The sequence below is a fragment of the Ichthyobacterium seriolicida genome (assembly GCF_002369955.1).
GTDB classification, from domain to species: Bacteria; Bacteroidota; Bacteroidia; order Flavobacteriales; family Ichthyobacteriaceae; genus Ichthyobacterium; species Ichthyobacterium seriolicida.
Genome location: NZ_AP014564.1, coordinates 1,184,841 through 1,242,511, shown reverse-complemented (window position 1 = coordinate 1,242,511; position 57,671 = coordinate 1,184,841). Strand labels below are relative to the sequence as shown.

Sequence of the window (57,671 nt, the reverse complement as noted above, 5' to 3'; positions counted from 1 at the left end):
CTAGGGCATCATTAGCAGCAGCCTCAGCAGCCTCAGCAGCCTCAAAAGCGGCTTCAGAATTAGTGGCATTAACAGCTTCAGTAGAAGTATTAGCAAGATCAGCAGCACTAGAAGCAGCTTGAGAAACCTTTGTAAGCTTTCTGATAATCGTACCAATCATAATAGCAGGAGGAGTAAATGACCAGAATTTTTTCTTAATATCAGTAGCAGTAGCTAATATAGTATCAGTAAATTCTTTAGCTGTAATTGCGCTGTTCTTAGCAGTCTCAGCAGCAGCTTTAGCAATAACATTCTTAGCAGCAGCCTCAGCGACAGCTTCATCAAAAACGCGTTTAGTAGCCTTAACTTTTGCAAAGACAATATTTTCCCTATATATAGTTGCCTTATATGTTCTTATAAATTTCTTTCCGTATACTGTGTAAGTGATAGGAAGATCAGCTTCATAAATACGTGATTCCTCATCAGAGAATCCTTTCTTTTTAAAATTAGCTGTAGTTGGGGTGACAATAGACAGATGTTTATTATTTGTTGTAGTCACAGCCACAGAAATGTCTAAACTAAAAGAATCTTCAGAAAAACTATTTTCCAGATCTGCATTCGTCAATGAACCAAATACTATTGTCTCATCTAAGTCGTTGACAACAGGATTAATAGCTTCAGATTCTAAGCCTTTCAAAGTATTAGCTGTAATAATAGTTTTAGAAACATCAATGCCGCTTGGAGCACTAATAGCGATAACTCTATATTTATGTACAGATTTATCTCTACTTGTAATGGTGTATTCTTGCCCTGAATTATGAATGTCTATATCAGCACCATTTTTAACAATATTGGCTAATTCTACAGCTTCCCCAGTGGGAGGTGATATAGTACCTTCAGAAACAGTAATCTTAGGTATAAAAGTTGTAGTTCCAGGATTAAGTCCGTGAGGTAATAACAGAACATAAAATTTTGAATTTTCAAAAGTTACCTCTTGTGCTACTACATCTGTATTCCCTATTTTATCAGGGTTTTGAGAAACTAACAGTTTAAATTCAGTTATTAAACTCTTATTAGAGGTTGTTTTATCTGTTGGTTTATCGGTAATATATTTTTCTTTTATGCAAGAAAATGTAATACTTACAAGAAGTACTCCTAAAATGAGTTTACTAAAGTTTGAATACATGATCATTTATTTATAAAATTTAATTTTGGTCTCGTTACCTTCTCCTCGATTAGGAAGGAAAATTAAAGGCAAAAATGAAGCACAAATGTATCTATTTTTATTAAGTTTAAATAAAAATAAATAACTAAAAAAACAGTTTTTAAGAAAGTTAGATATTAATCATACCTATATCCATTGATTTTACTACGGTTAAAGAGAATTGAAGTTGTAATCATATTGAAACCTGAGTTCGATTAATAAAGACGCTTAAATCCTTTGATTTTATTCGGATTTAAGGAAATAGCCCTTTAATTTTGGGCTCTTTTTGTATGCTTATGAGGCCGACTTAGTCGAAATCTAACAATTCTTGCACTAAAACATTCTATTTATCACAAACACAAACCTCTTTAATCTCAGTTAATTAAAGGGTTTTAAGTGCTTTAATTAAGTAAATTATTAATCGAACTCAGGTTTATAGAAAACATGTCAACTTTTCAATAATAAATAGTTTCGTAAATATTTTAAAATAGCGAAAACAAGAGTTAGTATGTCCCTCATCAGACTCAGTTAATTAAAGTTTTCCAAGTGTTTTTGCTAATCAATTTATTAATTGAAATCAGATCAATAAATTTCATTTACAACAGCACATAATTCATATTGCTACTATTTTAGAACAAGGAAAATATACTAATATTGCACTCTTCAAATCAATATTGTAAGTTTTCAAATGAAAAAATCAAAACTAATATTAATATCCTTGATTAGCTTAAGAGTTATAGCTCAGCACGATAACACAGATGATATCACCTCTAAAAGAGATACTATAGAATTTATAAAATCAATGGACTTAAGTGAAATAATCCTTACTTCAGACAAAAAATATAAAAAAGTAACCCATAGTACTGTGCCTGTTACACTTATAAGCAGGGGTCAGTTAAAAAATGCAGGTGATGGACAGTTAATAAATATATTAGGATCTACAATGGGTATAAATATTGATTCATCAGATGGCGATACTCCAAAACTTCAATTACAAGGCCTAGATCAAGAATATACTTTGATGCTGGTAAATGGAGTGCAAATTTTAAGCAAAAATGTAGATGACTATCCAGATTTAAACGAGATTGTAGATATTGACAATATAAAACAAATAGAAATAATAAAAGGATCTGCATCTAGTGAATATGGATCACAAGCAGTGGCAGGAGTCATAAATATAATTACAAAACCCATATTAGAAAACAAATTATCTGGATCTTTTAGATATACTAAATTCAATGACTTAGGTGGAAGTTTACATACACAATACTGCAGTGATAACAAATGGAATATCAGTACAGATATTGGCTTCTCTAAAAATCTTCCCTATTTCCCTTACATAAATTCTGAACAAAATAGTGTAAAAAAAAAAGATCTTTATAGTAAATTTAGATTTGCAAGTGTATTTTCAAGCCAAAATACTCCTGATTTAAAAACTTATACAAGTTCTAGGTTAAATTTTAAACGTAAAAGTTACTATTCAGAGGTTTCAAACCAAAATAGTTATTCCGATCTATTAAATTTTAATTTAGCACCTACAATTACCTATGATGTTAGCGAACGATTATCTACTAAATTGAGTATATTTTCAAGTATTCATAGCTATAAACAAACTAAAAAAGGTAAACTCGCTGAATATTCACAAGGATCCTTGGAAGGGGAATATATATTGGAGCATAAATTAAGCAATGGAGATAAAATGGTTTATGGAATTGGAAATAACTTTGAAGAGGTTCTAAAATTAGATAATAGGACTATAGACCCTATTCCTGAACGGGAATATGAATATATGCATGCATATGCACGTAAACACAATGTTAAATTTTACGCTGGCCGTGTTTCACCAAGACTAGTAAGTCACAAAAAAAAAGATTATAAAGACCCTGTATATTTTTACGATTTTTATTCATATGGGCAATACTCTGCAAAGTTTTTTGAAAAATTAGAGGTAGTGTTAGGTCTTAGATTTAATTTTAGTTTAAATAGCGGGACCGGTGTCGGTGTAAATCTTGATCCTAAGGCCTCATTTAAATACGATATCACAGATTATATCGACATAAAAGTATCTGTAGCAAAAGGCATTAGAACTCCTAATTTAAAACACTACTACGTACTGTCAGAAGATGATTCCTCTAATATACTTTTAGGAAGTGAACGCCTAGGACAAGAAGCATTCTCAAAATATCTAGACTACCGTGTAAGCGAAGAAGTCAGGGATTATTTTAATAAGTATAACGTACCTGTTGTAGGTCTTGGTGATACCGAAATCGATTATAAATATTGGAAAATATATGCTTCGATACTAATACCTGAAAGTTCAATAGGAACAAATATAGAATTAACTTACAAGCCTATAGACGCAATAGATCTGAAATTAGAACTGTTTAGAAATGATATAGAAAATATGATAGAAAAAGCTAACCTATTTCGTTTTCATATAGGCAGTTATGTGAAAACTTATGTTAATATAGGTTCAGTATTTACCCAAGGTATAGCACTTAGTTCTAACTATGAGATTAATGATAATATATCATTATCTATAGGTTGCCAATACTTGGAAGCTAAGGATAAAGTAGTTTTAGAAGATATAAGGGCTGGAAAAATATTTTCAAAAAAGAGTAAATCTGATAAAAACAAAATTGTGGTAAAAGAAAGTGATTACGGAGGATTAGAAAATAGACCTAAATACAGTGGAAATATTAAATTATTTTTAAATGATATATTGGAGGGTATATCTACTAATATTTCATTTCAGTACAAAGGAAGAATGGGGGTTAATAGCCATTTTAATCACAATGAAATAATAGACAGCGAAGAAGAATATTCAAAGCCTACATATGTGGTAGACATGGGGCTTACAAAAAGATTCCTAGAGGATAGATTAAAATTTATATTAGAAATAGATAATGTGTTTAATCAAACACCATCAACAGAATATTATACTCTTAAATCCTCTCGTCCAAGAAGTTATAACATAACTCTGAGATATGAAATATTATAGGCTGATCAATAAAAAAGAAGATGATCAAATCCTTAGGCATAGGATATTTTTAAGTTAGAGCATAACCATTATAAACCTGAGTTCGATTAATAAAGACGCTTGAATCCTTTGATTTTATTCGGATTTAAGGAAATACCCTTTAGTTTTGGGCTCTTTTTGTATGCTTATGATGTCGATTTAGTCGGAATTTAAGAATTCTTGCACTAAAACATTCTATTTATCACAAACACGAACCTCTTTAATGCCAGTTAATTAAAGGTTTTTAACCTGGATTATTCATGGTTTGTATTTAAATTTGAATATAAAGTGTTATTTTTAAAGGGTTTCAACCAAAAATAACCACTTTAGATATAGCCCAAAAATGAAGAATAAAAACACATTATTTTATAGAGGGAAAACTTCTGTTGAATTAAATTTTTCATCATCAGAAATTAGCTCTGATGGATCTTTAATCATGCTTGAAAAACTAGAACGAGATCATAGATTGATTAACCTGGATTATTCATGGTTATATTTCAATATTGTGCATAAAGTGTTACTTTTAAAGGGTTTCAACCAAAAATAACCACTTTAGATATAGTCCAAAAATGAGGAATAAAAATACATTGTTTATAACCTGAGTTAGATTGGTAATTACTCAGAAATACTGAGTAAAACAATATTTTTAACTTGAAAAATTCATATGACTATGAATAATCCGGGTTAATATGACTGTGAATAATCCAGGTTAATTATTACAGTAAATTTTTGCCTGATACTCGAGACTCTAGATTTATTATTTATAGCATAGAGCATCAGTTAAAGCAAAGGGTTTATATGATCATGTTAGGCTATGAAGACGCCAATGATGTTAATCATTTACAGAACGATCCTTTATTTAAAGATGTTCTTCAAGGTGATTTGGCTTCTCAACCTACTATATCAAGATTTGAGAATAGCTTTGATAAACGGGCTGTTTTTAAGTTTTGTAATGCGTGGTTAGACAAATATATTTCAAGTTTATCTAATCGCAAGAGAATAGTTATTGATGTAGATTCAACCGATGATCCAACTCATGGCAGTCAACAATTGTCAATGTTTAACGGTTATTATGGGTCTATTCATGTACAATGAACTATTTTTTTCATGATGGAGATACAGGGCAGATTATTCTTCCTGTACTCCGCCCAGGAAACAGTTATTCTAATAAATGGTATGTAAGTATTTTAAAGCGAATAATTATCAAAATACGTAAGAGGTACCCAGAGATGGAAATAATTATTAGAAGTGATAGCGGCTTTAGTTGCGCCGCCTTTTACCAATTAGTAGATGATTTTAATTTACTATATGTGACAGGCATAGCGAGTAATGAAGTTTTAAAAAGAAAGGTATTTCGGTCAAAAAATGCTGTAAAAAAATTGTATTTGGATCAGGGAGAGAAGCACCAACATTTTATGAAATTCACTTACAAAGCCAAGAGTTGGCACAAGCCTCAACAGTGCTATTCTAAAGTTGAGAGTACAGGATTAGGGATGAATATAAGGCATTTTTCTAGTAATCTTCCCCAAAAGGATGCTAGAAAAATTTACTTTGACTTTTATGTTAAAAGAGGTGATTCAAGTGAAAATAGAATAAAAGAAGTTAAAATATGTGTTTTTCTGACCGTTTGTCAAATCATAGTTTTTTTGCTAGCTTTTTTAGACTTATGATAAGTAGTCTTGCCTATGAAATGTTTTTATTACTGAAACAGAAGATAAAGAAAACAAGATTTGAAGTAGCTAAAAAATGGTTAATCAGTTCAATTAGAACTTATCTTTTGAAGGTAGGAGCAACGATTAAAATTACCAAAAGACGAATCTATTACCAGCTATCTAAATATTTTGTTTACAAGGCTTTATTTCGGGAAATTATTACTCAGTAGCAGTTGTTTATTTGTGAAATGAACAACCTTGGGATAGTTACGTTCTGTCGTTAAAAAACCATGTAAAAACACTAAAAACCTGAGTTCGATTAATAAAATCACTTTAATCCTTTGATTTTATTAGGATTTAAGGAAATGCCCTTTTAGTTTTTGGCTCTTTTGTGTGTTTATGAGACTATTTGTGGAAATTTAACAATTTTCGCGCAAAAAACACTCAATTTATCACAAATACGAGTCTCTTTAATCCCAGTTAATTCAAGACTTTTGACCGTTTTAATTAAGCAAATTATTAATCGAACTCAGGTTTGAATATTTCTGTGCAAAAAGTATCAAATTTCCACTAAGTCGCTTCATAAGTATTCAAATAATCGCACTAATAATCCATTAACCTCAATAAATAACCTCAATAAATTCAAGGGTTATAGAGTTTTTATTAATCGAACTCAGGTTATTAGATAAGTACACTGACTATTTGCTCATTCAATCCGATTATGAGATAGGAAAAAAAATATGTGAGGAAAAAAATCTACTATTTACAATCCCAAAAGCAAGAATTAATTAGAGATAGAGCAAAAGGGTTTTATCAAACCCGTACAGTATAGTTTCGGAATGCTCAAAGGCTTACCGAAATACTATAGATAATCACCTATCGAAGCCAAGGATAAAATAGTTGGGGTGATATTCCCTGAAAAATGGGCCTGCCAAAAAAGAAACTATCAAACCGCCCGAGTAAACCAAGCATTAGCACTTATTTGCAGCAATATCAATATTTTTAGAGAGAGAGAAAAAAAACACGCTACCAACTTTGGTAATATGTCCTCCCAAGTAGCCCGTAGGGGAATCGAACCCCTGTTACCAGGATGAAAACCTGGCGTCCTAACCCCTAGACGAACGGGCCATCATATCTTAAAATCCCTTAAGCAAGGGAAGACACATGAGCAGATAACTTAGATTTTAAGTTAGATGCTTTATTTTTGTGAATCACACTTTTTTTAGCGAGCTTGTCTACCAAGCTATGTACAACAGGTAATAGAGATAGTGCCTCCTCTTTTACCGTGGTAAGTCTTAGTTTTTTAATTATACTTCTAACGCTTTTATACTGCTGTTTGTTTCTCAGTCTCTTTGTCTCGTTAGACCTAATCCTCTTTAATGCAGATTTGTGATTTGCCATAAGTTTTAACAGAAAATTAACGCTGGTAAAATTAATACTATTTTTAAATATTCAGTCATTTTTTTTTACTTTTTGTAAAAAAGTATAATTGTTATAATTTCTACTTATTATAGAAAAGCAATTGGTGTACCCAATAGTAAAAGATACATACTCCAACTATTATAAAAATTACATTTGGTATGTTGCCCAAAATTGGAAGAATCTTAAAACTAGACTGAAAAAAACTCTGTATAATATCGAGAATATCGTTATTCATTGTATTTTACTTTAAAAAGTGGTTCGGCAAAGGTAGAGCATTTATATTATTCTCTCTCTATATATTACTTCGTATTTTTTTAAATAAGTCTGAACAAAAAACAAAATCTAAGATCGATTTATCATTAGTGTGTAGAATATCTGTTTTATTCCCTTCCCATTTTTTCATTCCATCTTTAAGAAAGATAATATTATCTCCTATTTGCATTATGGAATTCATATCGTGAGTATTTGCTACGGTGGTGATATTGTATTCTTTTGTAATCTTCTGGATTAATTCATCAATTACGATTGAAGTTCTAGGATCTAATCCCGAATTAGGTTCATCGAAAAATAAATATTTTGGTTTCATTACGATGGCTCTTGCAATGGCAACTCTCTTTTTCATTCCTCCTGATAATTCAGATGGATATTTATTTCCGATATTTTCTAGATTAACTTTTTTTAGGACTGTTTCAGCTATGTCTTCCATTTTTTCAATACTGTAATCAGTATACATCTTCAGGGGGAAGATAACATTTTCAACAACAGAATAAGAATCGAATAAAGCACTTCCCTGGAATACCATGCCTATTTCCATTCTCAAATTCTGTTTTTCCTTTATGTTTAAATCGTGAAAAGATCTTCCGTCATAGAAAACTTTGCCTTTATCGATTTCTGTCAACCCCAATAGACTTTTTATAAAGACAGTTTTTCCAGATCCACTTGAACCTAAAATGAAATTCACCTTTCCTCTCTCTAAACAAAGGGAAATGTCTTTTAAGACTTCTGTATCAGAAAAAGATTTACACAAATTTTCGACTAGTATCATTTCAATATAACTTTTGTAAGTAAGTAGTTTAATACTATGATGTGGACTATTGTCCAAACTACTGCCTTTGTACTGGCTCTACCTACTTCTAATGCCCCTCCATTTACGTAATATCCATAAAAAGACGGCACAGTTATTATGACAAAAGAGAAAAAGAGGGTTTTAGTAAAAGAGTATATTATCTGAAATGGTTTAAAATTCATCTGTACACCTATTAGATAATCTTCAGGTGAGAATGATCCTACAACAGCTCCAGCAATCCATCCTCCCAATACAGAAGTTATCATACTAATGGCTATTAGTAATGGAAAAAATGTGAGGCCAGCTATAATTTTAGGTAAAACCAACAAGTTTAGTGAGTTAACACCCATTACGTCTAAAGCGTCTATTTGTTCTGTTATGCGCATAGTGCCTATACTAGAGGCGATATAAGATCCTACTTTTCCAGCAAGGATAATAGAAATCATAGTAGGAGCAAATTCTAATATCACAGATTGACGAGTTGCTATTCCTATAAAGTATTTAGGAATAAAATGGTTGCTCAGTAAGTTGTAATTTGTCTGTATGGCTATTATAGCCCCCATAAATATGGATATGAAAATTACAATATTCAGCGAATTGATACATAAATCGGATATTTCCTTAAATATTAACTCTCTGAAAATAGACCATTTTTGATGTTTTTTTAAAACTCGTCCCAACATCTTAAAGTACAGTCCTATACTTGCTATTGATGAATATATAAATGTTTTTTGGAACATAAAATGATAATATTCAAAAAAATATCACTTCGCTCAAAGTGTCATATCCTTTTTAACTGATCTTTTACTGCTTTTATTTGTTCGGAAAATATTTTAGCCTTATCTAATTTTTTAACTTCTGCCAAAAGGTTTGTAGCTTCTCTTTTGCGTCTTTTAGATATCGCTATTGCTGCTAAGTTGAGCTTTGCCATTGCTCTATCGTGTTTCATTCCCAAGCCTATGGATAATGCTTTCTTTAGATACTTCTCCGATTGAGTCATAGATTTTTGACCTTCTATCAAGCCAAGCATGTAATAGTAATAGGCCTGTTGAGATCGTACTAAAGTCTTTTCAGGTGATTTTATTCTACTGAGCCACTTGCGAGATTTTTCTAATTTCTGTTTTTTTAAGTAGAAAAAAGCCATTATTATATTTTCATTTCTGAAATATAATAACAATACTAGCAGAGCTAGTATTATCAGCATAATCCCATTACCAATATTTCCTTTCATAAATTGAAATACCGACAATGTTAAAAAACATATGATTAGAAGTATTTTAATTACTCGATTTAGCACATTTAAATTTTTAAAATAATTAGTCTTTTATTTCCTCGTTTATATCGCTTTGTCCCTCGTTTATATCGCTTGGTTGATCATTTCCATTATCCTCATCATTGACTTTTGGCACTTTAGTAACAGATGCTATAACATCTTTTGATTTCAAGTTTAAAACTTTCACTCCTTGAGTATTTCTGCCCATTATCCTTATGTCTTCCACAGACATCCTAATTGTAATTCCCGATTTGCTTATTACTATTAGATCATTCTCATCATTGACATTTTTTATAGCTATCAAACCTCCTGTTTTATCAGTTATGGAAATAGTTTTAACGCCCTTTGCACCTCTGTTGGTAATTCTATAGTCTTCTACTTTAGATCGCTTTCCATACCCGTTTTCTGAAACCACTAATATTTCGGAATTCATATCTTCTACACAGACCATGCCTATAGCTTCATCCCCATCATCTTTTAGAGTTATACCCTTTACTCCCGAACTTGTTCGTCCACTAGCGCGAATTTTGGATTCGTCAAATATCACAGCCTTTCCAGATCTTCCTGCCAATACCACATGGCTTTTTCCATTTGTCAGTTGAGCCTCTAATAAGCGATCGTTATCTTGTATTGTTATCGCGTTTATCCCATTTTGTCTAGGACGTGAATACTTTTCTAGAGATGTCTTTTTTACGATCCCATTTTTAGTCACCATGATGACATAATGACTGTTTACGTATTCTTCATCTTTTAGATCATCAGTTCTTATAAAGGCTCTTATCTTATCATCAGGATCTATATTTATCAAATTTTGTATAGGTCTTCCCTTAGATGTTTTAGCCCCTTTTGGTATTTCGAATACCCTTAACCAGTGGCATCTACCTTTTTCTGTGAAAAACAATATATACTGGTGATTCGTAGCTATATAAACGTGTTCTAAGAAGTCTTCATCTCTAATAGACACTCCTTTTTGTCCTACGCCTCCTCGGTATTGTGTTCTATATTCAGTAAGTGGAGTTCTCTTTATATATCCTGCATGAGAGATAGTAACTACTACTTCTTCATCTGGAATCATATCTTCTACCTTGAAGATATTACTCGTGTATACTATATCACTTCTCCTCTGATCTCCATATTTTTCTTTTACTTCCTCTAGCTCCTCTTGTATTATAGCCTTTCTCAGTGACTCGTCCGATAATATGTTTTTAAGTCGCTCTAGTAGCTTGAGTAATTCTTCGTATTCATCCTTTATTTTAGCAGATTCTAAGTTGGTAAGCTTCTGCAGACGCATATCTAGGATAGACTTAGCTTGAATTTCAGATAGAGAAAAAGATTCCATAAGACTACTTCTAGCTGATTCTACACTCTTTGAAGATCTAATGAGTTTTATAACGGCATCTAAATTATCTAATGCTATTATCAGACCTGCTAGAATATGTGCTTTTTTTTCTGCTTGATCTAGTTCAAATTTAGTTCGTCTAACTACTACCTCATGTCTATGTTCCACAAAGTGAACTACTAAATCTTTTAAATTTAATAGCTTAGGACGACCATTTACTAGAGCTATATTATTTATGCTAAAAGAGGTCTGTAGAGCTGTGTACTTATACAAGTGGTTTAGTATCACCTCAGGTATAGCATTGTTTTTCAACACGTATACAATACGCATTCCATTTCTATCAGACTCATCTCTTATTGTTGAAATCCCCTCTATCTTCTTATCGTTTATTAAATCTGCTGTTTTTTTGATCATCTCAGATTTATTTACTTGATAAGGTATTTCATCTACCAATAAGCAGTCTTTTCCATCTATATTTTCTGTTCTTACTTTAGCCCTTAAAACAACTCTCCCCTTTCCAGTGTGATAGGCTTCCTTTACTCCATCATAACCATATATTGTACCTCCAGTAGGAAAATCAGGAGCTTTTACGTACTCCATCAATTCAGGAATGCTTATATCTATATTTTTTATATAGGCAATTATGGCATTTATTACCTCTGTTAGGTTATGAGGGGCCATATTCGTAGCCATACCCACTGCTATACCAGAAGCTCCGTTTACTAACAAATTAGGTATGCGCGTCGGTAATACTACAGGCTCTTTTAGAGTGTCATCAAAATTAAGTTGGAAATCAACAGTGTCTTTATCTAATTCTCCTAATATGTCCTCAGATATTTTTTTCAGACGAGCCTCTGTATAACGCATAGCAGCAGGGCTATCTCCATCTATAGAACCAAAGTTACCTTGGCCGTCTACCATGGTATATCTCAAAGACCATTCTTGAGCCATCCTCACCATACTGTCGTAAACAGAAGAATCGCCATGAGGGTGGTATTTACCTAAAACCTCACCAACTATTCTAGCAGATTTTTTATGGGCACTCTTCGATGATACTCCCAAGTCATACATCCCGTACAGAACCCTTCTGTGTACTGGCTTTAATCCATCACGCACATCGGGCAATGCCCTAGAAACTATAACAGACATAGAATAATCTATGTAAGCAGATTTCATTTCATCAACTATGTTTACTGAAATCAATTGTTCAGGTAAATCTGTCATATTTTGGTTAAAAAATTAAAAAGCAAGTAAAGATGCCGTTCCACACAGCAAGAACAAACCCGTCTAAAACCCGTCAGTTACTTAGTGAGTATACGAAACAGGATCGTCGTAACGCAAGTCTAATCAAACAAGAGGTTTGTAATGATTATCCCTTATAAGGATTAAAAAAAATATTCTGATTAATTCTGGCAGAATACTAATCTTCCTCTTGTCTCAACCTTTGTTTGTATTGTGCTTTTATTATTTGTTGTCTTCTTATAACAGAAGGTTTGGTGAATTGTTTTCTAGCTCTAAGTTGTCTTATCACTCTAGTTTTATCCATCTTTCTTTTAAATCTCTTTAGAGCCCTGTCTATAGCCTCTCCTTCTTTAATAGGTATAACTAACATAGTTGTTCTTTGTAATTTTGAATTTAAAAATCACACAAATTTAGAACTATTTTCTAATAGTTGTAATAGAATTAAAAATATTCTTTAGGTATCAAGAAGAAGAAACATTATTATACTTTTGTCGAAAAAAAATTATCCATATAAAATAGTTATAGGCTGATGTGTAAAAAGTTCACTGAATATGATGGCTTAGAATTATCTGAGACGGCAGATAGGATTTTGAAAGAATGGGAAGATGATCAAATATTTTTAAAGAGTATAAGTAGTAGGCAAGGGGCTATTCCTTTTATTTTTTACGAAGGGCCGCCTTCTGCTAATGGCCAGCCTGGAATTCACCATGTTATGTCCAGAACTATAAAGGATATATTTTGTCGTTATAAGACCTTGCAAGGATTTCAAGTTAAGAGAAAGGCTGGTTGGGACACTCACGGCTTACCAGTGGAATTAAGTGTAGAAAAAGATTTAGGCATAACTAAAAGAGATATAGGAGAAAAAATATCTGTGGATGAGTATAATCAAACCTGTAAAAAAACCGTTATGCGTTATACGGATATATGGGATGATCTTACAAAGAAGATAGGTTTTTGGCTTGATATGACTTCACCTTATATCACTTACGAAAGTAAGTATATGGAATCTGTATGGTGGTTGTTGTCTAATATGTATAAAAAAGGGCTTTTGTACAAGGGTTATACAGTTCAACCTTACTCTCCTAAGGCTGGTACTGGATTGAGTTCTCATGAGCTGAATCAACCTGGATGTTATAGAGATATTACAGATACTACCGTAACAGCTCAATTTAAGGCTAAAAAGAATACTTTGAGTCCTGTGTTTAAGAATATCAGTGGCGATATATATTTTTTAGCTTGGACTACTACTCCTTGGACCCTGCCTTCGAATACAGCTCTTGTGGTTGGAAAAAATATAGAATATCTTTTGGTAAAGACTTTTAATCAGTACACTTCGGAGGAGATAAATGTCATTATTTCTGAAAAATTATTACCAAAGCAATTTTCTAATAAATATTCAGAGGTAGATAGTATAGATTTAGTCATAAAAGGCTCTGAAAAAATCCCATATTTTATAATTTCAAAATTTAAAGGGAGTGATATTTTAGGAGTTCAATACGAACAGTTATTGCCTTATAAGCAACCTTTTGAAAATGCTGATAGGGCTTTTGTAGTTATTTCGGGAGATTTCGTCTCTACTGAAGAAGGAACGGGTATAGTACATGCGGCTCCTACTTTTGGTGCTGATGATGCTAAGGTTACTAAAGAGGCGGGGGTTCCTTCCATGTTAGTTTTAGATGATGATAATAAACCAGTACCACTGGTAGATTTACAAGGTAAATTCATAGACGGCATGGGTGAGTTATCTAATAAATTCGTTAAAAACGAGTATTATGATGCTGATAGTGTTCCCGAAAAATCTGTGGATGTAGAAATAGCTATAAAGCTAAAGATAGAAAATAAAGCCTTTAAAGTTGAGAAGTACGTACATAACTATCCTCATTGTTGGCGTACTGACAAACCTATTTTATACTATCCCTTAGATTCGTGGTTTGTGCGTTCTACACAAGTAAAAGACAGGCTTATAGAACTAAATAAAACTATTAATTGGAAGCCAGCTACAACTGGAGAAAAGCGATTTGAAAGATGGTTAGAAAATATTAATGATTGGAATTTATCTCGTTCGCGTTATTGGGGTATTCCAATTCCTATTTGGAGGACAGAAGATGGGCGAGAGGAAAAAGTTATAGGTTCTATAGAAGAGTTAAAGCAAGAGATAGATAAGTCTGTAGAAGTTAATTTTATGGATAAAAATCCCTTTGAGAACTTCGTAGTAGGTGATATGAGTGATGAAAATTATCAAAATATAGATTTACACAAAAATTACGTAGATGAGATAATATTAGTTTCCAAAGAGGGAGAGCGTATGAAGAGAGAATCCGATTTGATAGATGTCTGGTTCGACTCTGGATCTATGCCTTATGCTCAGTGGCATTATCCATTTGAGAATAAGGATTTAATAGACGAAAATAAATTTTTCCCTGCCGATTTTATAGCAGAGGGAGTAGATCAAACTAGAGGTTGGTTCTTTACCTTGCACGCCATAGCAGTCATGAATTTTGACTCTGTGGCTTTTAAAAATGTCATTTCTAATGGATTAGTTTTAGATAGTGAGGGGAAGAAAATGTCCAAGCGTTTGGGAAATACTATAAATCCATTGGAGACTTTGAAGAAATACGGTCCAGATGCGGTTCGTTGGTATATGATTTATAATTCATCTCCTTGGGATAGTCTTCGTTTTGACCTGGAGGGGGTAGATATTATTAGACGGAAATTTTTTGGAACATTGCATAATACTTATTCGTTTTTTGCTCTTTACGCCAATATAGATGGATTTAGGTATGAGCAAGAAGCTACCAATATCAATAGCAGGACTGAATTGGATAGATGGATATTATCAGAACTAAATAGTCTAATTATAGAGGTGGAGGAGGGCTATGATAATTATGAGCCCACCCTTGTAGCTAGAAAAATAACTAACTTTGTGACCGAGCACTTGAGCAATTGGTTTGTACGTTTAAACAGAAGAAGGTTTTGGAAAGGAGAGTACAACGAAGATAAAATTTACGCTTATCAAACTCTTTATGAGTGTCTTATAACCATAGCTAAGATATCTTCTCCAATAGCTCCATTTTTTATGGATAGATTATACAAAGACTTAAATAAGGTTAGTTCTTTGGAAGAATTTGAATCAGTTCACATTGCTGATTTTCCCAAGTGTGATAGATCTGTTATAGATCTAGAATTACAAGAAAAAATGTCTATGTCTCAAGAGATTAGCTCTATGGTATTGTCTTTGAGAAAGAAAGAACAGATAAAGGTTCGTCAGCCATTGCAGAAAATGATAGTCATAGTTGCTGATGAAAAGATCAAAGATAAAATTAGGGTTGTATCAGACATTATAAAATCTGAAGTGAATGTAAAAGAAGTAGATATAGAAATATCTTCTGAATCCTCTTCAGTATTGGCAAAAGATATAAAAGCCAATTTCAAGGTTTTAGGACCTAAATATGGAGATAAGATGGGGCTGATATCCAATGCTGTTAAACAGTTTAGTCAAGATCAGATTTTAAAGATAGAAAATAATGGATCCATCAATATTTCATTAGATGGAGATGATATAGAGATAAGATCTGAAGAAGTGGTTATAACTTCAAGAGATATAAAGGGTTGGACTGTAACTAGCACTAATAGATTTACAGTCGCATTAGATATTAATACTAATAAAGGGTTAATAGAAGAAGGTATAGCTAGGGAGTTGGTAAACAGAATACAAAATATTAGGAAAGATAATAATTGTGAAGTCACAGACAAGATAGATGTATTAATTGAGGATAATGAGAAAATTTCAGAAGCCATAATTAATAATAAATCATACATATGCCGAGAAACTTTGGCTCTATCTATTGAGACAGTTTCAAATATGGAGGGAGGAGAGCCAGTTGAGTTTGATAATATTAAGACTAGTATAAAAATAATTAAAAAATAAAATATCATGAGTCTAAGTAAAAACAATAGATACTCTGACAAAGAGTTAGAAGAATTTTATCAAATAATAGTAGATAAAAGGGAAAAGGCACTGAAAGATATAGCAGTTATAGAATCTATTTTGTCTAATAAGGAAGGTAATGGGACAGAAGATACTTCTCCCTGTTTTAAATCTTTTGATGAGACTTCTAAAACTATGTCTAAAGAATCTAATATGCAGTTAGTTATTAGGCAAAAACGCTTTGTAAGAGATCTGGATAATGCCATTATTAGAATAAAAAATAAAACTTATGGAATATGCAGAGAAACAGGTGATTTAATCAAGAAAGAGAGATTAAAAATAGTTCCACATACTACTTTGAGTATAGATGCAAAAAAGAATAAGGAATAAGATTAAAATTAAATAATAAATGAAAGGAAAATATTGTTCTATAATAATTATTTCATCTGTATTGATTTTAGATCAACTATCTAAGATTTGGATAAAGACTAATATGATGTTAGGCGAAGAGATACGTATAACAGATTGGTTTATAATACACTTTGTAGAAAACCCAGGCATGGCTTTTGGCTTAGAGTTTGGTGGAGACATTGGCAAGGTTGCTCTAACTGTTTTTAGGATAATATTTGTAACCTTTATATTTTTTTATTTGAGAAAAGCTATAATAAATAATCGAAGTAAAATTTTGATATCTACTATGTCTTTTGTTTTGGCTGGTGCTTTGGGCAATATAATGGATTCGATTTTTTATGGAGTTTTATTTGATGATAGTATTGGCAAGGTAGCTTCCTTTTTACCAGAGGTTGGAGGGTATGCCCCCGTATTATTTGGCAAAGTAGTAGATATGTTATACTTTCCTTTGTACAAAGGTTTTCTACCAGATTGGATTCCATTTTTTGGAGGAGATTATTTCGTGTTTTTTCAACCCATATTCAATATAGCAGACACATCTATTTCTATAGGAATAGGTTTGTTTATTTTATTTCAGAATAAATTCAAAGGGGCTATTTAATAGCCTTTTTTTTATTGAAACAAAAATTTTAAACTGTTATTTAAATTCATAAAATTCAAAGGGGTAAAACAAAAAAGCCATTTAAACCTGAGTTCGATTAATAAACCTAGATAAGACGGGCATTACCGATGGTTGGATATTTGATAGAGGGTTTTTTGGGCGAAAAGCTGTAGGCGATAAGTCCAGAAATAATTATTTGTTAGAAAATTAGCAAAACTTCTATGTCTAGAATGTTCTATTTGACAAATATTTTTAAGCTGATCATTGATGGTTTCTATGATTGATCTCTTTCTGAGTAATAGTTTATCAATCATTGGCATGAAGGCATTTTTTATGTTATTTTTAACTGAGGTAATCAATTCTGCGCCTTTTTCAAAGAGATTTTTTCTTAAATCTTTGCTTATATCCTTTGTCACTAAAGAGTTTTCCAAATATTTTAGTCAAAAAACGCTCGTTTTTTAATGGCGTTCTATCATCTTCATTTGCTCTTGTGATGCAAAAATTTAGTATTTCTCCTCGGTCGTTTGTGACGATATGAAGTTTAAATCCATAAACCCAGCCCATCGTTGACTTTCCTACATTAGCAATGCCTTTGAATACCTTATTTCTACTTATTCTTTTATGTTTACAAACACGAATCGGAGTGGAATCTACAAATGAAATTCCAGTACATTTTCCTAAACAGAATGTCTTTAACAACAAGGTAAGAGGCAATAAATTCTGTTGCATTAATTCCACAAATCTGTTGTATGATACGGTTTTAGGGAATTCTTTAGTCATGTGTTTTTGTAAATAATTCAAATAAAAATGCTTGAAATTTCTCATGCTACTGTGTTGAAAAATAATCATTATGGTCATTATTTGGCTAGAGCTTATTCTTACATGGGCGTTTTGATTTATTCCCCAAAAGTGCTTTATCAATAACTTGAGAATATTTTTTACAGAATTCATCAACTAAACAAAATATTTCTGTGATTTTCGAGCGAGTTATCACACCTGTTTTTTTTAGAATTAAAACGTTGAATTTTAGAGAGTTAAATTAATCTAATTCCATTGTTTTTTATTGACTATTTTACACCTAATTATTAATCGAACTCAAGTTAAAAGGAAACTAAAATGTAGTGCTAAATACCAAAAATTTTAAAAAAACGCCTCGCTTAACCCAGATTATTCATAGTTACCCTTTAAATATTGCGCATAAAGTGTTAATTTTAAGGCATTAAAGTCCAAAGAAACATACTTTAATATAGCCCAAAAATGAGGAATAAAAACACATTATTTTATAGAGGGAAAACTTCTGTTGAGTTAACTTTTTCATCATCAGAAATTAGCTCTGATGGATCTTTAATCATGCTTGAAAAACTAGAAAGAGATCATAGATTGATTCATTATTACAGTAAACTTTTGCCTGATACTCGAGACTCTAGATTTATTACTTATACCAGAAAGCAACAGTTAAAACAAAGGGGTTTATATGATCATGTTAGGCTATGAAGACGCCAATGATGTTAATCATTTACATAACGATCCTTTATTCAAAGATGTTCTTCAAGGTGATTTGGCTTCTCAACCTACTATATCAAGATTTGAGAATAGCTTTGACAAACAAGCTGTTTTTAAGTTTTGTGATGCGTGGTTATACAAATATGTTTCAAGTTTATCTGATCGTAAGAGAATAGTTATTGACGTAGATTCAACTGATGATCCAACTCATGGCAGTCAACAATTGTCAATGTTTAACGGTTATTATAGTCAATTCATGTACAATGAACTATTTTTTCATGATGGAAAAACAGGACAGATTATCCTTCCTGTACTCCGCCCAGGAAATAGTCATTCTAATAAATGGTATGTGAGTATTTTAAAGCGAATAATTATCAAAATACGTGAGAGTCACCCAGAGATGGAAATAATTATTAGAAGTGATAGCGGCTTTAGTTGCGCTCCTTTTTACCAATTAGTAGATGATTTTGATTTACTATATGTGACAGGCATAGCGAGCAATGAAGTTTTAAAAAGAAAGGTATCTTGGTCAAAAAATGCTGTAAAAAAAATGTATTTAGATCAGGGAGAGAAGCACCAACATTTTATGAGTTTTACGTACAAAGCCAAGAGTTGGCACAAGCCTCAACAGTGCTATTCTAAAGTTGAGAGTACAGGATTAGGGATGAACATAAGGCATTTTTCTAGTAATCTTCCCCAAAAGGATGCTAGAGAAATTTACTTTGACTTTTATGTGAAAAGAGGTGATTCAAGTGAAAATAGAATAAAAGAAGTTAAAAATATGTGTTTTTCTGATCGTTTGTCAAATCATAGTTTTCTTGCTAATTTTTTTCGACTTATGATGAGTAGTCTTGCCTATGAAATGTTTTTATTACTGAAACAGAAGATAAAGAAAACAAGATTTGAAGTAGCAAAAAAAATGNTTAATCAGTTCGATTAGAACCTATCTTCTCAAGGTAGGAGCAACGATTAAAATTACCAAAAGGCGAATCTATTATCAGCTATCTAAATCTTTTGTTTACAAGGGTTTATTTCGGGAAATTATTACCCAGTAACGGTTGTTTATTTGTGAAATGAACAACCTTGGGATAGTTACGCCTTGTCGTTAAAAAACCATGTAAAAACACTAAAAAAGAGCATTGTCATCCTAAAAAAAGGTGCAAAAAAACGACAAAGAAGATGAGTTCTCTTCGATTAGTAAAAAAGTTAAGGAAAAAATATCACGTCTAATCTATTTTAGTATGACTATGAATAATGCGGGTTAATTAATGAGACGGCTTCGTAAAAAGAGCGGGAGTTTAATATAATTAATCTCAATTGTTAAAGGTCTTCCAAGTGTTTTAAAAGTAAAGCATTTATTCTGATTTATTAGTCAAACAGGGGGTTTTACTTTATTTTCAGGCCTCTCAAAATGGAGAGACAAAGGATTATTTTTTATGTTAAAATATTTACTTTAGCGCTTTGATTTATAACTCAGATATTTCCTAATTACTTTGATAAAGAATTTTAAAGACATATTCGATACTTATGAATTTCAGGATATAGAAAAGAGTATATATTCTAAAACGGAAAAAGATGTAGAAATAGCACTGACCAAAAAATCTCTTGATCTAGAAGATTTTAAGGCCCTTGTATCTCCATCTGCCAAAGTCTATCTAAAGACCATGATAGAAATGAGTAATAGGTTTACCAAAGAGCGTTTTGGAAATACGATTCAGATGTACATTCCAATGTACTTATCTAATGAATGTCAAAACATATGTACTTATTGTGGTTTTAGTATGAATGTAAATATAGAACGTAAAACGCTTTCAGAGGCAGAGATAATAGAGGAGATATCTATGATTAAAAAAATGGGATACCAACACATAGTCTTACTCACAGGTGAATCTAATAGAACAGTAGGGATGGAGTATTTTAGAAGAGTCATTCCTCTAGTCAAATCTCATTTTTCTAATATTTCCATGGAAGTTCAACCTCTTAAAGAAGTCGAGTATAGAGAATTAATAGACTTAGGGGTAAATACTATTTTAATATATCAAGAGACTTATAACAGATCTAGATACAAGAGTCATCATCCCAAGGGGAGAAAGTCAAATTTTGATTACAGATTAGAGACATGCGACAGATTAGGAAGAGCTGGCATTCATAAGATTGGATTAGGCGTGTTGATAGGTTTGGAAGATTGGAGAACAGATTCTTTTTTATGCGCCATGCATTTACAATATCTAGAACGAGTTTATTGGAAGACTAGATATTCTATATCTTTTCCTAGGTTAAAACCTTGTGCATCGCAAATACCTATAAAATCAGTTATATCTGAGGGAGAATTAATACAGCTCATATGTGCTTATAGAATTTTTAATAGAGAAGTGGAACTATCTATCTCAACTAGAGAGAGGGCAGCATTTAGAGATGTATTGATAAAGACAGGAATAACATCAGCTAGTGCCGAATCTAAAACAAATCCAGGGGGATACAGCAAAGGGAAAGAAGACAGTTTGGAACAGTTTTCTATATCGGATCATAGATCTACAGACAAATTCACTGAGATGATAAGAGAACAAGGATACGAACCTGTTTTTAAAGATTGGGATTCTGTATTACAGATTAACTAAACTGGTGAATAATAAGATCAATTTATTATTTGCCATTAGATCATATTTTTCAAGCTACAAGCTAATTAACTTACTATAAAGAGTTATTCTATAATTTCAACCTATGTACCTTATTTTCGATACTGAGACCACAGGATTGCCAAAAGATTTCAAGGCTCCAATTACTGATACGGATAATTGGCCACGAATGATCCAATTAGCTTGGCAGCTACACGATGAAAAAGGGAAACTAATAGAGGTAAAAAACTATATTGTTAAACCAGAAGGGTATACTATTCCTTTTAATTCCACAAAAATACATGGAATCTCTACAGAGAGGGCTATAGAACAAGGCGTTACTATAGATCTTGTCATGTCTGAGTTTAATCTAGCCTTAGATAAATCAAAATTTCTAGTAGGGCATAATGTGGGTTTCGACATAAATATAATAGGTGCTGAAATGCATCGAAAAGCCTTAGATACAAGCAGAATAACCTCCTTAAAAAGCATAGATACATGTGGTGATTTAACTGCTAATCTATGTAAGATAAAAGGAGGCAGAGGAGGTAGTTTTAAATTCCCTAATCTTATGGAATTATATACCTTTTTATTTGAAGAAGAATTCTCTGAATCTCACAATGCTTCTGCAGATGTGGAAGCTACTTCTAGATGTTTTTTGGAGATGATAAGAAGGGACATATTAAGCCCTGAAGATTTATCCACAACAGAGTCAGAGATAGAAGAATTTAAAATTGCAAATCCTACAGAAATACAGTTGTTAGGTCTCAATATACAGCCCTATCTACCTATAGAGAATGCCAAAGATGAGAATAATACCGATATAAAAATTCTGGAAAAGACAGACCTAGAGTTAGATGATATTTCTTTTACTCATTTACATTGCCATTCTAAATTTTCCATATTACAATCGACCTTAAGCGTATCTAATCTGGTAGATCTTGCTAAGAGAGATAACATGTCGGCTATAGCTTTAACGGATTATGGTAATATGTTTGGAGCTTATAGTTTTTTATCTGAATCCAAAAAAAAAGGGATAAAAGGGATTTTAGGATGTGAGATGAATATTTGTGACAATTGTCAAGACAAGACTAAGAAAGATAATGGCTTGTCTATGGTGTTTTTGGCAAAGAATAAACAGGGTTATCACAATTTAGCAAATCTGTGTACTCATTCTCATGTAAATGGCTTTTATTACGTTCCTAGGATAGACAGGCCTTTGGTGCAAAAATACAAGGATAATTTAATCGTTCTGACAGGTGATATACACTCTGAAATCCCTTTTTTAATTTTAAATGTAGGAGAAAGCCAGGCTGAGAGATCTTTTGTGTGGTGGCACGAGCAGTTTGGTGATGATTTTTATGCTGAGCTCATAAGACATGATCTACAAGAGAATGAAATAGTAAATAATACTCTATTGAAATTTTCTCAGAAATATGGGGTTAAAGTAATAGCTTCGAATAATGTTCACTATGCAAATCAGGAAGATGAAGATGCTCACGATATCTTATTGTGTGTAAAGAATGGTGAATATCAGAGTACTCCCAAAGGGATAAAAAGAGATGAGAGGTTTGGATTTCCAAATAATAGATTTCATTTTAGTTCCACTCAAGAGATGAAAATCCTTTTCAAGGATATACCATATGCCATTGAAAACACTCAAGAAATTGTAGATAAATGCGAGAGTTATACTTTAAAAAGGGATGTTTTATTACCTCGTTTTGATATACCTAAAGATTTTGTATCAGATGATGATGCAGAAAATATCACCGAAGAAAATGCCTATTTGAGACATCTAACTTATCAAGGAGCTAAAGACAGATACGGAGTTATTAACGATAAGTTAAAAGAGAGAATAGATTTTGAATTAGAAACAATAAAAAAAACAGGTTATCCTGGTTATTTTCTAATAGTACAAGATTTTACCTCTCAAGCTAGAAAAATGGGAGTGTCCGTAGGAGTAGGTAGAGGTTCGGTAGCTGGTTCTCTAGTGGCCTATTGTATAGGGATAACAAATATAGATCCTATAAAATACGGATTGCTATTCGAGAGATTTTTAAATCCAGAGAGGGTCTCTCTTCCCGATATAGATATAGATTTTGACGATGAAGGAAGAAACAAAATAATAGATTGGACAGTAAAAAAATACGGTTATAATCAAGTAGCACAGATAATTACCTATGGTACCATGGGCGCTAAATCTTCCATAAGAGATGTAGGAAGAGTTTTACAGATGCCTCTAGATAGAACTAATTACATATCCAAATTAATTCCAGATTCCATTAGTTTAAATGGCATTTGGAATATGAATAAAGAACAACTTAAGAGTAAATCTAAGGATAAGTACAAAGATGTCATCAAACTAAAAGAGTTATCAGAAAAAGAAAACACCTTAGAGTCGAAGGTCATAAATAAAGCTAGAGTACTAGAGGGATCCGTAAGAAATATAGGAACTCACGCGTGTGGGATAATTATAGCTCCAGATAGTATATCCAAATATATTCCTCTTACTACATCTAAAGATTCCAAATTATTGGTGACTCAATTCGACAATTATGTGGTCGAGGATGCGGGATTATTAAAAGTAGATTTCTTAGGATTAAAAACCCTGACCATAATAAAAGACACTTTAAAGATTATAGATGCCAACTACGGTAAAAAATTAGATATAGATCAGATAGATTTAGAAGATCAAAAGACTTTTGATCTGTTTAAAAGGGGTGATACAATAGGTGTTTTTCAATATGAATCACCTGGCATGCAGAAATACTTAAAAGAATTAAAACCCACTGTATTTGAAGATCTAATAGCTATGAATGCTCTATATCGTCCAGGGCCTATAGAATACATTCCATTTTTTATAAAGAGAAAACAGGGGGTAACCAAAATAGAGTACGATCTCCCAGAAATGGAAGAACATTTAAGAGAAACATATGGAATCACGGTCTATCAGGAACAGGTCATGTCTCTTTCACAAAAATTAGCAGGATTTACTAAAGGAGAGGCCGATGTACTTAGAAAAGCTATAGGGAAAAAGATAAAATCACTAATAGATGAGATAAAACCTAAATTTTTAGAGGGATGTGAAAAAAAAGGACATGACAGGAAAATATGTGAAAAAATATGGAAAGATTGGGAAGCTTTTGCATCTTATGCTTTTAACAAATCGCATTCTACTTGTTATGCTTATATAGGTTATCAAACGGCTTATCTAAAGGCTAATTATCCAGCGGAGTTTATGGCCTCTGTATTGAGCAATAATATGAATAATATCAGTAGTGTGACTTTCTTTATGAACGAGTGTAAACGAATGAAAATAGAGGTTTTGATCCCTGATATAAATGAGAGTCAATACAAATTTACAGTAAATGAAAATAGAGATATAAGGTTTGGAATGGGAGCTTTAAAAGGAGTAGGTGGTGCAACGATAAAGGATATAGTTCAAGAGAGAGAAAAAAATGGAAAATTCACCTCTATATTCAATATGCTAAAACGAGTTGACATAAGAGCTATTAATAAGACTGCTCTTGAGGGGTTTGCTATGAGTGGTACTTTCGACTCTGTGTTAAAAGATAACAGTAGGGCTTGTTTATTTCATGAAAATAACGGAGTATCTTTCTTACAAGAAATTTTAAAATGGGCTAATGTATATAAAAAAAATATAGAATCTCCTCAATTGTCTCTCTTTGGAGATAATAAAGAGACTCAAATACCAGAACCTAAGTTTCCAAATTGTCAAGAGTGGGACAAGATCAATTTATTAAAAAGAGAAAAGGAGATAATAGGAGTATACGTGTCAGGACATCCTCTGGATAATTATAAGACAGTAATAAATAATTTTTGTTCTCACGATTTAGAGCATGTAAAATACATAGAAAATAATCCCCAACAGTTTTTAAATAAATCATTTTCTTTTGCAGGTATAGTGATCAGTGTAAAACACAATATTTCTAAAAACGGAAATTATTGGGGAATATTTAACGTTGAAGATTATAAAAACAGTTTTAGTATAACTCTATTTGGAGAAGATTATCTCAAGTATAAGCACTTTTTTATAGAGGGACAATTTTTATATCTAAGTGGAGCTTTCAAATTAGGGTGGAGCGATAGATTGAATTTTAAATTAATAGAAGTATGTCTATTAAGAGATGTAGTATCAAAGGCAAAATCTCTAGATGTAGAAATGTCTCTCGAAAAAGTTGACAGTCATATTACAGATGAATTACACTCTGTTTATTCTAAGTACAAAGGGGATAAGTCATTTAAGATGACAGTTTTCACTAAAGTGGAGGATAGGGATATACATGTACCTCTCATTAGTAGGTTGAGAATAGATATAAATACATCTCTGTTAGAAAAGATAGATATGTTAAAGCAACAAGAGTACTTAGATTATAAAATTGAATTATAGTATCTCTCTGAGGAATATTACGCTATCAAAACACAATATTTTTATATAGTGTGTCATAGGGGCCAAGTTTATAAACAAAAGAACCCTAACACAGTTGCCAGGGCACTTTTGACCTGTGCAAGTTTAACTTATCAATATAAGTTTTCAAATAATTACAAATATACCCTCTTATAACCCTTCTTATAAGACCCTCTAAGGAACAGACTGAGGTATATAATCTTCTTTATGACCTGGCTTGCTGTAGTCGTACGGCCATCTATAAACTTGAGGGAGTTCTCCCTCCCAATTACCATGTATATGATCTACAGGGGTTGTCCACTCCAGAGTATTAGATTTCCAAGGATTTTGAGTAGCCCTTTCTCCCTTAAATATGCTGTATATGAAGTTAAATATAAATACTAATTGTGCTAACCCCGCCAAAATAGCGAAAATAGTTACAAACACATTTATATCAACCAAATCATCAAACATAGGAAAAGAAGAATTAGTGTAATACCTCCTAGGTAAACCAGACAAACCTAAATAATGCATAGGAAAAAATATTCCGTAAGCACAAAACATAGTGAGCCAAAAATGTAAATATCCCAATTGCTTATTCATCATTCTACAAAACATCTTTGGAAACCAGTGATATACCCCAGCAAACATTCCAAATACTGCAGACAATCCCATCACGATATGAAAGTGAGCAACCACGAAATAAGTATCGTGAACATTTATATCTAAAGTACTATCACCCAAGATTATACCTGTCAAACCTCCCGTTATAAAAGCAGATACCAAAGCTATAGAAAATAACATTGCAGGAGTAAATACTACATTACCCTTCCAAATAGTAGCCATGTAGTTAAATGCCTTTACCGAAGAGGGAATAGCTATAAGTAATGTTGTAAAAGTAAATACTGAACCTAAAAAAGGATTCATACCAGATACGAACATATGATGCCCCCAAACTATACAAGCTAAAAGCCCTATTACGAGAATAGACGCAACCATAGCTTTATAACCAAAAATAGGTTTTCTAGAATTAGTAGATATTATCTCTGAAGATAAACCCAAAGCTGGCAATAAAACTATATATACCTCTGGATGACCCAAAAACCAAAATAAATGCTCAAATAAAATTGGAGACCCTCCTTGATTATGAAGGACTTCACCTTGCAACAATATGTCAGACAAATAAAACGAAGTGCCAAATCCTCTGTCGAATATAAGGAGAAGAGCTGCAGATAACAACACTGGGAACGACAATACACCCAATATAGCTGTTACAAAAAAGGCCCATATGGTGAGGGGTAATCTTCCCATGGTCATCCCTTTGGCACGAAGGTTAAGTATAGTAACTATATAATTCAAAGAACCTATTAGAGAAGACGCAATAAATACGGCCATAGACACCAACCATAATGTCATACCTAGACCAGCACCAGGCATAGATTTTGGTAAAGCACTCAAAGGAGGATATATAGTCCACCCCACAGAAGCGGCACCTCCCTCCACAAAGAGAGATATCAGCATAATTACAGTTGAAATGAAAAACAACCAGTAGGACAACATATTTAAAAATCCAGAAGCCATATCCCTAGCTCCTATCTGAAGAGGAATTAGTAAATTGCTAAAGGTACCACCCAAGCCTGCAGTAAGTAAGAAGAAAACCATAATAGTTCCATGCATAGTTACTAAAGACAAATATGCATCTGGACTCATCACACCGCCAGCAGCCCACTTTCCTAAGAAAAATTCAAGAATAGCAAAAGGTTGCTCAGGCCACGCTATTTGCATTCTAAACAACAGAGACAACAGCATGCCGACACACCCCATAAAAACAGCTGTGAGCAAATATTGTTTAGCTATCATCTTGTGATCATAACTAAATATGTACTTAGACATAAAAGTTTCTTTATGGAACCTATGATGCGACATAATACAAGATTATTTAATTAAACCTATTTTTATTTTATATACTCTTCGAATGTATCCTTTGATCTCAACCATTCATTAAACTGCTCTTGCTCTTCAACAATTATCTTCATCTGCATATTATAATGAGCTCCACCACATATCTTATTGCACAAGAGAAGGTAATCAAATTCGTATTCATCTTGCCCATTAACTTTCCTGATCTTATTTATGTCATTGACCTGTCTTATAACCTTTTCATCTAGCCTCATGTCCTCTGTGGTGACACTAGGAGTAAAAGAAAACTGAGTTATCATACCAGGAATACAGTTCATCTGGGCTCTAAAATGTGGCATATAAGCCGAATGTATAACATCTTGAGAACGAAACTTAAACAAGACAGACCTTCCTACAGGTAAATGAATCTCTCCTACCATGACATCATCTTTTCCATTTAGATCATCCATATCTATACCCATAGTATTCTTCCCCTCTACAAACCTAACATTTGCCTTACCTAGAACATTATCTTTCCCTGCATATCTAGCTTGCCATTGAAATTGTTTGGAATATAACTCTATGACCAAAGGATCTTCTCCTTCAAAAGAAGGAGAAGTAATATTGACCCAAGTGTTAAGACCGTACAATATTAAAATAGCCAGAGTTATACTCGGAATAATAGTCCAAATCAACTCTAACTTATTGTTATGCTCTACATATTTAGCTTTTTTTGTACTATTCCCCCTGTACTTATAACAAAAGTAAAAAAGAACAGGCTGAGTTATAAAAAACACAGTTAAAATGATTACAAGAGAAATATCCATTAGACTGTCGACCTCTTCTCCATGTACAGATGCAGATTTAGGCAGGATAACCCCACCCCAATAAAACATAGTAGAAATCGCAAAAATCAGATAAGCGAACATGAAAAACAACAACAACTTTCCGTGAAAATCATTATCAGCATCGGTTACCTCTTTGGCGCTACTCAATTTGAGTATGCTCATAATCTGAGCCACAGAAATCAAAGCCAAACAAACAACCAATACAACTAAAAACGTAGTCATTTACTAAAAAATTATTGATTAAATTGTGCTGAAACCAAAGAAAGAAAAAAAAGAAAAAAAGAAAAAAACTTTCTCTTATCAAACTATTTTTTTTTAAAAAAAATAGTGGTCCCACCTGGACTTGAACCAGGGACCAACTGATTATGAGTCAGCTACTCTAACCAACTGAGCTATAGGACCAACTAAAATGCTGTGCAATATTACACTATTTTTATTTATCAAACAACAAAAGATAAATATATTTAATACTCATTTACAAGAACTGACCAGAATATAACAGAAATACTAGAATTTTAGTGTTTTCATGATTTCTCTTACCGCCTCTGCAGATTGCTCTAAAAGCATTTTCTCCCCATCATTCAGTTTTAGTTCTATTATTTGCTCTATACCGTTGTTACCTAATTTTACTGGCACTCCTAAATAAATATCTCTCATATCATACTCTCCATCTAAAAAGGCACAACAAGGGAAAATTCTCTTTTGATCCCTAACTATAGCTTCTACCATCTGTGCAGCTGCAGCTCCAGGGGCATACCAAGCAGATGTTCCCAAAAGTTGAACTATCTCACCTCCCCCACTTTTTGTTCTATCTACTATAGAATTCAACTTTTCTTCATCTATCAATTCGGTAACGGGAATACCACTTACAGTAGTATAACGAGGTAGAGGAACCATAGTATCTCCATGACCTCCCATCAACACGGCTTGAATATCCTTAGGTGAACAATTCAGCTCTAAAGCTAAAAAAGATCTATAGCGAGCTGTATCTAAAATACCAGCCATTCCAAAGACCCTTTTAGAATCTACCTTGGCAGATAAATACGCTACATAAGTCATTATATCCAGAGGATTAGACACGATTACAATCTTAGCATTTGGAGAATAATCTATTATCTGTTCTACTACACCCTTTACTATATTAGCATTGGTAGTTATAAGGTCATCCCTACTCATACCTGGCTTCCTAGGAATACCAGATGTAACAACTACAACATCAGAATCCTTTGTTTTAGAATAATCGTTAGTGCAACCAAATATTCTAGTATCGAAAAGATTTACAGGAGATGTCTCCCACATATCTAGAGCTTTACCCTCTGCAAAATTCTCTTTTATATCCAATAAGACTATTTCATTACATACCTCCCTATTAGCCAACACATTTGCGCATGTTGCCCCCACATTTCCTGCACCTACTACCGTAACTTTTATATTTTTCATAATTTAATTCAACGTTTTAATTATCCTAATACTTCTACTACAGCCTGACCTATCTCAGCTGGAGACTCCACTACCCTAATACCACACTCTCTCATAATTTTCATCTTAGATTCAGCAGTGTCTTCAGCTCCACCTATTATAGCTCCTGCATGCCCCATAGTTCTACCTTTAGGAGCAGTCTGCCCAGCTATAAAAGCTACCACTGGCTTTGTTCCATGATCTCTGATGTAATAAGCAGCATCAGCTTCCATCTGCCCCCCTATCTCACCTATGACTACAATGGCATCAGTATTGGGATCTTCCATCAATAACTTTACAGCATCTCTAGTGGTGGTTCCGATTATAGGATCTCCTCCAATACCTATACAAGTAGATTGACCTAATCCTTTCTTTGTTATCTGATCCACAGCCTCATAAGTTAATGTGCCAGATCTAGAGACTACCCCTATACGTCCTTTTTTGTGTATGAAACCAGGCATAATACCACATTTTGCTTCATCTGGAGTTATGACACCAGGACAATTAGGTCCTATCAAGATACATCCCTTATCAGATATATACTCTTTTACCATGATCATATCTTTGGTAGGAATCCCCTCTGTAATACATATTATAACCTTTATACCCGCTTGAGCAGCCTCCATAATAGCATCTGCCGCAAAAGCTGGAGGTACGAATATTACAGAAGTATCTGCATTTACCTTTTCCACAGCCTCAAAAACTGTGTTGAATACAGGTCTATCTAAATGAACCTCTCCTCCCTTACCTGGGGTAACCCCTCCTACTATTTGAGTACCATAGGAAATCATTTGTGTAGCGTGAAATGTGCCTTCATTTCCGGTAAACCCTTGTATTATAATCTTGGAATTTTTATTTACTAAAACACTCATTACTATTTTTTTATTTAACCCTCTCTAAATAAACCCCTTTTACAGTATCTATCTTTATCTTATCTCCCTCCTCTATGAAAAGAGGAGCGAATATACTAGCGCCTGTCTCTAAAATTACTGGCTTGGTAGCATTTGTAGCCGTGTTGCCCTTTACCCCTGGTTCTGACTTTACAACCTCTAAAACGACATTAGGAGGCAAGTCACAAGTTAAGGGAATCTCCTTTTCTGCATCGAACAAAACCTCTAATATTTGTCCTTCCTTTAAGAATTGAGTAGCATCGATCAACTCTTTTTCCATAGTAATTTGATTGTAATCATCTACATTCATAAAGTGATAGGTGTCACCTTCATTATATAAATATTGATACCTCCTATTTTCAACTCTGACAATATCTATTCTATGCCCTGAAGGAAATGTATTATCTACAACTTTGCCAGTGGACAAATTCTTGATTTTAGTTCTGACAAAAGCTGGACCCTTACCAGGTTTTACATGTTGAAATTCAACTACCTTCCACAAACTATTGTTGTGCTCTATACAAACCCCATTTTTTATATCTGTTGTAGATCCCATAAATATTTTTTTTTATGCTTTTATAATACCCCTATCAGAGTTTTTGATAAACTCTAATATTTCATTTCTCTCATGAGTTTCCTTTACGTTTAATTTCACATATTCTAAGGCCTGAGTAGTGTTGTATTTCTGTAGATATATAATCTTATATATATTCTGTATCTCTCTGATTTTATCCTTGGTAAAACCTCTCCTCTTTAATCCTACAGAATTTATTCCAGAAAAGGATAATGGAGTTTTCCCAGCAGTTATGTAAGGAGGAACATCTTTTCTAACGCCCGAAGCTCCAGATATCATAGAATGACAACCTATCCTGACAAACTGATGAACAGCTACTAAACCACCTATTACTGCATAATCACCTATTTTTATATGCCCTCCAAGAGCAGTTCCATTTGCAATTATCACATTATCTCCTATTACAGTATCGTGAGCCACATGTGTATAGGCCATAATAAGACAAGAATTTCCAATTGTAGTTCTACCCATATCACTTGTACCTCTATTAATAGTAACACACTCTCTAATGATAGTATTATCTCCTACAATGGCAAGAGAAGGCTCTCCACTGAATTTCAAATCTTGTGGAATAGCTGAAATAACTGCACCAGGAAATATTTTACAATTTTTGCCTATACGAGCCCCGTCCATTATCGTGACATTAGGTCCTATCCAAGTTCCTTCACCTATTTTCACATCACCATAAATAGTAGTGAATGGCTCTACTACTACACTGCTGTGTATTTTTGCACAAGGATCTATATGGACTAATTTTTTATCCATGACACAAGGATCTATATGGACTAATTTTTTATCCACTACACCTCATTTTACTTTAGAAATTTTAGCGACCATCTCTGCCTCAACGACCAAATCTTTTCCTACGTACCCCGTGCCAAACATATGACAAATACCTCTCCTTATAGGAGCTAACAATTCTAGTTTATATATTACAGTATCGCCTGGAACTACTTTCTTCTTGAACTTTGCCTTATCGATTTTCATAAAATAAGTCAAATAGTTTTCTGGATCTAAAACTGTAGAGAGAACTAATAATCCTCCAACCTGCGCCATAGCTTCTATCTGTAATACCCCTGGCATTACTGGCTCACCTGGAAAATGCCCTTTGAAAAAATATTCATTAATAGTTACATTTTTCAAACCTATAACGTGCTTATCTGACAATTCCAAAACTTTATCTATCAAAAGAAATGGAGGGCGATGAGGTAAAAATTTCATTATATCACCTATATCCATAACTGGAGTATCACATGGATTTACCCTAGGAGCTCCCTTTCTTTCAATTTCTATCTCCTTAGATATTTTTTTAGCAAAGTTAATATTTAATAAATGTCCTGGTTTAGTGGCTATAACATGACCTTTTATCTTTTTGCCTATTAAGGCTAAATCTCCTACCAAATCCAATAATTTATGCCTAGCTGCTTCATTGTGATGACGAAGCTCTGTGTTATTTAATATCCCATTGGATTCTACAGAAACCTCTACATTTCCAAACACTTCCTTAAGTTTGTCAAGGATCTCTTTGCAAGGCTCTTTATCTACGTATACAACTGAATTATCTAAGCCTCCTCCTTTTATTAAATCACCGTCTATGAGATGCTCTATTTCATGAAGAAAACAAAAAGTTCTAGAATCTGAGCACTCATTTTTAAATTCTTCCATACTATTGACAGAAGCGTTTTGAGTGCCTAAGACTTTAGTCTGAAAATCTACCATAACAGACACTCTATAATCATTTGAAGGAAGGACTAATATCTCAGCTCCTGAATCTTCATCCAAAAACGATATGCTGTCTTTTACATAGTAAAAATCTACGTCTTGTTCCTGTTGTACCACATTGGCCTTTTCTAACAGATCTATAAATGGCTTTGAAGAACCATCTGCTATAGGGATTTCTTCAGAATCTATCTCTATAATTAGATTATCTATCTCTAATGCAGCTATAGCCGCCAAAACATGCTCTGTAGTACGTATCTTAACACCATATTTGTCCAATATAGTACTTCTACTCGTACTAGAAGATACTGCAAACTTAGATATAGCCTCTACCTCAGGAGCTCCATCTAAATCTACACGACGAAAAACTATTCCTGTATTTTCTCCTCCAGGCTTAAACTTAATACTTACATCATTGCCAGTATGTAAACCTACACCTACAAACGAAACTTCATTTTGTATCGTCCTCTGCTTTTGAATCATTTTTTATTTTTTTTTCTAAAGAGAAAATTCTATCTACTAACTCACCTATATTTTTAAACCACACATAAGACCTCCTATAATTAGATATATCCATAGATGGATTCCCCATTACTGTCCTACCTTTTTTAATATTATTTTGAATGCCACTCTTAGCAGCTATCTTGACATTATCTTCGATATTTATGTGACCAGATATTCCAACCTGCCCTCCTATCATGCAATTTGCACCTATCTTCGTAGAGCCGGAAATGCCACTTTGAGCAGCAATAACTGTATTAGATCCTATCTCTACATTATGAGCTATTTGTATTAGATTATCTAGTTTGACTCCGTCACTTATAACAGTAGATCCAATAGTAGCTCTATCTACAGTAGACCCTGATCCTATACTCACATTATTTCCTATTATTACATTCCCTATCTGTGGAACTCTCTCATAATGAGTAGTAGCTTGAGCAAATCCAAATCCATCAGAACCTATAACAACATTAGAGTGTAATACACAATTATCCCCTATTACACAATTATTGTATACCCTAACCCCTGGGTATAAAACAGTATTATCCCCTATTCTAACATCATTAGAAATATAAACACCAGAATGTATTTTAACACCATTGCCTATTACAGAATTATCATCCACATAAGAAAATTTTCCTAAGTATATGCCTTCACCAAGAGATACATCTCTACCTATATGAGAGGGTTGCTCAATTCCTTTTTTGTTTTTTTTTAACCCTTCATATAATGACAATAATTTGGATAATGATTGATAAGGATTGTCCACCCTAATAATAGTAGAATTCACTTTACTCTTGGGTTTAAAATCAGAGCTTACTACCACAGCAGTAGCGCTTGTGGAGTATATGAGATTCGTATACTTTTGGTTTGATAAAAATGTTATACTCCCCTGCTTAGCCTCTACTATTCCAGATACCCTATAAATCTTAGCATCTGGATTTCCATCGACTGTACCAGACAATAGATCTGCTATTTTAGCCACAGTAAACTCCATTGCACAAATGTGGTATTTTTTATACTTAAAACAATAAGCATGAGATATAGATTTATAAAAATTACCTATCCCAAATAGGCACATAATCGCGTCTTGTATGCCCTACATATACCTGTCTAGGTCTACTTATAGGCTCTTTCATCATTCTCATTTCTTGCCACTGTGCTATCCAACCAGGCAATCTGCCCATAGCGAATAAAACCGTAAACATTTCTGTAGGAAAACCTAAAGACTTGTATATTATACCAGAATAAAAATCTACATTAGGGAAGAGCTTTCTCTCTATAAAATAATCATCTTGTAAAGCTACTCTCTCTATTTCTTTTGCTATGTCTAATACCTCATTCTTTATATTTAAGCTACCTAGAATATCGTCTGCTGATTTTTTGATGATATTAGCTCTAGGATCAAAATTTTTATAAACTCTGTGACCAAAACCCATCAGCCTAAACGGATCGTTTTTATCTTTTGCCTTGGCTATATACTTGCTTACATTACCACCATCTTCTTTTATTTTCTCTAACATCTCTATGACAGCTTGATTTGCTCCTCCATGCAACGCCCCCCATAGAGCATGCACTCCTGAAGATATAGACGCGTAAAGATTTGTCCTAGAAGATCCAACCATCCTAACAGTAGATGTAGAACAGTTCTGTTCGTGATCAGCGTGCAGAATAAATAATTTTTCCATAGCATTTACTACCAATGGATCTAAATCGTATTCCTTAGCTGGAGTACTGAATAACATATTCATAAAATTACCCACATAATCTAAATCATCAGAAGGGTAATTTAAAGGCCTTCCCATCAAATGGTTATATGTCCAAGATACTATGGTAGGAAACTTAGCAATTAACTTTATATAATCTGGATAAAAATCTTGATTGCTGTTATTCCTAACTGCATCAAGATCATGAAATGCAGTTAAGGCAGATATCAAAGAGGATAGTACGCCCATAGGATGAGCATTTCTAGGGAAGCCCGAAAGTATAGTTTTAATCCTCTCATTTACCAAAGAATGACTTTTTAAATCATTTATAAAAACTTCATGCTCTATATTATTGGGTAATTTATCAAATATCAATAGATAAGCAACTTCCAAAAAAGTTGATTTATTAGCTAAGTCTTCTATAGTGTAGCCTCTGTGCCTTAAAATGCCTTTTTCCCCGTCGAGAAAAGTTATTGAACTCTTCACATAACCAGTATTTTTTAATCCATTATCTAGGGTAATGATTCCCGTATCATTCCTAAGAGAGGTAATATCTATAGCTAATTCACTCTCGGTACCCTGAACAAGAGGTAATTCATATTCTTTATTTTCAATACCCAAGATTACTTTTTCTGTCATATTTCGCTATGTTTTATTTTTGATAAAATCTCTAAACTAGAAGATCGTGCAAATCTAATATTTTTTATTACAGCACCAAACAACTAGTCTCTAAACCATGAATAGATATAAGAAATCATGATCTAAACCCAAATCCGACTAATTGAAAATAAACACTTAACCCGCATTATTCATAGTCATACTAAAATAGATTAGACGTGATATTTTTTCCTTAACTTTTTTACTAATCGAAGAGAACTCATCTTCTTTGTCGTTTTTTTGCACCTTTTTTTAGGATGACAATGCTCTTTTTTAGTGTTTTTACATGGTTTTTTAACGACAAGGCGTAACTATCCCAAGGTTGTTCATTTCACAAATAAACAACCGTTACTGGGTAATAATTTCCCGAAATAAACCCTTGTAAACAAAAGATTTAGATAGCTGATAATAGATTCGCCTTTTGGTAATTTTAATCGTTGCTCCTACCTTGAGAAGATANGTTCTAATCGAACTGATTAACCATTTTTTTTGCTACTTCAAATCTTGTTTTCTTTATCTTCTGTTTCAGTAATAAAAACATTTCATAGGCAAGACTACTCATCATAAGTCGAAAAAAATTAGCAAGAAAACTATGATTTGACAAACGATCAGAAAAACACATATTTTTAACTTCTTTTATTCTATTTTCACTTGAATCACCTCTTTTCACATAAAAGTCAAAGTAAATTTCTCTAGCATCCTTTTGGGGAAGATTACTAGAAAAATGCCTTATGTTCATCCCTAATCCTGTACTCTCAACTTTAGAATAGCACTGTTGAGGCTTGTGCCAACTCTTGGCTTTGTACGTAAAACTCATAAAATGTTGGTGCTTCTCTCCCTGATCTAAATACATTTTTTTTACAGCATTTTTTGACCAAGATACCTTTCTTTTTAAAACTTCATTGCTCGCTATGCCTGTCACATATAGTAAATCAAAATCATCTACTAATTGGTAAAAAGGAGCGCAACTAAAGCCGCTATCACTTCTAATAATTATTTCCATCTCTGGGTGACTCTCACGTATTTTGATAATTATTCGCTTTAAAATACTCACATACCATTTATTAGAATGACTATTTCCTGGGCGGAGTACAGGAAGGATAATCTGTCCTGTTTTTCCATCATGAAAAAATAGTTCATTGTACATGAATTGACTATAATAACCGTTAAACATTGACAATTGTTGACTGCCATGAGTTGGATCATCAGTTGAATCTACGTCAATAACTATTCTCTTACGATCAGATAAACTTGAAACATATTTGTATAACCACGCATCACAAAACTTAAAAACAGCTTGTTTGTCAAAGCTATTCTCAAATCTTGATATAGTAGGTTGAGAAGCCAAATCACCNNGAAGAACATCTTTGAATAAAGGATCGTTATGTAAATGATTAACATCATTGGCGTCTTCATAGCCTAACATGATCATATAAACCCTTTGTTTTAACTGTTGCTTTCTGGTATAAGTAATAAATCTAGAGTCTCGAGTATCAGGCAAAAGTTTACTGTAATAATGAATCAATCTATGATCTCTTTCTAGTTTTTCAAGCATGATTAAAGATCCATCAGAGCTAATTTCTGATGATGAAAAAGTTAACTCAACAGAAGTTTTCCCTCTATAAAATAATGTGTTTTTATTCCTCATTTTTGGGCTATATTAAAGTATGTTTCTTTGGACTTTAATGCCTTAAAATTAACACTTTATGCGCAATATTTAAAGGGTAACTATGAATAATCTGGGTTAAGAAGTAAGTCAAAACGCTAAAAAAACAGGACTTTAACTCAGTATCTTTTTCTAGACCCTAGAGCAAATTAAATATTTTATACTACCTTAGCGCCCAGTTTTTAGTTCTTCTTTAGAAGAAAAGAAAATGAAAATGAAAAAAAGAATTTTCATACTCTCGATTTTTGCCGTCTTGAACTACTCTTGCAGCACTAGCATCGGGTTAAGACTCGGGATGCCTGAAACGCTAGCAGACGCGTTAGAGCCTAAAGACTTAACAATAAAAACCTCTTACAAGTCTATTTACTCAGATGGAGACATTCCTACTTACGATGAAAACAAAGAGTTGAATTCCACAGTATTCGGAGGATTTAGCTACCCTTGTCTCACATCTCTAAAACGCAAGTTTAATTATTTTTTTGATTTAAAATTCATACCTGTTAACTCCAAAGATGAGATACAAATAGATGTGAATTTAAAAAAAATTGATTTATCCTTCTACCCTTCAGAAGGAATTCTCTTTGCTGAGGAATCTATAGATTATACCTACATGGTAGATCTGAATGTATCGATTACCATAAACTACAAAGGAGAGACATTTACTAAAGATATAGGCTTCTTATCAACAGATAACTCTATGACTAAAAAAGGTGACGATTCGTCAATAGCATCTGGGATATCTAAAGCTATAGATAAAGCTTATGTAAAGTGTATCCGAAAAGTCAACGACCTTATAGACAATACTATTATTAACATTTAAACATTACAATTCACACTTAAAAGCCACCTTTGTTTAAAGGTGGCTTTTTTATAACAATTCTGAAAAATAATCATGCTAAATATAATTTTATTAGGAGCTCCTGGATCTGGTAAGGGAACTCAATCACAGGAAATTATAAATTTATATGACTTGTGTCATATCTCTACTGGGAATATGTTTAGAGAAAATATAAAAGAACAAACAGAACTGGGAGTATTAGCCAAATCGTACTTAGATAGAGGAGAATTAGTTCCAGATGATATAACTATTTCTATGTTAGAAAAGGAAGTTAAATCTAATTTGAACTCAAAAGGATTTATATTTGATGGGTTTCCTAGAACTAAACAACAAGCTATATCTCTTGATTCTTTTATGTCAAAGAATTCTATGAGTATTAATTATGCAATATCCCTTGACGTATCTGATGATATCTTGAAAGAAAGATTGCTACGCAGAGGTAAAGATAGTAACAGATCAGATGATAACCCAGATATAATTGATAGCAGAATAGCCGACTATCATAAAAAAAATAGTATCCTGAAAGAATATTATAATTCACAAAAAAAATATATTTCTATAAGTGGCATAGGATCTATAAGTGATATATTCGCTGAGATTTGCTGTAGTATAGAAGGCACTAAATAGTAGTATTATTACATATATCAAATGGATAATTCTAATTTTATAGATTATGTAAAAATATATTGCACATCTGGCAAAGGAGGAGCTGGTTCTACCCATATGTACAGAGATAGAATTAATCCAAAAGGAGGACCTGATGGAGGTGATGGAGGAAGAGGAGGACACATAATAATAAAAGGAAACAAAAACTTATGGACTCTATTATTTTTTAAATACAAAAAACACATAAAAGCCTCTCACGGAGAAAATGGAGGGGCTAAGTGCTCTTCTGGAGCAAATGGTCAAGATAAGTTTTTGGAAGTACCACTTGGTACAATAATAAGAGATGCCCAAACAAATGAACTCTTAGGAGAGATAACACAGCACGATCAAGAGATAATCATATTAGAAGGAGGAAAAGGAGGTTGGGGCAATACACACTTTAAATCAGCTACAAATCAAATTCCAAGATATGCTCAACCTGGGATGCCAGCAAAAGAGATCTCACTAATCTTAGAGCTAAAAATACTATCTGATGTGGGATTGGTAGGATTTCCAAATGCAGGTAAATCTACATTACTATCTGTAGTCAGCGCAGCTAAACCTAAAATAGCAGATTACGAATTTACAACTCTAAGCCCAAATCTAGGAATAGTCAAGTATAGAGATTTTAAATCTTTTACCATGTCTGATATACCTGGAATTATAAAAGGAGCCTCCCAAGGCAAAGGGATAGGACATAGATTTTTAAGACATATAGAGAGAAATTCAATTTTATTGTTCTTGATATCTGCCGAGTCTTGCAAAATAAGAGAACAGTACGACATACTAGTCAACGAATTGAGAGAATTCAACCTAGAACTTTTAGATAAAACAAGGGTCTTGGCCATATCTAAATCTGATATGCTAGATGAAGATTTAAAAAATGAAATTAAAAAAGAATTACCAGAAATCCCTTACATATTTATCTCTTCCATAACAAATGAGGGAATAGTAGAGTTAAAAGATTTACTCTGGGAAAATATAAATCTAACGAATATACCCTAAAATAGATGACAGAGCAACAAGTTATACTAGTAGATGAAAAAGATAACTTTCTAGGAACAACAGGTAAGGGAAAAGCTCATAAAGAGGGATTGTTACATCGTGCTTTCTCAATTTTTATAATTAATTCTAAAGGGGAAATAATGCTCCAAAAGAGAGCTAAAACAAAATATCATTCCCCTTTGCTATGGACAAATACTTGTTGTTCTCATCAGATATATGGAGAGACATCGTTGCAAGCGGGTCGCAGAAGACTAATGGAAGAAATGAATATAGATTGTGAATTAGTCCAAGTATTTTCCTTTGTATACAAAGCTGACTTAGATAGAGGATTGACAGAACACGAATTCGATCACGTATTATTTGGTTATTTCAACGGTGAACCTATATTAAATCCCGATGAAGTAGAAGATTGGAAATGGATTTCCATAGCAGAAATAAAGAGAGATATCAAAATAAATGAAATGGAATTCACACCTTGGTTGAAAATTATCTTAGATAAATTTTCACACTTCTTTGAACCAGAAAATATTATGAATTACAAAAAATTATAAAACCTCATAAAAAAATCCTGATCTATAAAAATATCTTATACTAAATTTTAAATGTTATTATCGCAAATACAAGAAATTAAAGAACTATTATCATCAAAAAAGAAAATTTCTATAATATCTCATAGAGATCCCGATGGAGATGCTCTGGGTAGCAGTTTAGGATTATCGCATTTTTTGAGAAATAAAGATCACCATGTAAGCGTTATAATGCCTAATAAATTTCCTTATTTCCTAGACTTTATACCAGGAGCAGACAGTGTAATAATCTATGAAAACAATATAGAACGAACAAAACAGATTATAGAAAAATCTGAAATAATTTTTTGTTTGGATTTTAATTCTATCAGCCGTATAGGAGAAGGCTTAGGGGCTTTAATAGAAAAATCAAACTCTATTAAGATAATGATCGATCATCACGTCAATCCAGATAATTTTCCTAATTACATATACTCGGATATCACAGCCTGTGCTACATGTCAACTGATATATCTATTTATAGAAAAAATAGACTCTCTCTCTTCAATAGATAAAAATATAGCCACTTGCCTATACACGGGTATTATGACAGATACTGGATGCTTTAGATTCAGATCTACCAATGCCCAAACCCATAGTATTATCTCTAACTTAATAAATATGGAAGCAGATAATATCAATATAAGCAGCCAGGTTTATGAAAATAACTCTGAAGGAAAAATAAAATTATTAGCTAGAGGATTAGAAAACTTGATACTTCTAAAAGATTATAATACAGCATATATAACTCTTTCTAGGCAAGAACTAAAAAGTATAAAACACGAAAAAGGAGATACCTTTGGAATAGTCAATTACGCTCTGTCAATAAAAGGCGTTACACTAGGAGTTCTTATGACAGAAGATAAATATCTGAATTCCACAAAACTCTCTCTTCGTTCTAAAGGTTCTTTCTCAGTTAATGATATGTCGGCAAAATATTTTAACGGAGGTGGACATTGTAATGCAGCGGGAGGAAGAATAGATAAAAATATAACTGAAACAGTTGATTTGTTTAAGAATGTATTAAAAAATTATGAAGGCACTTTATGGTAGTTTGATTATTTGTATTAGCTTTTCAAGCTGTGTTAATAATAATACACCTCGTCTAGCAAAGAATAAGAATTTGGATAATAACTGGAGTAATTCTATTACTTTTGCAAAAAAAATTTTCTCCCAAGAGGATAAAAAAATTCTGAAGTACCTTGAAGATAACGATCTTTCTGGGTTTGAAAGAACCCATGACGGATTTTGGTTTAGGATTGAGGGAGAGAGAACTGCCCCATCTTCTAAATCGGAAGTTATCATAGAGTACTCAGTGCTAAGTATGAATGGAGATGAGGTATATGAAAAGAGGAATCAGAGTGTTTTGTTAAACAAAACAGACATAATCCAAGGGCTCAACGATGGGTTAAAACTGATGAATGAAGGTGAGATATTTACGTTTATCTTCCCCTCATATAAAGCGTATGGGCTATACGGTGATGGAAACAAGGTATTACCTAACACGTCATTGATGTATAAAGTTACACTTTTAAAAATATTAAATTAAAATGAAAAAAATAACACTAATAATAATTCTTATGACAACTTCTATATTACACTCTTGTGATAGTAACAATCCATCAGAGGATGGGCTATATGCGAGAATATTCACAAATAAAGGGAATATCTTATTGAAATTAGAATTTGAAAAAACACCAATGACTGTAGCAAATTTTGTGGGATTAGCACAAGGAAGTATAGAGAATAAGAATAAGAAAAAGGGAGATCCTTACTACGATGGACTAAATTTTCACAGGGTAATAGAAAACTTTATGATTCAAGGAGGAGACCCTCAAGGAAATGGAAGTGGAGATCCAGGATATAGTTTTCCCGATGAATTTGACAAGTCTTTAAGACACGATAAACCAGGAATATTATCTATGGCTAACTCTGGACCTAATACTAATGGATCACAATTTTTTATAACTCATGTGCCTACTCCTTGGTTAGATGATAAACACACTGTTTTTGGAAATATAGCAGATTCTATTTCTCAGAAAACTGTAGATGTAATAACACAAGGGGATAAAATAGAAAAAATAGAAATAATAAGAGTTGGAGATTTGAGTAAAAAGTTTGATGCAGCAAAAGTTTTTAAAGAAAAAGTAGATTCTTTAAATGATAAAAACAAACAAGCATCTAATTTAGATATGGAAGATTGGAAGTCAGGATTTACTACTACTGAAAGTGGTTTGAAATATGCCATAAATCAGAAAGGAAGTGGCAAAGAAGTTAAAAAAGGAGATACCGTAAGTGTACATTATTCACTATTTTTAGAAAATGGCGAAAAAATAGATTCTTCTTTAGATAGAGGAGAAGCTTTTGAAACTGAAGTAGGAGTAGGAAGAGTAATAAAAGGATGGGACGAAGGTCTGACTCTATTAAAAGAAGGAGATAAGGCTAAATTTATAATTCCATCAGAATTGGGATATGGCTCACAAGGAGCAGGAGGATCTATACCAGCAAATGCTACCCTCTACTTCGAAGTAGAGCTACTAAAAGTATTGTAAAACAAATTATAGTTCTTCTAATAAGAAAATAGCTTAATTACTTTTTTATAATTCTTATGCATATAGGAAAAAGGTTAGCTTTATTTTTTCTCCCTGTCATATTATGTTCTTGTTGGGATGACAGTAGTCCTGATATATCTGACATTAATGTGCCCTTTAATGTCGTGCGTTTTGAACGAGAATTTTATGGCAAGGAGAAAGATTTAAACGTTTTAAAAGACGAATATTCCTTTATGTTTCCTAATAACATTCCAGACAGCATCTGGAATAAGAAAATCAATGACTCAAACGAATTAGACATCTTTAATAAATGTGAGTTAAAATTTTCCAATTTCTCCAATCAAAAAAAAAAGTTAGAACAACTATTTAAGCATATAAAATTTTATTATCCAAAATTCACTGCTCCAGATGTCTATACTTATATATCTAAAATAGATATTGAATATCCTGTGATATATGCAGATAGCCTGTTGTTCATATCCATAGATTTGTACTTGGGTAATAAAAGTTCTCTGTATAATGATATACCTGAATATATAAAAGATAATTTCGATAAAAAATATCTAATAGTCGACGCCGCTAATAGCATAGCTAAAAAAATAGTTCCTATAAGTGATGAGACAACTTTTATATCGGAAATCATTTATAGAGGTAAATTACTGTTTTTCATCAAAAAGATCTTACCTGAAACAACCATCTATGATATATTCAAGTATTCAAAAAGTAAAATGGAATGGCTCAAAAAGAATGAATGGAATATTTGGAAATACTTTATCCAAAAAAAAATACTTTACAGTACGGATAAACATCTGTTAAAGCGTTTTGTACTTCAGGCACCATTCTCTAAATTTTTCCTAAATATAGATAAAGAATCTCCCGATCGTGTGGGAGTGTATATAGGTTATAAGATATTTGAACAATATGTGAAAAATAACCCCGACAAAACATGGCAAGAATTACTAAATAACACATCTTCAACAGAGATAATGTCCTTATCTAAATATAAACCCAACAAATAAAAATGACCAAATCCCAAATAAATATAGATCTGGAATTAGATGAAAATAAGATTCCAAAATCCATAAAGTGGACATCTTCTGATGGTCAAGCCGATAGTGTTAATGTAGAATCTTTGATATTATCTTTTTGGGATAAAAAAAATGAAGAGACTCTTAGAATAGATCTATGGACAAAGGATATGTTAGTAAACGACATGAAAAAATTTTATCACCAAACCTTACTATCCATGGCTGATTCATATGAAAGAGCTACCTCTGATAATAAAATGGCTTCCAGCTTGAGGGATTTTTGTGATTTTTTTGCTGAAAAGACAAATATAAAATAATATACTCCTCACAATATATATATTCCAAAAAATAATATCAGAATCGATCGAGAATACTAGTTTTTAACAATTAATCTAATAATCATTATGACTAGAATATTAACTGGAATACAGAGTACTGGAGTTCCTCACTTAGGAAATATCTTAGGCGCCATACGGCCATCTATAGAGTTATCTAAAGAAAAAAATATTGAATCATTTTTCTTTATAGCCGATATGCACTCTCTAACTACAATTAAAAATCCAGATATTTTAAAACACAACACTTATTCTGTGGCTGCCGCTTGGCTCTCTTTTGATTTTGATATAGATAATAATCTGTTTTATCGTCAAAGTGACCTCCCTGAGGTAACTGAACTCTCTTGGTATCTAAGCTGCGTTGCTCCATATCCAATGTTGGCAAATGCCCATTCTTTTAAAGATAAATCTAATCATCTTCACAGCGTAAATACAGGTTTATTCTACTATCCTATATTGATGTCTGCAGATATTTTACTCTACAATGCCAATATAGTACCCGTTGGAAAAGATCAAAAACAACATTTAGAGATAACTAGAGATATTGCAAATAGCTTTAACAACAAATACGGAAATGTCTTAGTAGTTCCAGAGGCTAGAATAACTAATAATGCTAATATCCCTGGTACAGACGGGAATAAAATGAGTAAATCATACAATAATTTTATAGATATATTTCTTAGCGAGAATGAATTAAAAAAACAAATAATGGGCATTATAACAGATAGTATTTCCTTAGAAGATCCTAAAAACCCTGAGACTTGTAATGTATTTAACATATATAAAACGATAGCTGGACAAAATGATATCCAAACTTTAAGAGAAAAATATATAAATGGAAATTTTGGATATGGAAATGCAAAGAAAATGCTGTTTGAGTTGATTTTAGAAAAATTTAAATCCAACAGAGAAAAGTTCAATGAATATATAAATGACTTAGACTATATAGATACCGCTCTGAAAAGAGGAGCAGAAAAAGCTAGAGATACCGCAAATGATACACTAAATAAAGTCAGAAGTGCCGTAGGTTATAAAAAACTGAGCTATAAGAAAATCTAGCGACACTATCACGCACAGCTTGCAATTCAGTCTTGAGTTTGATAAACTAGTGTTTGCCGATGTAAATTTCACAGTCCACAGAATTTTGCTCGAGCAAAATAAATGGATGATAATTCAAAAGTTAAATGAATGTGAGTGCTTTTGGTAAAATGATTCTATTACTTCTATAGCTCCATCTACAGTATCTACCACCTTGAATAGAGACAAGTCCTTTTTATATATATTGCCTTCTTGCTCACATACGGTAGTCTTAATCCAATCTAATAAGCCCTTCCAATAGTCTTTTCCCACCAATACTATAGGGAACTCAGCTATCTTTTCAGTTTGTATTAGAGTGAGCGCCTCGAACATTTCATCTAATGTGCCCAATCCTCCAGGCATAACTATAAACCCTTGAGAATACTTTACAAACATCACCTTCCTAACAAAAAAATAATCGAAATCTATACTCTTGCCAGGTGTTATGAACATATTGTCTTTTTTTTCAAAAGGCAAATCTATATTCAGACCTACAGATAACCCATTTCCCCTATTAGCTCCTTTATTACCAGCTTCCATAATTCCACTACCCCCTCCTGTTATTATACCGTATCCCTTCAATATTAATTTATAAGCTATTTCCTCTGCCATCTTGTAATATTTATGTTCTTTATCGGTTCTAGCTGAACCAAAAATAGAGACACACGGCCCTGTATTACCCATAGTTTCAAATGCATCTACAAACTCAGACATTATCTTAAATACAACCCATGAATCATTGCCCTTTACCCTAGCCCAAGTTTTAGACTTTAACTTGGATTTTATTTTTTGATCTGACATTGGCTTTCTCTTATATATAATACGATATTATTATCTCATCCACGTTTAATTATAAAAACATCTTCGTTCTCTCTCTTCATTAAAAATTTCTCCCTAGCATATTTCTCTATTTCATAAGGGATGTGTATCCTCTCGAGATTTTTTGTGTCTTCCCTTATTTTTTTTCTATAAAAATCATTAGATCTTTCTAACTTTTCTATTTCATAACTGAGTTCCAAGAGTACGGTAAAGGAGTTTTTATCTAAAAAAGACATCCAGAAAACAAATAAGATAGCAGATAAAAAATACTTATTCTTAAATATGGAAAATAAACTAATATCCTTCATATCACAAACTGAATGACCCACAAATTAAACACAAAAATAACATAAACGCAAAATTATACTTTGGATTAACTCAGGTTAAAAGCATTTGAGATTTCTAAAAAATTCTTTTTGCATAAAAAGATTACATTTGCCCAGACGTAATTACTAATCTGTAGAATATCTGTTTCATTTTGGGTAATGCAATATTCTTATCTCACATCTTTAAAAGCTAAGATGTGTTCTAAAATGAAAACACAGAGGGTAATTAATGGTTACTTTACATTTTTTATAATTTCTAGAAAATTGAATTCTACAACAAAAAAATAATTTTATCTTATGGTTATGAATAGAGAAAATAGAAATCTTAGAGATGTTTATGTAGCAGCAGCAGTAAGGACTCCTGTAGGAAAGATCAGGGGTGCGTTTAACAATGTTAGGCCAGATGACTTATTAGTACACACGATAAAATCATTGTTGACTAAGGCTCCTGTTGACTCATCTCAAATTGGTGATTTAGTGGTAGGCTGTGCTATGCCTGAAGCCGAACAAGGTTTGAACGTGGCTAGAATAGCAGGTTTATTATCTGGTTTACCCGATAGTGTTCCAGCTTATACTATAAACAGGTTTTGTGCTTCTGGATTACAGGCAGTTGCCCTTGCAGCTTCTCAGGTGGCTATGGGCAATACTGAATTGGCTATAGGCGCAGGGGTTGAATCCATGTCTATGGTTCCAATGGGAGGGAATAAACCCTCGGTCAATCCCAGTGTGATCTCTGACGATCAGAATAAAGCTATTGCTTACGGTATGGGAATTACCGCTGAAAAAGTATCAGAGAAATACGGAGTATCCAGACAGGCTCAAGATGAATTCGCCCTAGAGAGTCATAGAAGAGCTCTAAAAGCTATAAGTAATGATATAGGTAAAGATGAAATTACTCCCGTAGAGGTAGAGAGCAATAGTCTAAAAGATGGTAAGGTAGAATCAAATAAAAAAATCGTTAAAAACGATGAAGGTCCTAGAGTAGATTCTTCTATAGAATCCCTATCTAAATTGAGACCTGTCTTTAAAAACAAAGGCTCTGTTACAGCAGGGAATAGCTCCCAAATGAGCGATGGAGCAGCATCTTTGTTGTTATGTTCAGAACAAGCCTTAAAAGATTACAATTTAACTCCTCTAGCTAGATTTCTGGATTTTCATGTAACAGGAGTACCCCCGGAAATAATGGGCATAGGTCCAGTAGCAGCCATACCAAATTTATTAAAGAAATACAATATCAAATTAGAAGATGTAGACTGGATAGAGCTAAACGAAGCTTTTGCGGCTCAAGCATTGGCCGTTATCAATGAGTTGAAATTAGATAAAGAAAAAGTCAATCCCCTAGGAGGAGCCATAGCATTAGGTCATCCCCTAGGAGCTACTGGCGCTATTAAGGCGACTACTGCTGTTCACGCTTTAAATAGGGAAAAGTTAGATTATGCAATGGTGAGCATGTGTATAGGAACTGGCATGGGAGCTTCAGGTTTATTCGTCAGAGTATAAAATTATCAATAGTATAAGTGTTTAAATAAAAACTTAAAAAGCTAAAATATGAGTAGCAATGTTAAACTTTGGAGTAAAAATTACCCTAAAAATGTCTCTTTGGATTTAGGTGAAATCAAGGAAAAATCTCTGTGTGATGTAATGGAAAATTCTTGTAAGAAATACTCTGAAAGAGTTGCCTTTTCCTCTATGGGCAAAGAGCTCTCTTTTAATGACCTCTTAAAAACTAGCTATAAGTTAGCAGAGTTTTTACAAAGAGATTGGAATTTAAAAAAAGGAGATTGTGTAGCTATTATGATGCCTAATATCTTACCTTATCCCATTGCTGTTTTTTCTTCTTTTTTAACTGGTTTAGTAATAACTAATATAAATCCTCTTTCTCCTCCTCTCGAGCTCGCTTTTCAGTTAAAAGACTCCAAGGCTAAGGCTATAATAGCTCTGAATTTTTTTGGCAAGACAATACAAGAGGCCATAGAGATAAATGGTAAAGACTCTCCCTTAAAACACGTTATGTTGTCTAAGATTGGAGATCTATTCCCTACCATTAAGGGTTTAGTGATGAATTTTGTAGTAAAAAATATACAAAAGAAAGTTCCTGCATACGATTTTAATCACAATACTTTTAGCGAAATTCTAAACAAAAAAGGTGAGTTCGATAAAATAGAGATAGAACAAGAAGATTTAGCATTTTTACAATACACTGGCGGAACTACTGGTAATCCTAAAGCAGCTATGCTATCTCATAAAAATTTACTTTCGAACTTATACCAAGTAGATTCGTTTGTAACTCATACAGAGAAAGACGTGATAGTAACTGCGCTTCCTATCTACCATATTTTTAGTTTGAACGCAAATCTTTTAAGAGGAATTTCCCTAGGTTCCAAACAAATTTTGATAGCAAATCCTAGAGATGTAAAATCTGTAGTTAAGGATTTAAAAAATGAGAAGTTCACTTGTTTATGTGGGGTCAATACTCTGTTTAATTTATTTATGAACGATGAGGACTTCTGTAAGTTAGATTTTTCTAATTTGATTTACACAATAGGTGGAGGTATGGCTGTTTTGAAAGACACAGCAGATAGGTGGCATAAGCTCACTGGGAGGATTATATATCAAGGATATGGCCTTACCGAGACATCTCCTGCTGTTACTTTGAGTAATCCTGATTTAACTTCTTTCGATGGATCTACAGGTATTCCTGTTCCAAGTACAGATATATTAATTATTGATGACTCAGGCCAAGAGGTTGAAACTGGTAAAGAGGGTGAAGTATGCGTTAAAGGACCTCAGGTAATGAAATCTTATTGGAATAACGAAGAAGAGACTAAACAGGCCTTCCATAAAGGCGAATGGTTTAAAACAGGTGATATAGGAAAATTAGATGAAAATGGCTGTCTGTACCTAACAGATAGAAAAAAAGATATGATTATAGTATCTGGATTTAATGTTTATCCTACCCAAGTTGAGGATGTTATATCTCAACATCCTTCAGTATTTGAAGTAGCCTGTATAGGTGTTCCTAGTGAACGTTCAAACGAAGAGGTAAAAGCGTTTGTGATTTTAGAAGAGAATCAACATTTGACTCTCGATGAGCTCAGAAAATTCTGTAAAGATAGGATGTTAGCATATAAAGTACCTTCTCAATTGGAAATAGTAGATAGCTTACCAAAGAGTAATGTAGGAAAAATACTTAGACGTCTTTTGAGAAAATAAAATGAATATAAAAGAACAATTTCAAATGGTAATAGATTTAGGAATGAAATTACCAAATCTAAAAATTAAAAATATAGATGATAATGGCAACATAGATATGTTGTATGTAGCAAAAGAAAGCGATTATCGTCTTGGTGGATATATATCAGGGCCCGTACAAATGGCTTTAGCCGATGTTTCTATGTACTTTACAGTTTTACTAAAAAAAGGTTTAGTCTTAGATAGCTCTACTGTCAGTTTGAATTGTCAATTTTTGGAACCTGCTAAGGTAGAGCAACTGAGAATAAGAGCTCATTGTAATAGAGCAGGTAATAGATTAGCTTTTGGTAATGTAGACATACTATCAGTAGATGATGACACTATATTTAGTCAATCTACCGTTATTTTTTCTATAGGTAAAAAAGTTTATGATTTTGATTCTCTAGTTGAAGAATACTACAAAAAACAAGGCATAAATCCATAGTTTTTTTTTAGTATTACCCCCCCCTGAAATATTTACAGGAGATTTATACTGCTTCAAGATGAAACCGCCTCATTAATAAAATGAGGCGGTTTTTTAATTTTTGGTGTTTAGCGCTACATTTTACTTTCCTTTTAAAAACCCGAGTTCGATTAATAAATCACTTGAACCTTTTGATTTTATTCGGATTTAAGGAAATACCCCTTTAGTTTTGGGCTCTTTTATGCTTAGCACTAAAACATTCTATTTATCTCAAATACAAATCTCTTTAATGCCAGTTAATTCAAATCTTTTGGCTGTTTTGAGTAAGTAAATTATTAATCGTACTCAGGTTAACAGTAAAAACTACACTTTCAAACAAAAAAAAGCTGCCTCGGTTTTGAGACAGCTTCTTTTGAATTTTAGCCTTATAGACAAACATATGCTATTAGAAATAGCATATCTTCTAATTTTTGTTATATCTATTTTTAAACTTATCTATTCTACCAGCAGAGTCTACCAACTTCACTTTACCTGTAAAGAAAGGGTGCGATGTACTAGATATTTCAATTTTTACTAGTGGATATGTCTGATCTTCTATCTCTATAGTCTCCTTAGTATTTGCTGTAGACTTTGATATAAAAGTATCTCCGTTAGACATATCTTTGAATACTACTAATCTATAATTTTCAGGGTGAATTCCTTTTCTCATCTCTTGGAAATGTAAAAAATGTAAATTTAAAATTTTGACCCAACAAAGGTATGATAATTTATCTAGATAAGATATAACTAGATTTTATTTAAACAGATATTTATGGCGTCAATATACTACTTCAGCCTTATTCTAATAATTTTTAAAGTGACCGTTACGCCTAATAGCTTTTAGGAAATTTTCAATTCTGTAAAGGTATATTATCTATCAGTCTAACTTCCCCTACGAACAATGCTATAAAAAGTCTATATTTTTTATCTTTCTCTATTTCAGAGGCTATCTCTAAAGTATTTTTTTCTGCTACTTCAAAATATTCCAATCTAAAATATTCTTTATCAAATTGACTCTCAACCCATTTTTTTGTATTTGAAAGACTACAGCGCTTGAGCATATCTGAGGCTGTTTTAAGCGTTTTGTATATAAATCCTGCCTTTTCTTTGTGTTGTTTAGATAGTAATTTATTCCTAGAACTAAGAGCTAAGCCATTAGGATCCCTTACAGTTTCGCATCCAACAATATTTGTATTTAACCCATAAACTTTGACTAAATGCTTAACTATTAATAGTTGTTGATAATCTTTTTTTCCAAAATAGGCATTGTTCGCAGGTATGATATCAAATAACCTCTTGACCACAGTGGCCACCCCTTTAAAATGTGCCCCCCTAAAAGCCCCCTCCATTACTCGATCTAATCCATTTAAATATATAGATTCCAATTTATCCCCCTGGGGATAAATCTCTAAAACAGAAGGTAAAAACAAAACATCACATTTCGCTTCATTCAATTTTTCTATATCAGAAACCGTATTTCTAGGATATCTCTCTAAATCAGACTTATTATCAAATTGCGTAGGATTTACGAAAATACTACAAACAGTAATATCATTTTCTTGTTTTGACAGTTTTACTAAACTCATATGCCCACCGTGAAGCTCCCCCATGGTGGGCACAAAACCAATAGTCTTATGGCTTTTATCACTCACAAAAGTGCTAATTTCAGATACAGTAGTATATATCTCCATACCTTACAAAACCATTAGAATTAACAATAAGACTAAAAAAAACTCCCCTTATAAGTGTATAACTTCACCATATGCCGCAGCAGTAGCTTCCATTATAGCTTCACTCATAGTAGGATGAGGAAATACAGACTTTAAAATTTCGTGTCCAGTACTCTCTAATTTACGAGCTACAACAGCTCCTGAAATCATTTCAGTAACGTTATCGCCTATCATATGACAACCTAAAAGCTCTCCGTATTTAGCATCGTAAATAACCTTTATAAAACCATACTTAGAACCGTAAGCAGTAGCTTTTCCAGAAGCTGAAAATGGAAATTTACCTACTTTTAATTCATATCCTAATTCCCTTGCTTGTCTCTCTGTCATGCCTACAGAAGACACTTCAGGAATACAATATATACAAGAAGGTATATTCTTATAGTCTATAGCCTCCACATCTATGCCAGCTATTTTCTCCACACAGGTTATCCCTTCGGCAGAAGCCACATGTGCCAAAGCCAAATCTTTAACCACATCTCCTATGGCGTAATATCCAGAAATATTTGTCTCGTAAAAATCATCTACTAGTATTTTGTCTCTATCTACAGCTATACCTACATCTTCCAACCCTATATCTTCTATATTAGACTTTATTCCTACAGCAGATAATACAGCATCAGCCTCTATGGTTTTTTCGCCCTCTGGCGTTTTTATAAATACTTTTACTGTTTTCCCTGAAGTATCTACAGATTCTACTAAGGAATTATTCATTATATCAATTCCCTTTTTTCTGAGTACTTCCTCCAAATGGTTTGAAACATCTTCATCTTCTAAAGGGACTATCTTAGGCATGTATTCCACTATAGTAACCTCGGTGCCCATAGTCTTATAAAAATAAGCAAACTCCACGCCAATAGCCCCAGAGCCAACAACTACCATTCTCTTTGGTTGTTTTTTTAACGATAAAGCCTCTCTATAACCAAAGACTTTCTCTCCATCTTGAGGAAGATTAGGCAATTCTCTAGACCTAGCTCCTGTAGCTATAATTATATGTTTAGCTGTATATTCAGTGATATTTCCCTTCTCATCTAAGACTTCCACTTTTTTAGAAGGCCTTACCTTAGCTGTACCTTCTATAACTGTAACATTGTTTTTTTTCATCAAAAACTGAATGCCTTTGTTCATATTCTCAGCTACTTTCCTACTTCTGCCTATGACCTGACTAAAGTCTTTATCCAAAGTATCAGCCTTTAAACCGTATTCTTGAGCGTTATTGAGGTACTCTAAAATTTGAGCACTCCTAAGCAAAGCCTTGGTAGGAATACATCCCCAGTTGAGACAAATACCCCCTAGCGACTCTCTCTCTATCAGAGCTACCTTGAAATTCAACTGTGCCGCACGAATAGCAGCTACATATCCGCCAGGTCCACTGCCTATTATTACAATATCAAAATCCATTATTATATCTTCTCACTTAAAAAAAAAACAACACAAACTTAACCAATTTTAATCTTTAGGGAATATGATTAAATTTATATTTAGATCTCCCCAGAATCTAAATCATATTTTTTTCTCTAACTCTACAATTATTTCTTGTGATTTCTTATAATCATCTGATATTGTATCTATACCAGATGGAGTATATCGAGCATATTCACAACTATTGAGAATAGATATAACCTTGTCTATTGTAGTGGTTTGGATACCTTTTTTCTCCAATACTTCTCTGAGTAATTTTTTATTAAAATCACTTCTAGATATATCCAACTTAGACAAGAGATATTCAGAAATGGTTCTCTCCAATGTTATGTAAAAATTAGAGCTATTCTCATCACTCATCATTGTCTTACTGTCTAAAAGAAGTTTTTTAGCCTTGTTAATAGTTCTCTTATTATTTATCTCTTTTAAATTTCTATTTCGTCTACTCCTCGTAAATAAGACTACAAAAAACACCGCCACAAATGGAAATACTAAAAGTAAATAATACAAAGGAGATCCTATAAATTGATCTTCTTGTAATTTTTTAAATTTTGCTTTTTGTTTTATATAACGTATCTCCTGATTTAAATAAGCCACATCTTCTTTAATAGAAGTGCTGTCGTAGTTTTTATTCTGATCGGCAATATGATCTCCTTCGACCACATCAATTTTGAGCTCTTTACTCTTTAAGGTGATATACTTCTCTTTTTTTGGATCGAAAAAAGAAAATACTACAGGATTAATTTTATAGACACCCTTATTTCTAGGTATTAGCAAAATTTCACTCGTTATACTTCCGCTACTTCCATTTTCACCTACAGTTAACTGAGAAGAAGTTTTTGGATCGTATTTCTCTATTTGATTGGGGATATCTAAAACTGGCAAAGGCGTTAATTTAAAATTTCCCTTGCCCGAAATCTTGATGACCACTCCCGTTGAGGTATTTTCTTCTAAAGAGCTCTTCTTTAAATTTACATCCATAGAAAAATCACCCACTGCACCTTTAAAATCTATAGGTTTACCCTTTTGAGGAAGAGCTCTTACATTTATGGTCTTACTTTTAGTAGAGAGAGGAACCTGTATTTGTTGCCTCATAATACTACCAAATATATCATAACTATCTCCTGAACTTACAGTGGTAGAAACCTCTATATCCATAGGAGATATTTTTAAAGGTCCTGATCTCTGCGGACTTAACACGACTTTTTTCAGAACTATATAATTATACAATTCTCCGTTTAAATACTCAGTATTGATATCGTACTTTCCTCCTTTGTTTATATCTATGTTTTGAGTCCAAAATCCATCAAACTTTGGGAGTTGTTCAATTCTAGGAGATTGAATATCAACCTTGAAAAACAACTTATATGTAGCTATGATCTCCTCATTTACATATGGATTACTCTTAGATAACACTACCTTAAAATGAATGTTTTTACTCTGGGTATCTCTGGGATTACGACCATCTTGAGAATCAGCTACACCTTCTACTACCTCTATATCTATGAGGTCTGTGCTGTAATCTTTACCTTGGATTTTAAACTTAGCAGAAGCTATCTTATGCTTACCTATTTTCTGTGCCTTAAGCCAAAAAGACATTGTCTTCCTAAAAGAAGATTCTGTTTTTCCATTTACATAAGAATAAGAATTTTGTGTGGAAGTGCTAGGACCAGCTATAACCTTGAATCCATCAAAATTGGGAAATTTTATATCTGGATTTACAGATTCAGTAGACTCTAAGATAAAATCTATTTTAAACTTCTCATTTTTCCCTACCTTGAGCCTATCTGATTTAGCTGTAAACGAAACCTGAGCTGAGGTAATATGTACAATGAAAATACATATACAAATCAAAACACTTCTAAGCATATCTACCAATCTTTTGCGTTTTTAATTTTTTTAGACTTAGATTTTAGTTTTTGTAATTTATCTTGAACCTTTTTTTCTTCATTTTCTATGGCTTTCAGTAGCCTATCTACATCACTCTTTGACAATTTCATATCGTCTTTCTTTTGATCTTTGTCTTTTTGATCCTGATCCTTTTGGTCTTTGTCTTTCTGCCCCTGATCCTTTTGGTCTTTGTCTTTCTGCCCCTGATCCTTTTGATCTTTATCTTTCTGGTCCTGATCCTTTTGATCTTTGTCTTTCTGGTCCTGATCCTTTTGATCTTTCTCTTTTTGATCCTGATCCTTTTGATCTTTGTCTTTCTGGTCCTCGTTTTGCTGTTTTAGATTTTTGGCTACCATTAGATTGTGTCTAGCATCGTTATCATTAGGATTATTCCTAAGAGCTTGTTTATACGATTCTATGGCCTTATCTATATCCTTATTTTCCAATAATGCATTGCCCAAATTGTACAGAGAATTAGATTTATCCTCTTTTGTATTACCGACCTCAGATGCTACACTGTAATTCTCTATAGACTCTTTAAATCTCTTTTGTTCAAATAGTGCATTGCCCAGATTGAAATTCGCCTTAAAATTTTTAGAATCGTCATTTAATGCTTTTTTAAATTTTATCTCTGCATCTGCATATTTTTCACTTTTGAACAACTCATTACCCTCTCTCAGGAGTTCTTTATTTTGAGCACATACACAAGTCGCAGATAAAATTGATATCACTATAATTAATCTCATGATTTATTTTTATCAAATAAGTTTAATCTCTGTATCCATAAAGTTTTCTTTTCCGATAGGAAAACATCTATTATCAACAATAAGATCGCAAAACCCAAAAACCATTGGTATTGACTCTCATATTCAGAAAACATAGACGATTCGTATTCTTTTTTATCTACGCTATTTATACTGCGCTCTACAAAATCGACTATGGTCTGTGTGTTTTGAGAATTTATGTAACTCCCTTGGGAAGTAGAAGCTATCTGTTTTAGAATCTCACTGTTCAACTTAGTTATTACCACATTACCCTCGGTGTCTTTTTTATAACCTACTATATTATCATTTTCCTTAATAGGTATAGGACTCCCTTTTTCTAATCCCATCCCGATTGTGAAAATCTTAACTCCTTTTTCTGAAATTTTTTGTGCCATAGACAACACGTTATCTTCGTGATCCTCACCATCGGATATGATAAACAGTATCTTATTATTTTGATATTCATCATCAAAATAATTATCGGTCATCTCCATGGCCTCCGATATGGAAGTACCTTGAGATGGAACCATATCGGTATTTATATTCTTCAAGAACATCTGAGCCGCAGAATAATCTGTAGTGATAGGCAGAAGAGCATAAGGATTGCCAGCATAGACTATAATACCTATCCTATCGTGACGTATTTCGCTTATAACTTTCGACAGCACCTGTTTTGACTTTTCAATTCTATTGGGAGCCACATCTTCAGCCAACATACTTTTAGATACATCTACAGCGAAAACTATATCCACACCTTTTCTAGTTACCTTCTCGAGTTTTGTCCCCAGTTGTGGATTTATCAAAGCTATTATAGCAAGAGAGAGAGAAACACATAAAACACTCACCTTTAACACACTCTTGAAAAGAGACCTATTGGGAGCTATCTTATCTAATAGTTTATTATCGGCAAAATCCCTTTGCTTTTTTAACTTCCACATTTGTAGAATAATAAAAAAGAATACTATCAAAGGAATAATGAACAATATCTTTAAATACGAAATGTCTTCTATGTGATACATTATATAAAACTTTTAAATACACTGTATTTTAATCCTACTTCTATCAATAGAAATAATATTCCCAATAAGATCCAAAAACGAAATTTCTCTTGGTAACTATAATAGTGATACTCTTGTAGTTTACTTTTCTCCATATTATCTATTTCATCGTATATCTCTTGTAATCTAGAATTATTGTCAGCTCTAAAATACTTGCCATTTGTAGTGTTGGCAATAGTCTTTAGTAATTCCTCATCTATTTCCACTTGAACCATCTGATACACATATTTGTTTGTGCGAGGATCTATCCCTACTGGAGTTTCTGCCATGCCATTAGTCCCAACACCTATGGTGTAAATCTTAATATTCTCTTGTTTGGCTACCTCTGTAACAGTTATAGGGTCG

At 32.9% G+C, this 57,671-nt stretch carries 50 protein-coding genes, 2 tRNA genes and 2 pseudogenes (2 of these 54 cut by a window edge); 24 read left to right on the top strand and 30 right to left on the bottom strand.

Translation table 11 applies throughout. The annotated features are described in order from the left end of the window. A protein-coding gene (locus JBKA6_RS04800; protein WP_096686384.1) for a hypothetical protein crosses the window boundary here: on the bottom strand, positions 1-1,165 show its 5' portion. Its footprint begins 245 nt before the window's first position; only the first 1,165 of its 1,410 coding nucleotides appear in the window; it begins with the start codon at positions 1,163-1,165; the stop codon falls past the left edge of the window. Between the two features lie 706 nt (positions 1,166-1,871). On the opposite strand from JBKA6_RS04800, the gene JBKA6_RS04795 reads away from it, so the two are divergent. From JBKA6_RS04795 to JBKA6_RS07940, 4 genes and pseudogenes are all read left to right on the top strand, one after another. After that, positions 1,872-4,184: a TonB-dependent receptor plug domain-containing protein gene (locus tag JBKA6_RS04795; RefSeq protein ID WP_096686382.1), complete on the top strand. Its 2,313-nt coding sequence runs from the start codon at positions 1,872-1,874 to the stop codon at positions 4,182-4,184. A gap of 361 nt (positions 4,185-4,545) precedes the next feature. Then, positions 4,546-4,749 carry a hypothetical protein gene (locus JBKA6_RS04790; RefSeq protein ID WP_096686380.1) on the top strand — a complete coding sequence of 68 codons (204 nt, stop codon included), beginning with the start codon at positions 4,546-4,548 and terminating at the stop codon, positions 4,747-4,749. A gap of 182 nt (positions 4,750-4,931) precedes the next feature. Next, positions 4,932-5,297 (top strand): transposase, encoded by a 366-nt coding sequence (locus JBKA6_RS07945; RefSeq protein ID WP_157776951.1) that lies wholly within the window; start codon positions 4,932-4,934, stop codon positions 5,295-5,297. Continuing rightward, positions 5,294-6,084 (top strand): annotated as a pseudogene (locus tag JBKA6_RS07940) (transposase). Before JBKA6_RS07945 ends, JBKA6_RS07940 begins: the two are co-directional and overlap by 4 nt. Before the next feature lie 826 nt (positions 6,085-6,910). Here JBKA6_RS07940 and JBKA6_RS04770 read toward each other — a convergent pair. The 8 genes from JBKA6_RS04770 to rpsU form a co-directional block, all read right to left on the bottom strand. Next, positions 6,911-6,982: transfer RNA gene (locus JBKA6_RS04770), tRNA-Glu, on the bottom strand. 18 nt (positions 6,983-7,000) lie between these two features. After that, complete coding sequence (rpsT, locus tag JBKA6_RS04765) at positions 7,001-7,255, bottom strand: 30S ribosomal protein S20 (RefSeq protein ID WP_096686372.1); 255 nt, start codon at positions 7,253-7,255, stop codon at positions 7,001-7,003. Positions 7,256-7,355: 100 nt separating this feature from the next. Next, the gene (locus JBKA6_RS08105) at positions 7,356-7,511 is read right to left on the bottom strand and encodes a DUF6341 family protein (protein ID WP_394340176.1); all 156 of its coding nucleotides are present in this window, start codon (positions 7,509-7,511) and stop codon (positions 7,356-7,358) included. A 57-nt stretch (positions 7,512-7,568) separates the two neighbouring features. Further along, complete coding sequence (locus tag JBKA6_RS04760) at positions 7,569-8,321, bottom strand: ABC transporter ATP-binding protein (RefSeq protein WP_096686370.1); 753 nt, start codon at positions 8,319-8,321, stop codon at positions 7,569-7,571. Then, positions 8,318-9,082 carry an MlaE family ABC transporter permease gene (locus tag JBKA6_RS04755; protein WP_096686368.1) on the bottom strand — a complete coding sequence of 255 codons (765 nt, stop codon included), beginning with the start codon at positions 9,080-9,082 and terminating at the stop codon, positions 8,318-8,320. The genes JBKA6_RS04760 and JBKA6_RS04755 overlap by 4 nt, the downstream gene beginning before the upstream one ends. A gap of 41 nt (positions 9,083-9,123) precedes the next feature. Next, positions 9,124-9,573 carry a DUF2892 domain-containing protein gene (locus tag JBKA6_RS04750; protein WP_317044155.1) on the bottom strand — a complete coding sequence of 150 codons (450 nt, stop codon included), beginning with the start codon at positions 9,571-9,573 and terminating at the stop codon, positions 9,124-9,126. 85 nt (positions 9,574-9,658) lie between these two features. Then, on the bottom strand, positions 9,659-12,178 hold the full coding sequence (gene gyrA / locus JBKA6_RS04745) for a DNA gyrase subunit A (protein ID WP_096686364.1): 2,520 nt from the start codon (positions 12,176-12,178) through the stop codon (positions 9,659-9,661). A gap of 196 nt (positions 12,179-12,374) precedes the next feature. Further along, positions 12,375-12,566 carry a 30S ribosomal protein S21 gene (gene rpsU, locus JBKA6_RS04740; RefSeq protein ID WP_096686362.1) on the bottom strand — a complete coding sequence of 64 codons (192 nt, stop codon included), beginning with the start codon at positions 12,564-12,566 and terminating at the stop codon, positions 12,375-12,377. Positions 12,567-12,725: 159 nt separating this feature from the next. On the opposite strand from rpsU, the gene ileS reads away from it, so the two are divergent. Genes ileS through JBKA6_RS04725 form a run of 3 tightly spaced genes read left to right on the top strand, consistent with a single transcriptional unit; the run spans position 12,726 to position 17,136 of the window. Then, the gene (gene ileS, locus JBKA6_RS04735) at positions 12,726-16,124 is read left to right on the top strand and encodes an isoleucine--tRNA ligase (protein ID WP_096686360.1); all 3,399 of its coding nucleotides are present in this window, start codon (positions 12,726-12,728) and stop codon (positions 16,122-16,124) included. Between the two features lie 6 nt (positions 16,125-16,130). Then, positions 16,131-16,514 carry a TraR/DksA family transcriptional regulator gene (locus JBKA6_RS04730; RefSeq protein ID WP_096686358.1) on the top strand — a complete coding sequence of 128 codons (384 nt, stop codon included), beginning with the start codon at positions 16,131-16,133 and terminating at the stop codon, positions 16,512-16,514. 19 nt (positions 16,515-16,533) lie between these two features. Then, positions 16,534-17,136, top strand: coding sequence for a lipoprotein signal peptidase (locus JBKA6_RS04725; protein WP_096686356.1), 603 nt, complete (start codon positions 16,534-16,536; stop codon positions 17,134-17,136). A gap of 106 nt (positions 17,137-17,242) precedes the next feature. Here the strand turns inward: JBKA6_RS04725 and JBKA6_RS04720 are convergent. Continuing rightward, a pseudogene (locus JBKA6_RS04720) lies at positions 17,243-18,130 on the bottom strand (IS982 family transposase). Positions 18,131-18,393: 263 nt separating this feature from the next. Between JBKA6_RS04720 and JBKA6_RS04715 the strand changes: the two are divergent. The 4 genes from JBKA6_RS04715 (at position 18,394) to dnaE (ending at position 25,665) form a co-directional block, all read left to right on the top strand. Further along, entirely contained in the window at positions 18,394-18,630 is a 237-nt protein-coding gene (locus JBKA6_RS04715; RefSeq protein ID WP_096686353.1) for a hypothetical protein, read from the top strand. Next, on the top strand, positions 18,611-19,579 hold the full coding sequence (locus tag JBKA6_RS04710; protein WP_096686351.1) for an IS1380 family transposase: 969 nt from the start codon (positions 18,611-18,613) through the stop codon (positions 19,577-19,579). Before JBKA6_RS04715 ends, JBKA6_RS04710 begins: the two co-directional genes overlap by 20 nt. A 553-nt stretch (positions 19,580-20,132) precedes the next feature. Continuing rightward, complete coding sequence (gene thiH / locus JBKA6_RS04705; RefSeq protein ID WP_317044154.1) at positions 20,133-21,257, top strand: 2-iminoacetate synthase ThiH; 1,125 nt, start codon at positions 20,133-20,135, stop codon at positions 21,255-21,257. A 103-nt stretch (positions 21,258-21,360) separates the two neighbouring features. Next, complete coding sequence (gene dnaE / locus JBKA6_RS04700) at positions 21,361-25,665, top strand: DNA polymerase III subunit alpha (RefSeq protein WP_096686349.1); 4,305 nt, start codon at positions 21,361-21,363, stop codon at positions 25,663-25,665. A 192-nt stretch (positions 25,666-25,857) separates the two neighbouring features. Here dnaE and JBKA6_RS04695 read toward each other — a convergent pair whose 3' ends face one another. The 11 genes from JBKA6_RS04695 to JBKA6_RS04645 all read right to left on the bottom strand — a co-directional run bounded on the left by JBKA6_RS04695 (position 25,858) and on the right by JBKA6_RS04645 (position 37,562). Then, positions 25,858-27,588 (bottom strand): cytochrome c oxidase subunit I, encoded by a 1,731-nt coding sequence (locus tag JBKA6_RS04695; protein WP_096686347.1) that lies wholly within the window; start codon positions 27,586-27,588, stop codon positions 25,858-25,860. 29 nt (positions 27,589-27,617) lie between these two features. Further along, on the bottom strand, positions 27,618-28,631 hold the full coding sequence (locus tag JBKA6_RS04690) for a cytochrome c oxidase subunit II (RefSeq protein ID WP_096686345.1): 1,014 nt from the start codon (positions 28,629-28,631) through the stop codon (positions 27,618-27,620). A gap of 106 nt (positions 28,632-28,737) precedes the next feature. Beyond that, a tRNA-Ile gene (locus JBKA6_RS04685) sits at positions 28,738-28,811 on the bottom strand. A gap of 105 nt (positions 28,812-28,916) precedes the next feature. Beyond that, positions 28,917-29,840: a malate dehydrogenase gene (gene mdh / locus JBKA6_RS04680; protein ID WP_096687373.1), complete on the bottom strand. Its 924-nt coding sequence runs from the start codon at positions 29,838-29,840 to the stop codon at positions 28,917-28,919. Positions 29,841-29,869: 29 nt separating this feature from the next. After that, complete coding sequence (gene sucD, locus JBKA6_RS04675; protein ID WP_096686343.1) at positions 29,870-30,739, bottom strand: succinate--CoA ligase subunit alpha; 870 nt, start codon at positions 30,737-30,739, stop codon at positions 29,870-29,872. A 10-nt stretch (positions 30,740-30,749) separates the two neighbouring features. Then, entirely contained in the window at positions 30,750-31,313 is a 564-nt protein-coding gene (gene efp, locus JBKA6_RS04670) for an elongation factor P (protein WP_096686341.1), read from the bottom strand. Positions 31,314-31,325: 12 nt separating this feature from the next. Beyond that, entirely contained in the window at positions 31,326-32,096 is a 771-nt protein-coding gene (lpxA, locus tag JBKA6_RS04665) for an acyl-ACP--UDP-N-acetylglucosamine O-acyltransferase (RefSeq protein ID WP_096686339.1), read from the bottom strand. 42 nt (positions 32,097-32,138) lie between these two features. After that, positions 32,139-33,533: a bifunctional UDP-3-O-[3-hydroxymyristoyl] N-acetylglucosamine deacetylase/3-hydroxyacyl-ACP dehydratase gene (locus tag JBKA6_RS04660; RefSeq protein WP_096686337.1), complete on the bottom strand. Its 1,395-nt coding sequence runs from the start codon at positions 33,531-33,533 to the stop codon at positions 32,139-32,141. Then, positions 33,502-34,548: a UDP-3-O-(3-hydroxymyristoyl)glucosamine N-acyltransferase gene (lpxD, locus tag JBKA6_RS04655; RefSeq protein ID WP_096686335.1), complete on the bottom strand. Its 1,047-nt coding sequence runs from the start codon at positions 34,546-34,548 to the stop codon at positions 33,502-33,504. Before lpxD ends, JBKA6_RS04660 begins: the two co-directional genes overlap by 32 nt. A 61-nt stretch (positions 34,549-34,609) precedes the next feature. Continuing rightward, the gene (locus JBKA6_RS04650; RefSeq protein WP_096686333.1) at positions 34,610-35,896 is read right to left on the bottom strand and encodes a citrate synthase; all 1,287 of its coding nucleotides are present in this window, start codon (positions 35,894-35,896) and stop codon (positions 34,610-34,612) included. A 481-nt stretch (positions 35,897-36,377) separates the two neighbouring features. After that, positions 36,378-37,562 carry an IS1380 family transposase gene (locus JBKA6_RS04645; RefSeq protein ID WP_096686331.1) on the bottom strand — a complete coding sequence of 395 codons (1,185 nt, stop codon included), beginning with the start codon at positions 37,560-37,562 and terminating at the stop codon, positions 36,378-36,380. A gap of 313 nt (positions 37,563-37,875) precedes the next feature. On the opposite strand from JBKA6_RS04645, the gene JBKA6_RS04640 reads away from it, so the two are divergent. The 10 genes from JBKA6_RS04640 to trpS all read left to right on the top strand — a co-directional run bounded on the left by JBKA6_RS04640 (position 37,876) and on the right by trpS (position 45,608). Continuing rightward, on the top strand, positions 37,876-38,400 hold the full coding sequence (locus JBKA6_RS04640; RefSeq protein WP_096686329.1) for a hypothetical protein: 525 nt from the start codon (positions 37,876-37,878) through the stop codon (positions 38,398-38,400). A gap of 72 nt (positions 38,401-38,472) precedes the next feature. Beyond that, the gene (locus tag JBKA6_RS04635) at positions 38,473-39,045 is read left to right on the top strand and encodes an adenylate kinase (protein ID WP_096686327.1); all 573 of its coding nucleotides are present in this window, start codon (positions 38,473-38,475) and stop codon (positions 39,043-39,045) included. Positions 39,046-39,066: 21 nt separating this feature from the next. Further along, on the top strand, positions 39,067-40,068 hold the full coding sequence (gene obgE / locus JBKA6_RS04630; RefSeq protein WP_096686325.1) for a GTPase ObgE: 1,002 nt from the start codon (positions 39,067-39,069) through the stop codon (positions 40,066-40,068). A 5-nt stretch (positions 40,069-40,073) separates the two neighbouring features. Beyond that, the gene (idi, locus tag JBKA6_RS04625) at positions 40,074-40,619 is read left to right on the top strand and encodes an isopentenyl-diphosphate Delta-isomerase (RefSeq protein ID WP_096686323.1); all 546 of its coding nucleotides are present in this window, start codon (positions 40,074-40,076) and stop codon (positions 40,617-40,619) included. A 51-nt stretch (positions 40,620-40,670) separates the two neighbouring features. Further along, a complete protein-coding gene (locus JBKA6_RS04620; protein ID WP_096686321.1) occupies positions 40,671-41,687 on the top strand; it encodes a DHH family phosphoesterase in 1,017 nt (338 codons plus the stop codon). Continuing rightward, positions 41,668-42,183, top strand: a complete 516-nt coding sequence (locus JBKA6_RS04615; RefSeq protein WP_096686319.1) for an FKBP-type peptidyl-prolyl cis-trans isomerase — start codon at positions 41,668-41,670, stop codon at positions 42,181-42,183. Before JBKA6_RS04620 ends, JBKA6_RS04615 begins: the two co-directional genes overlap by 20 nt. 31 nt (positions 42,184-42,214) lie before the next feature. Next, positions 42,215-43,186 (top strand): peptidylprolyl isomerase, encoded by a 972-nt coding sequence (locus JBKA6_RS04610; RefSeq protein ID WP_096687371.1) that lies wholly within the window; start codon positions 42,215-42,217, stop codon positions 43,184-43,186. Positions 43,187-43,242: 56 nt separating this feature from the next. After that, a complete protein-coding gene (gldB, locus tag JBKA6_RS04605) occupies positions 43,243-44,205 on the top strand; it encodes a gliding motility lipoprotein GldB (protein WP_096686317.1) in 963 nt (320 codons plus the stop codon). Positions 44,206-44,207: 2 nt separating this feature from the next. Further along, entirely contained in the window at positions 44,208-44,531 is a 324-nt protein-coding gene (gene gldC / locus JBKA6_RS04600; RefSeq protein WP_096686315.1) for a gliding motility protein GldC, read from the top strand. 87 nt (positions 44,532-44,618) lie between these two features. Continuing rightward, positions 44,619-45,608 carry a tryptophan--tRNA ligase gene (gene trpS / locus JBKA6_RS04595; RefSeq protein ID WP_096686313.1) on the top strand — a complete coding sequence of 330 codons (990 nt, stop codon included), beginning with the start codon at positions 44,619-44,621 and terminating at the stop codon, positions 45,606-45,608. A gap of 114 nt (positions 45,609-45,722) precedes the next feature. On the opposite strand, the gene JBKA6_RS04590 is transcribed toward trpS, so the two are convergent. After that, positions 45,723-46,427, bottom strand: a complete 705-nt coding sequence (locus tag JBKA6_RS04590) for an LOG family protein (protein ID WP_096686311.1) — start codon at positions 46,425-46,427, stop codon at positions 45,723-45,725. A gap of 35 nt (positions 46,428-46,462) precedes the next feature. Then, positions 46,463-46,753: an FtsB family cell division protein gene (locus JBKA6_RS04585; RefSeq protein ID WP_096686309.1), complete on the bottom strand. Its 291-nt coding sequence runs from the start codon at positions 46,751-46,753 to the stop codon at positions 46,463-46,465. A 321-nt stretch (positions 46,754-47,074) separates the two neighbouring features. Here JBKA6_RS04585 and JBKA6_RS04580 point away from each other — a divergent pair, with 321 nt between their 5' ends. The 3 genes from JBKA6_RS04580 to JBKA6_RS04570 are packed head-to-tail and all read left to right on the top strand — an operon-like array spanning position 47,075 to position 50,447. Next, positions 47,075-48,271, top strand: a complete 1,197-nt coding sequence (locus JBKA6_RS04580) for an acetyl-CoA C-acyltransferase (RefSeq protein WP_096686307.1) — start codon at positions 47,075-47,077, stop codon at positions 48,269-48,271. A gap of 48 nt (positions 48,272-48,319) precedes the next feature. Continuing rightward, a complete protein-coding gene (locus JBKA6_RS04575; RefSeq protein WP_096686305.1) occupies positions 48,320-49,984 on the top strand; it encodes an AMP-binding protein in 1,665 nt (554 codons plus the stop codon). A 1-nt stretch (position 49,985) separates the two neighbouring features. Next, positions 49,986-50,447 (top strand): PaaI family thioesterase, encoded by a 462-nt coding sequence (locus JBKA6_RS04570; RefSeq protein ID WP_096686303.1) that lies wholly within the window; start codon positions 49,986-49,988, stop codon positions 50,445-50,447. A 442-nt stretch (positions 50,448-50,889) separates the two neighbouring features. Here the strand turns inward: JBKA6_RS04570 and JBKA6_RS04565 are convergent, their stop codons facing one another. The 7 genes from JBKA6_RS04565 to JBKA6_RS04535 form a co-directional block, all read right to left on the bottom strand. Further along, the gene (locus JBKA6_RS04565; protein WP_096686301.1) at positions 50,890-51,135 is read right to left on the bottom strand and encodes a type B 50S ribosomal protein L31; all 246 of its coding nucleotides are present in this window, start codon (positions 51,133-51,135) and stop codon (positions 50,890-50,892) included. 181 nt (positions 51,136-51,316) lie between these two features. Next, positions 51,317-52,156 carry a pantoate--beta-alanine ligase gene (panC, locus tag JBKA6_RS04560; RefSeq protein WP_096686299.1) on the bottom strand — a complete coding sequence of 280 codons (840 nt, stop codon included), beginning with the start codon at positions 52,154-52,156 and terminating at the stop codon, positions 51,317-51,319. A gap of 48 nt (positions 52,157-52,204) precedes the next feature. Further along, positions 52,205-53,593 carry a dihydrolipoyl dehydrogenase gene (lpdA, locus tag JBKA6_RS04555; protein WP_096686297.1) on the bottom strand — a complete coding sequence of 463 codons (1,389 nt, stop codon included), beginning with the start codon at positions 53,591-53,593 and terminating at the stop codon, positions 52,205-52,207. A gap of 102 nt (positions 53,594-53,695) precedes the next feature. After that, on the bottom strand, positions 53,696-55,483 hold the full coding sequence (locus JBKA6_RS04550; RefSeq protein WP_096686295.1) for a BatD family protein: 1,788 nt from the start codon (positions 55,481-55,483) through the stop codon (positions 53,696-53,698). 2 nt (positions 55,484-55,485) lie between these two features. Then, entirely contained in the window at positions 55,486-56,250 is a 765-nt protein-coding gene (locus JBKA6_RS04545; protein WP_096686293.1) for a tetratricopeptide repeat protein, read from the bottom strand. After that, positions 56,247-57,206, bottom strand: coding sequence for a vWA domain-containing protein (locus JBKA6_RS04540; protein WP_317044153.1), 960 nt, complete (start codon positions 57,204-57,206; stop codon positions 56,247-56,249). Before JBKA6_RS04540 ends, JBKA6_RS04545 begins: the two co-directional genes overlap by 4 nt. A gap of 80 nt (positions 57,207-57,286) precedes the next feature. Continuing rightward, positions 57,287-57,671 carry the 3' portion of a vWA domain-containing protein gene (locus tag JBKA6_RS04535; RefSeq protein ID WP_096686289.1) on the bottom strand. The gene runs 620 nt beyond the window's last position, so 385 of the gene's 1,005 nt are visible here — the last part of the coding sequence; its start codon lies beyond the right edge, outside the window; the stop codon is at positions 57,287-57,289.

Excerpts from the sequence above, each read along its gene's own strand:
- JBKA6_RS04540 (WP_317044153.1), bottom strand. The coding sequence starts at position 57,206 with ATGTGGAAGTTAAAAAAGCAAAGGGATTTTGCCGATAATAAACTATTA.
- sucD (WP_096686343.1), bottom strand. The coding sequence starts at position 30,739 with ATGAGTGTTTTAGTAAATAAAAATTCCAAGATTATAATACAAGGGTTT.
- gyrA (WP_096686364.1), bottom strand. The coding sequence starts at position 12,178 with ATGACAGATTTACCTGAACAATTGATTTCAGTAAACATAGTTGATGAA.
- JBKA6_RS04650 (WP_096686333.1), bottom strand. The coding sequence starts at position 35,896 with ATGACAGAAAAAGTAATCTTGGGTATTGAAAATAAAGAATATGAATTA.
- JBKA6_RS04660 (WP_096686337.1), bottom strand. The coding sequence starts at position 33,533 with ATGATTCAAAAGCAGAGGACGATACAAAATGAAGTTTCGTTTGTAGGT.
- JBKA6_RS04795 (WP_096686382.1), top strand. The coding sequence starts at position 1,872 with ATGAAAAAATCAAAACTAATATTAATATCCTTGATTAGCTTAAGAGTT.
- JBKA6_RS04730 (WP_096686358.1), top strand. The coding sequence starts at position 16,131 with ATGAGTCTAAGTAAAAACAATAGATACTCTGACAAAGAGTTAGAAGAA.
- JBKA6_RS04550 (WP_096686295.1), bottom strand. The coding sequence starts at position 55,483 with ATGCTTAGAAGTGTTTTGATTTGTATATGTATTTTCATTGTACATATT.
- lpdA (WP_096686297.1), bottom strand. The coding sequence starts at position 53,593 with ATGGATTTTGATATTGTAATAATAGGCAGTGGACCTGGCGGATATGTA.
- JBKA6_RS04760 (WP_096686370.1), bottom strand. The coding sequence starts at position 8,321 with ATGATACTAGTCGAAAATTTGTGTAAATCTTTTTCTGATACAGAAGTC.
- JBKA6_RS04695 (WP_096686347.1), bottom strand. The coding sequence starts at position 27,588 with ATGTCGCATCATAGGTTCCATAAAGAAACTTTTATGTCTAAGTACATA.
- idi (WP_096686323.1), top strand. The coding sequence starts at position 40,074 with ATGACAGAGCAACAAGTTATACTAGTAGATGAAAAAGATAACTTTCTA.
- JBKA6_RS08105 (WP_394340176.1), bottom strand. The coding sequence starts at position 7,511 with ATGAATAACGATATTCTCGATATTATACAGAGTTTTTTTCAGTCTAGT.
- JBKA6_RS04640 (WP_096686329.1), top strand. The coding sequence starts at position 37,876 with ATGCCTGAAACGCTAGCAGACGCGTTAGAGCCTAAAGACTTAACAATA.
- obgE (WP_096686325.1), top strand. The coding sequence starts at position 39,067 with ATGGATAATTCTAATTTTATAGATTATGTAAAAATATATTGCACATCT.
- JBKA6_RS04715 (WP_096686353.1), top strand. The coding sequence starts at position 18,394 with ATGAGGAATAAAAACACATTATTTTATAGAGGGAAAACTTCTGTTGAG.
- ileS (WP_096686360.1), top strand. The coding sequence starts at position 12,726 with ATGTGTAAAAAGTTCACTGAATATGATGGCTTAGAATTATCTGAGACG.
- JBKA6_RS04565 (WP_096686301.1), bottom strand. The coding sequence starts at position 51,135 with ATGAGAAAAGGAATTCACCCTGAAAATTATAGATTAGTAGTATTCAAA.
- JBKA6_RS04620 (WP_096686321.1), top strand. The coding sequence starts at position 40,671 with ATGTTATTATCGCAAATACAAGAAATTAAAGAACTATTATCATCAAAA.
- JBKA6_RS04575 (WP_096686305.1), top strand. The coding sequence starts at position 48,320 with ATGAGTAGCAATGTTAAACTTTGGAGTAAAAATTACCCTAAAAATGTC.
- dnaE (WP_096686349.1), top strand. The coding sequence starts at position 21,361 with ATGTACCTTATTTTCGATACTGAGACCACAGGATTGCCAAAAGATTTC.
- rpsU (WP_096686362.1), bottom strand. The coding sequence starts at position 12,566 with ATGTTAGTTATACCTATTAAAGAAGGAGAGGCTATAGACAGGGCTCTA.
- JBKA6_RS04585 (WP_096686309.1), bottom strand. The coding sequence starts at position 46,753 with ATGAAGGATATTAGTTTATTTTCCATATTTAAGAATAAGTATTTTTTA.
- JBKA6_RS04545 (WP_096686293.1), bottom strand. The coding sequence starts at position 56,250 with ATGAGATTAATTATAGTGATATCAATTTTATCTGCGACTTGTGTATGT.
- JBKA6_RS04610 (WP_096687371.1), top strand. The coding sequence starts at position 42,215 with ATGACAACTTCTATATTACACTCTTGTGATAGTAACAATCCATCAGAG.
- lpxA (WP_096686339.1), bottom strand. The coding sequence starts at position 32,096 with ATGGATAAAAAATTAGTCCATATAGATCCTTGTGCAAAAATACACAGC.
- JBKA6_RS04790 (WP_096686380.1), top strand. The coding sequence starts at position 4,546 with ATGAAGAATAAAAACACATTATTTTATAGAGGGAAAACTTCTGTTGAA.
- efp (WP_096686341.1), bottom strand. The coding sequence starts at position 31,313 with ATGGGATCTACAACAGATATAAAAAATGGGGTTTGTATAGAGCACAAC.
- rpsT (WP_096686372.1), bottom strand. The coding sequence starts at position 7,255 with ATGGCAAATCACAAATCTGCATTAAAGAGGATTAGGTCTAACGAGACA.
- JBKA6_RS04615 (WP_096686319.1), top strand. The coding sequence starts at position 41,668 with ATGAAGGCACTTTATGGTAGTTTGATTATTTGTATTAGCTTTTCAAGC.
- trpS (WP_096686313.1), top strand. The coding sequence starts at position 44,619 with ATGACTAGAATATTAACTGGAATACAGAGTACTGGAGTTCCTCACTTA.
- JBKA6_RS04580 (WP_096686307.1), top strand. The coding sequence starts at position 47,075 with ATGAATAGAGAAAATAGAAATCTTAGAGATGTTTATGTAGCAGCAGCA.
- JBKA6_RS04690 (WP_096686345.1), bottom strand. The coding sequence starts at position 28,631 with ATGACTACGTTTTTAGTTGTATTGGTTGTTTGTTTGGCTTTGATTTCT.
- lpxD (WP_096686335.1), bottom strand. The coding sequence starts at position 34,548 with ATGGAGTTTACTGTGGCTAAAATAGCAGATCTATTGTCTGGTACAGTC.
- JBKA6_RS04570 (WP_096686303.1), top strand. The coding sequence starts at position 49,986 with ATGAATATAAAAGAACAATTTCAAATGGTAATAGATTTAGGAATGAAA.
- JBKA6_RS04750 (WP_317044155.1), bottom strand. The coding sequence starts at position 9,573 with ATGAAAGGAAATATTGGTAATGGGATTATGCTGATAATACTAGCTCTG.
- panC (WP_096686299.1), bottom strand. The coding sequence starts at position 52,156 with ATGGAGATATATACTACTGTATCTGAAATTAGCACTTTTGTGAGTGAT.
- JBKA6_RS04635 (WP_096686327.1), top strand. The coding sequence starts at position 38,473 with ATGCTAAATATAATTTTATTAGGAGCTCCTGGATCTGGTAAGGGAACT.
- JBKA6_RS04755 (WP_096686368.1), bottom strand. The coding sequence starts at position 9,082 with ATGTTCCAAAAAACATTTATATATTCATCAATAGCAAGTATAGGACTG.
- JBKA6_RS04590 (WP_096686311.1), bottom strand. The coding sequence starts at position 46,427 with ATGTCAGATCAAAAAATAAAATCCAAGTTAAAGTCTAAAACTTGGGCT.
- JBKA6_RS04725 (WP_096686356.1), top strand. The coding sequence starts at position 16,534 with ATGAAAGGAAAATATTGTTCTATAATAATTATTTCATCTGTATTGATT.
- gldB (WP_096686317.1), top strand. The coding sequence starts at position 43,243 with ATGCATATAGGAAAAAGGTTAGCTTTATTTTTTCTCCCTGTCATATTA.
- gldC (WP_096686315.1), top strand. The coding sequence starts at position 44,208 with ATGACCAAATCCCAAATAAATATAGATCTGGAATTAGATGAAAATAAG.